Annotated in this window: 38 protein-coding genes and 4 pseudogenes (2 of these 42 only partly in view); 38 read left to right on the plus strand and 4 right to left on the minus strand. The window is 56.3% G+C overall.

Features of this window, described 5'->3' with window-relative positions; genetic code table 11:
- From PCPL58_RS13610 to PCPL58_RS13730, 28 genes and pseudogenes are all read left to right on the plus strand, one after another.
- Window positions 1-511 (plus strand): annotated as a pseudogene (locus tag PCPL58_RS13610) (ShlB/FhaC/HecB family hemolysin secretion/activation protein) (it extends 1,201 nt beyond the left edge of the window).
- A 39-nt stretch (window positions 512-550) separates the two neighbouring features.
- Window positions 551-17,863: a two-partner secretion domain-containing protein gene (locus PCPL58_RS13615; protein ID WP_232002926.1), complete on the plus strand. Its 17,313-nt coding sequence runs from the start codon at window positions 551-553 to the stop codon at window positions 17,861-17,863.
- A 10-nt stretch (window positions 17,864-17,873) separates the two neighbouring features.
- Window positions 17,874-18,602 carry a hypothetical protein gene (locus tag PCPL58_RS13620; protein WP_065349626.1) on the plus strand — a complete coding sequence of 243 codons (729 nt, stop codon included), beginning with the start codon at window positions 17,874-17,876 and terminating at the stop codon, window positions 18,600-18,602.
- A 96-nt stretch (window positions 18,603-18,698) separates the two neighbouring features.
- Window positions 18,699-18,968 (plus strand): hypothetical protein, encoded by a 270-nt coding sequence (locus PCPL58_RS29525; RefSeq protein ID WP_232002927.1) that lies wholly within the window; start codon window positions 18,699-18,701, stop codon window positions 18,966-18,968.
- On the plus strand, window positions 18,965-19,243 hold the full coding sequence (locus PCPL58_RS32065; protein WP_232002928.1) for a pentapeptide repeat-containing protein: 279 nt from the start codon (window positions 18,965-18,967) through the stop codon (window positions 19,241-19,243). Before PCPL58_RS29525 ends, PCPL58_RS32065 begins: the two co-directional genes overlap by 4 nt.
- Window positions 19,200-19,385, plus strand: a complete 186-nt coding sequence (locus PCPL58_RS32070) for a pentapeptide repeat-containing protein (RefSeq protein ID WP_232002930.1) — start codon at window positions 19,200-19,202, stop codon at window positions 19,383-19,385. Before PCPL58_RS32065 ends, PCPL58_RS32070 begins: the two co-directional genes overlap by 44 nt.
- Window positions 19,386-19,798: 413 nt before the next feature.
- Entirely contained in the window at window positions 19,799-22,123 is a 2,325-nt protein-coding gene (locus tag PCPL58_RS13625) for a hemagglutinin repeat-containing protein (RefSeq protein WP_232002932.1), read from the plus strand.
- Window positions 22,104-22,373 (plus strand): hypothetical protein, encoded by a 270-nt coding sequence (locus tag PCPL58_RS13630; RefSeq protein WP_065349627.1) that lies wholly within the window; start codon window positions 22,104-22,106, stop codon window positions 22,371-22,373. The genes PCPL58_RS13625 and PCPL58_RS13630 overlap by 20 nt, the downstream gene beginning before the upstream one ends.
- Window positions 22,374-22,502: 129 nt before the next feature.
- The gene (locus tag PCPL58_RS29535; protein WP_197676936.1) at window positions 22,503-22,730 is read left to right on the plus strand and encodes a hypothetical protein; all 228 of its coding nucleotides are present in this window, start codon (window positions 22,503-22,505) and stop codon (window positions 22,728-22,730) included.
- Window positions 22,731-22,772: 42 nt separating this feature from the next.
- Entirely contained in the window at window positions 22,773-23,120 is a 348-nt protein-coding gene (locus PCPL58_RS13635) for a hypothetical protein (protein ID WP_065349628.1), read from the plus strand.
- Between the two features lie 83 nt (window positions 23,121-23,203).
- Entirely contained in the window at window positions 23,204-24,181 is a 978-nt protein-coding gene (locus PCPL58_RS13640) for an IS5 family transposase (protein ID WP_065348561.1), read from the plus strand.
- A gap of 223 nt (window positions 24,182-24,404) precedes the next feature.
- Window positions 24,405-26,543: pseudogene (locus PCPL58_RS32075) on the plus strand (hypothetical protein); the annotation flags it as partial.
- Between the two features lie 387 nt (window positions 26,544-26,930).
- A pseudogene (locus PCPL58_RS32885) lies at window positions 26,931-27,173 on the plus strand (TreTu family toxin).
- Between the two features lie 80 nt (window positions 27,174-27,253).
- Window positions 27,254-27,541, plus strand: coding sequence for a hypothetical protein (locus PCPL58_RS13660; RefSeq protein ID WP_065349632.1), 288 nt, complete (start codon window positions 27,254-27,256; stop codon window positions 27,539-27,541).
- A 54-nt stretch (window positions 27,542-27,595) separates the two neighbouring features.
- Window positions 27,596-30,745, plus strand: a complete 3,150-nt coding sequence (locus tag PCPL58_RS30880; RefSeq protein ID WP_065349633.1) for a DUF637 domain-containing protein — start codon at window positions 27,596-27,598, stop codon at window positions 30,743-30,745.
- Entirely contained in the window at window positions 30,745-31,077 is a 333-nt protein-coding gene (locus tag PCPL58_RS13670) for a hypothetical protein (RefSeq protein WP_065349634.1), read from the plus strand. Before PCPL58_RS30880 ends, PCPL58_RS13670 begins: the two co-directional genes overlap by 1 nt.
- Before the next feature lie 166 nt (window positions 31,078-31,243).
- Window positions 31,244-32,060 (plus strand): annotated as a pseudogene (locus PCPL58_RS13675) (DUF637 domain-containing protein); the annotation flags it as partial.
- A 306-nt stretch (window positions 32,061-32,366) separates the two neighbouring features.
- Entirely contained in the window at window positions 32,367-32,933 is a 567-nt protein-coding gene (locus tag PCPL58_RS32640; protein ID WP_414860613.1) for a DUF4225 domain-containing protein, read from the plus strand.
- A complete protein-coding gene (locus tag PCPL58_RS13685) occupies window positions 32,920-33,150 on the plus strand; it encodes a hypothetical protein (RefSeq protein ID WP_003364653.1) in 231 nt (76 codons plus the stop codon). Before PCPL58_RS32640 ends, PCPL58_RS13685 begins: the two co-directional genes overlap by 14 nt.
- A gap of 167 nt (window positions 33,151-33,317) precedes the next feature.
- On the plus strand, window positions 33,318-33,650 hold the full coding sequence (locus tag PCPL58_RS13690; protein WP_065349637.1) for a hypothetical protein: 333 nt from the start codon (window positions 33,318-33,320) through the stop codon (window positions 33,648-33,650).
- A 448-nt stretch (window positions 33,651-34,098) separates the two neighbouring features.
- A complete protein-coding gene (locus PCPL58_RS13695; RefSeq protein WP_083188388.1) occupies window positions 34,099-35,010 on the plus strand; it encodes a LysR family transcriptional regulator in 912 nt (303 codons plus the stop codon).
- A 277-nt stretch (window positions 35,011-35,287) separates the two neighbouring features.
- A complete protein-coding gene (locus PCPL58_RS13700) occupies window positions 35,288-36,316 on the plus strand; it encodes an aldolase catalytic domain-containing protein (protein ID WP_065349638.1) in 1,029 nt (342 codons plus the stop codon).
- Window positions 36,313-37,503: an isocitrate/isopropylmalate dehydrogenase family protein gene (locus PCPL58_RS13705; RefSeq protein WP_065349639.1), complete on the plus strand. Its 1,191-nt coding sequence runs from the start codon at window positions 36,313-36,315 to the stop codon at window positions 37,501-37,503. Before PCPL58_RS13700 ends, PCPL58_RS13705 begins: the two co-directional genes overlap by 4 nt.
- Entirely contained in the window at window positions 37,487-38,206 is a 720-nt protein-coding gene (locus PCPL58_RS13710) for an RraA family protein (RefSeq protein WP_065349640.1), read from the plus strand. The genes PCPL58_RS13705 and PCPL58_RS13710 overlap by 17 nt, the downstream gene beginning before the upstream one ends.
- Before the next feature lie 34 nt (window positions 38,207-38,240).
- Window positions 38,241-38,603, plus strand: a complete 363-nt coding sequence (locus PCPL58_RS13715) for an antibiotic biosynthesis monooxygenase (protein ID WP_003315407.1) — start codon at window positions 38,241-38,243, stop codon at window positions 38,601-38,603.
- A 77-nt stretch (window positions 38,604-38,680) separates the two neighbouring features.
- Window positions 38,681-39,652, plus strand: a complete 972-nt coding sequence (locus tag PCPL58_RS13720; RefSeq protein ID WP_065349641.1) for an NAD(P)H-dependent flavin oxidoreductase — start codon at window positions 38,681-38,683, stop codon at window positions 39,650-39,652.
- Between the two features lie 72 nt (window positions 39,653-39,724).
- Window positions 39,725-40,498, plus strand: a complete 774-nt coding sequence (locus tag PCPL58_RS13725; RefSeq protein ID WP_065349642.1) for an alpha/beta fold hydrolase — start codon at window positions 39,725-39,727, stop codon at window positions 40,496-40,498.
- The gene (locus PCPL58_RS13730) at window positions 40,495-41,352 is read left to right on the plus strand and encodes a DUF6282 family protein (RefSeq protein ID WP_065349643.1); all 858 of its coding nucleotides are present in this window, start codon (window positions 40,495-40,497) and stop codon (window positions 41,350-41,352) included. The genes PCPL58_RS13725 and PCPL58_RS13730 overlap by 4 nt, the downstream gene beginning before the upstream one ends.
- A 50-nt stretch (window positions 41,353-41,402) precedes the next feature.
- Here PCPL58_RS13730 and PCPL58_RS13735 read toward each other — a convergent pair whose 3' ends face one another.
- The 3 genes from PCPL58_RS13735 to PCPL58_RS13745 form a co-directional block, all read right to left on the minus strand.
- Window positions 41,403-42,581, minus strand: coding sequence for an LLM class flavin-dependent oxidoreductase (locus PCPL58_RS13735; RefSeq protein ID WP_065349644.1), 1,179 nt, complete (start codon window positions 42,579-42,581; stop codon window positions 41,403-41,405).
- 82 nt (window positions 42,582-42,663) lie between these two features.
- Window positions 42,664-43,641, minus strand: a complete 978-nt coding sequence (locus PCPL58_RS13740) for an LLM class oxidoreductase (RefSeq protein WP_058396285.1) — start codon at window positions 43,639-43,641, stop codon at window positions 42,664-42,666.
- Window positions 43,638-45,203: an MFS transporter gene (locus tag PCPL58_RS13745; RefSeq protein WP_065349645.1), complete on the minus strand. Its 1,566-nt coding sequence runs from the start codon at window positions 45,201-45,203 to the stop codon at window positions 43,638-43,640. The genes PCPL58_RS13740 and PCPL58_RS13745 overlap by 4 nt, the downstream gene beginning before the upstream one ends.
- Before the next feature lie 158 nt (window positions 45,204-45,361).
- On the opposite strand from PCPL58_RS13745, the gene PCPL58_RS13750 reads away from it, so the two are divergent.
- Both PCPL58_RS13750 and PCPL58_RS13755 read left to right on the plus strand, forming a co-directional pair.
- A complete protein-coding gene (locus PCPL58_RS13750; protein WP_003364628.1) occupies window positions 45,362-46,258 on the plus strand; it encodes a LysR family transcriptional regulator in 897 nt (298 codons plus the stop codon).
- Between the two features lie 42 nt (window positions 46,259-46,300).
- The gene (locus PCPL58_RS13755; protein WP_065349646.1) at window positions 46,301-46,927 is read left to right on the plus strand and encodes a glutathione S-transferase N-terminal domain-containing protein; all 627 of its coding nucleotides are present in this window, start codon (window positions 46,301-46,303) and stop codon (window positions 46,925-46,927) included.
- Window positions 46,928-47,048: 121 nt separating this feature from the next.
- Here the strand turns inward: PCPL58_RS13755 and PCPL58_RS13760 are convergent, their stop codons facing one another.
- Window positions 47,049-48,377, minus strand: coding sequence for a sensor histidine kinase (locus PCPL58_RS13760; RefSeq protein WP_024662335.1), 1,329 nt, complete (start codon window positions 48,375-48,377; stop codon window positions 47,049-47,051).
- 464 nt (window positions 48,378-48,841) lie between these two features.
- On the opposite strand from PCPL58_RS13760, the gene PCPL58_RS13765 reads away from it, so the two are divergent.
- The 8 genes from PCPL58_RS13765 to PCPL58_RS13800 all read left to right on the plus strand — a co-directional run.
- Window positions 48,842-50,449, plus strand: coding sequence for a M10 family metallopeptidase (locus tag PCPL58_RS13765; protein WP_058396282.1), 1,608 nt, complete (start codon window positions 48,842-48,844; stop codon window positions 50,447-50,449).
- A gap of 311 nt (window positions 50,450-50,760) precedes the next feature.
- Window positions 50,761-52,164: an amidase gene (locus PCPL58_RS13770; RefSeq protein WP_065349647.1), complete on the plus strand. Its 1,404-nt coding sequence runs from the start codon at window positions 50,761-50,763 to the stop codon at window positions 52,162-52,164.
- Between the two features lie 80 nt (window positions 52,165-52,244).
- Complete coding sequence (locus tag PCPL58_RS13775) at window positions 52,245-53,003, plus strand: DeoR/GlpR family DNA-binding transcription regulator (RefSeq protein WP_065349648.1); 759 nt, start codon at window positions 52,245-52,247, stop codon at window positions 53,001-53,003.
- Window positions 52,981-54,261: a M20 family metallo-hydrolase gene (locus PCPL58_RS13780; protein WP_065349649.1), complete on the plus strand. Its 1,281-nt coding sequence runs from the start codon at window positions 52,981-52,983 to the stop codon at window positions 54,259-54,261. The genes PCPL58_RS13775 and PCPL58_RS13780 overlap by 23 nt, the downstream gene beginning before the upstream one ends.
- Before the next feature lie 10 nt (window positions 54,262-54,271).
- Window positions 54,272-55,225, plus strand: coding sequence for a phosphotransferase family protein (locus PCPL58_RS13785; RefSeq protein ID WP_065349650.1), 954 nt, complete (start codon window positions 54,272-54,274; stop codon window positions 55,223-55,225).
- On the plus strand, window positions 55,222-56,157 hold the full coding sequence (locus tag PCPL58_RS13790) for a choline kinase family protein (RefSeq protein WP_065349651.1): 936 nt from the start codon (window positions 55,222-55,224) through the stop codon (window positions 56,155-56,157). Before PCPL58_RS13785 ends, PCPL58_RS13790 begins: the two co-directional genes overlap by 4 nt.
- Window positions 56,158-56,303: 146 nt before the next feature.
- On the plus strand, window positions 56,304-56,564 hold the full coding sequence (locus PCPL58_RS13795) for a hypothetical protein (protein ID WP_065349652.1): 261 nt from the start codon (window positions 56,304-56,306) through the stop codon (window positions 56,562-56,564).
- Window positions 56,561-57,671 carry the 5' portion of a sodium:solute symporter family protein gene (locus tag PCPL58_RS13800; RefSeq protein ID WP_065349653.1) on the plus strand. 419 nt of this gene lie beyond the right edge of the window, so the window shows 1,111 of its 1,530 coding nt (coding positions 1-1,111); it begins with the start codon at window positions 56,561-56,563; its stop codon lies beyond the right edge, outside the window. The genes PCPL58_RS13795 and PCPL58_RS13800 overlap by 4 nt, the downstream gene beginning before the upstream one ends.

Below are 57,671 nucleotides of genomic sequence, written 5' to 3' on the forward strand. Positions count from 1 at the left end.
GCAACCACGATCCTCGCCCGGGTGAGGCTGATGCACGTTATCGCAAATACACCGGCACCCTCAGCTACCTGCACCCCTTTCAACTGTGGGGCGAAAACCTGAGCTTCACCAGCCTGGCCACCGGGCAGCGCAGTGAGGATGTGCTGTTCAGCTCGCAACGCACCAGCCTGGGCGGATCAGCATCGGTGCGCGGTTACAAGGATGAGTTTCTGTCTGGCGACAGCGGTGGTTACTGGCGTAACGAGTTGCGCCTGACTCGCCCGGTCACCCTGGACTGGCTGCGCCCGGTGTTCGCCGAGTATGGCGCGGGGCTGCCGGTTACGACCAGGGTGTTATCCGCAACGATCGTTACAACGGCAGTCAGCATGGTCGCTTGTCCAGTAACTCGTTCGAGCTGTTTACGCGTGGCCAGCACGTTGCTGCCTCAGTGACGTTCGCTCATTCCCTGGAACGTCCCGATGTGATCGAGCGCGAAGCGCCGATCTATTTCCGTATGGACTTTTTCCTCTAATCACACCGTATTCAACCTACCTGTTCCGAGGTCATTTACATGGACGTTCACCAACTGGCTCTGCTTGCTCGTCAGCCTTCTGCTGTGCTGGTCGAGCGCCGGTCTTTCTGGGGAATGCCCAAGCGCGGCCTCGCGCTGATTCTCGCCAATGCGATGTTCTGGCAGCCGATGCTGGTTCAAGCCGAAGGCATCGTGGTCAGCGGCACGAATACCAGCCTGAATCAGGCCGGCAATGGCGTGCCTATCGTCAATATTGCCACGCCTAATGCCAACGGCCTGTCACACAACCAGTATCAGCAGTTCAACGTCGACAGCCAGGGCGTCATCCTCAACAACTCCACCAACCAGACCCAGAGCACTCAACTGGGCGGCATCATCGTCGGCAACTCCAACCTGCGCGGCACGGCGGCCACCACCATTCTCAACGAAGTGGTGGGGGCCAACGCCAGTCAGCTTAGAGGCTATACGGAAGTGGCCGGGCAGGCGGCACGTGTCATCGTCGCCAACCCCTACGGCATCAGTTGCAACGGCTGCGGTTTCATCAATACCCCGCAGGTCACGCTGACCACCGGCAAACCGGTGCTGGATGCCAACGGGCAGTTGCAGCGTTTCAATGTGCAGGGCGGCAGCATATCCATCGACGGTGTGGGGCTGAACGCAGACAACGTCGACCAGTTCGACATCATCACCCGTAGCGCGAAGATCAATGCCGAGATACACGCCAAGCGCCTCAACATCATTGCCGGTCGCAACGATGTCGACGCACAGACGCTGAACCCCACCGCCTTGCCTGACGACGGCAGCGCCAAACCGGAACTGGCCGTCGACAGCTCGGCGCTGGGCGGCATGTATGCCGGTGCTATCCGTCTGGTGGGCACCGAGGCGGGTGTCGGCGTCAGGCTGGCTGGCGATCTGGCGGCCAGTGGCGGAGATATCCAGCTTGATGCCAACGGCCACTTGAGCATGATGCAGACCGCTGCCAGCGGTGCTGTGGCGGTCAAGGCCAACAGTGCCGAGGTCAACGGGCCGGTTTATGCTGGGTCGTCACTGGGCATGACCACGGCAGGTGATCTCATCACCCGGCAGAACGTCGCCGCACGCGATGCACTGACACTTTCCGCAGGCGGTCAGATCAATAACACCGCGGTGATCGAGGCGGGAGTCAATGCAGACAACAGCCGCAACACATCGGGCGATGTGACGCTGTCTGCCAACGGGCTGAACAACAGCGGCAGCATCACCGCCAGCCGCGCCCTGCAAGCCAGCATCAGCCAGACCCTGAACAATCAGGGGGCCACACTGAACGGTCAGTCGAGCACACGCATCGTAGCTACTGCCATCGACAATCGTCAGTCAGGCCGAATTTTGAGCCAGGGCGGCACTGTCGACATCAACGCGTCTCAGGTACTCAACAGCCAGAGCGGGCTGATCAGCAGCAATGGCACTATGACGATCACTGCGAGTTCGCTGGACAACAGCCAGCAAGGCAAGCTGTTCAGCAGCAGCGCTTTGTCCGCCCGTATTTCCGGGCCGTTGCTCAACCAGTTGGGGCTTATCAGCGCCAATGGCGATCTGCTGCTCAACGCGGCAAGCTTAGACAACCGCAGCGCGGAAATCTCCAGTCTCGGCAGTCTGACCTCGACCGTCAGCCAGTTCGACAACCGCGAAAAAGGCCGTCTGCTGGCCAACGGCGCGCTGCAACTGACCTCTGACCACCTGAACAACCAGAATGGCTCGGTCGCCGGACAGCAAGGCGTACAGCTGAATCTGGGGCAACTGACCAACACCGGCAACGGCAGTGTCTACGGCAAAAGCAACCTGAATGTGGCCGTCAACGGCGCTTTGGGCAACGATCAGGGCGTGCTGCGCAGCGACGGCACACTGGCCGTGCGCGCGGCCTCTCTGAGTAACAATAGCGGCAGCTTGACCAGTGCCGGCACGGCAACCGTCAGCACAACGGGCGCAGTCGCCAACCGTGGCGGACAGATTCTGAGCGATGCGGGCCTGACGCTTTCCAGCGGCAGTTTGGATAACAGTCAGAGTGGTCGCATTGCCGGCAATGGCGTGGTGCTCACCACTGGCGCTTTTGACAACCATCAGGACGGCCGCCTGACCAGTACCGGCGCGCTTCAACTGAACGCCGGGCTGGTCAACAACAGCGACGCCGGTCGCATCGCCAGCGCCATGGCGCTGACTGCCGTGGTTACCGGCCTTGATCAGACCAACGATGGCCGACTGTACAGCAACAGCGATGTCAGCCTGGACCTGAGCAATGGCCTGTTGACCAACCAGGGCGGCCAGATCACTGCGCCTGGTCAGTTGCTGCTGAAAAACCTCACGGCGGTCAATAATCAGAGCGGCAAGATTTCCAGCGCCAACAGCTTCACGCTGGCAGCCACTTCGCTGGACAACACCGACGGTTCGATACTCAGCGATAAAGCGCTCGTTGTGCGCATCAATCAGTTGCTGACCAACCTTCGCGGTCTGGTTTCTGCGACCGGTCTTGATCTGACAGCGGGCTCACTGAACAACCGCAATGGCGAAATATCCAGCCTTGGCAGTCTGACGGCCAACGTTGGCCAGTTCGATAACCGTGAAAAAGGCCGCCTGCTGGCCAGTGGCGCGCTGCTGTTGACTGCGGACGGCTTGAACAACCTGAACGGGATCGTTTCCGGTCAGCAGGGCGTGCAACTGAACCTGGGGCAATTGAACAATACCGGTGGGGGCAGCGTTTACGCTAAGGATGCGCTGAACCTGACGCTGGGCGGTGTGTTGCAAAACGATCAGGGCGTATTGCGCAGTGATGGCGCAATGGACCTCAAGGCAGCCGGTCTGGCCAACACCAACGGCAGTGTGACCAGTGCCGGCACAGGTGTGCTCAATTTCAATGGCACGATGGTCAATCAGGGTGGGCAGATAGTCAGCGATGCACAACTGACACTCACCAGTGGCAGCCTTGATAACAGCCGGAGCGGTCGTATTTCCGGTAAAGGTCTGGTGCTCGGTACTGGAGTCTTCGACAACCATCAGGACGGCCGCCTGACCAGTACCGGCGCACTCCAGCTCAATGCCGGGCTGGTCGACAACAGTGACGCCGGTCGTATTGCCAGCGCCATGGCTCTGACTGCCGTGGTTACGGGCCTCAATCAGACCAATGACGGGCGCTTGTACAGCAACAGCGATGTCAGCCTGGACATGAGCAATGGCCTGCTGAACAACCAGAGCGGGCAAATAACCGCTCCTGGTCAGCTGCTGCTGAGAAATCTGAACGTCGTCAATAACCAGAGCGGCAAGATCTCCAGCGCCAACGATTTCACGCTGGCAGCGACTTCGTTGGACAACACTGACGGCTCGCTGGTCAGCGACAAAGCGTTGATCGTGCGTATCGCTCAGCTGCTGACCAACCTGCGCGGGCAGATCTCCGCCAACGGCGTTACCCTGAGCGCCGCAGCGTTGGATAACCGCAACGCCGAACTGTCCAGCCTGGGCAGCCTGACGGCCACCATAGGCCAGTTCGATAATCGCGAAAAAGGTCGCCTGCTGGCCAATGGCGCGCTGCTATTGACCGCGGGCGGCTTGAATAACCTGAACGGGATCGTTTCCGGGCAGCAGGGCGTGCAACTGAACCTGGGCCAACTGAACAATACCGGTGGGGGCAGCGTTTTTGCCAAAAACAGTCTTGGCCTGACCGTCAGCGGGGCACTGAAGAATGATCAGGGTGTGCTGCGCAGCGATGGTTCACTGACCGGGAGTGCAGCCTCGCTGGCCAACAGCGCGGGCAGCATCAGCAGCGCCGGTGTTGCGTCTATCATTGTCAATGACGGCGTCGTCAACCGGGGCGGGCAGATACTCAGCGACGCGCAACTGACACTCACCAGCGCCAGCCTCGATAACAGCCAGAGCGGGCGCATTGCCGGTAAAGGTCTGGTTCTCAGTACCGGAACCTTCGACAACCATCAGGACGGCCGCCTGACCAGTACCGGTGCACTTCAGTTGAATGCCGGGCTGGTCAACAACAGCGACGCCGGGCGCATCGCCAGCGCCATGGCCCTGACTGCCGTGGTCACCGGCCTTGATCAGACCAACGACGGCCGGCTGTACAGCAACAGCGATGTCAGCCTAGACCTGAGCAATGGCCTGTTGACCAACCAGGGTGGCCTGATCAATGCGCCTGGCCAGTTGCTGATGAAAAACCTGAACGTGGTCAACAACCAAAGCGGTGAAATCTCCAGTGCCAACGGTTTTACACTGGCTGCCAACTCGCTGAATAACACGAACGGCTCGCTGCTCAGCGATAAAGCGCTCGTTGTGCGTATCAATCAGTTGCTGACCAACCTGCGCGGCAAGATTTCCGCCAATGGCGTCAATCTGAGTGCTGCAACGCTGGACAACCGCAGCGCGGAAATTTCTAGCCTGAACACCCTGACCGCCGACATCGGCCAGTTCGATAACAGCGCGAAAGGGCGTCTGCTGGCCAACGGCACAATGCTGCTGACAGCCGATAACCTTAATAACCAGAACGGCGTGGTTTCCGGACAGCAGGGCGTCCAGTTGAATCTGGGGCAACTGACCAACTCCGGCGGCAGCGTTTATGCAAAAAACACACTGGGTCTGACGCTCACCGGTGCATTGAATAACGATCAGGGCGTACTGCGCAGTGACGGCACGCTGGACCTGAAAGCAGCTTCTCTGGCCAACACCGGCGGTCGGGTCACCAGCGCCGGTGCTGCCACGTTGAAAGTCGATGCTGCCGTCGTCAACCAGGGCGGGCAGATCATCAGCGATGCAGGCCTGACGTTTTCCAGTGGCAGCCTGGATAACAGCCAGAGTGGTCGCATTGCGGGCAATGGCGTGGTGCTTACCACTGGCGCTTTCGACAACCATCAGGACGGCCGCCTGACCAGTACCGGCGCACTCCAGCTGAATGCCGGGCTGGTCAACAACAGTGACGCCGGTCGTATTGCCAGCGCCATGGCCCTGACCGCAGTGGTCACCGGCCTGAACCAGACCAACGATGGCCGGTTGTACGGCAACGGTGATGTCAGCCTGGACCTGAGCAACGGCCTGCTGACTAACCAAGGCGGCCTGATCAACGCGCCGGGCCAGTTACTGCTGAAAAACCTGAGCGTGGTCAACAACCAGAGCGGTGAAATCTCCAGTGCCAATGGCTTCACGCTGGCCGCGACCACGCTGGATAACACCGAAGGTTCGGTGATCAGCGACAAAGCCTTGATCGTGCGTGTCGCCCAGTTGCTGACCAACCTGCGTGGCCTGATTTCCGCCACCGGTGTCGAGCTGAGTGCCGCGACGCTGGACAACCGCAACGCGGAGCTCTCCAGCCTTGGAGAGCTGACCGCAACCGTTGGCCAGTTCGATAACAGTGGCAAGGGCCGTTTACTGGCCAATGGTACGTTGCTGCTCAACGCCGACAGCCTGAACAACCAGAGCGCAGGTGCCGTTTCCGGCCAGCAGAGCGTGCAGTTGAACGTCGGGCAACTGATCAACACGGGCGGTGGCAGCGTCTACGCCAAAAACAGTCTGGGTCTGAAAGACACGGGCGTCCTCAGCAACGATCAAGGGACATTGCGCAGCGATGGCACGCTGGTGTTGAGCGCCGCTTCTCTGGGCAATACTGCCGGTAGTATCACCAGCTCCGGCAACTCGTCCCTGACGGTCGATGGTGCCGTGGTGAACCGTGGCGGGCAGATTCTAAGTGATGCAACCCTGACGCTGACCAGCGCCAGCCTGGACAACAGCCAGAACGGTCGTATCGCCGGCAAGGGCGTGAAGCTCGTCACCGGTGCTTTTGACAACCAGCAAGGCGGCCGCCTGACCAGTACCGGAACCCTTCAGCTCGATGCCGGGTTGGTCAATAACAGTGACGCCGGTCGTATCGCCAGCGCCATGGCCCTGACTGCCGTGATCACCGGCCTGAACCAGACCAACGATGGCCGTCTGTACAGCAACAGCGATGTCAGCCTCGATTTAAGCAAAGGCATGCTGAACAACGACGGCGGTCTGATTACCGCACCGGGCCAGTTGCTGCTGAAAAATCTCAATGCAGTCAGCAACCGCAGCGGTGAAATTTCCAGCGCCAACGGCTTCACCCTGGCCGCTACGTCGCTGGACAATACCGCTGGCTCGGTGCTCAGCGACAAAGCGCTGATCGTGCGTGTTGACCAACTGCTGACCAACCTGCGCGGTCTGGTATCTGGCAACGGCATCGATCTGACGGCCAATGAGCTGAATAACAACAGTGGCAGCCTGAGCAGCGATGCCGACCTGCTGGTAAACGTCACTGGCCAGCTGTCGAGCCGCAGCGGCGAGCTGACCAGCGCCGGTAACACGACCCTGAATGCGCTGAGCCTCGATAACGCCGCTGGCCAGGTCATGGCTGACCGGTTCCTGAAACTGGTGATCACTGAAACCATCGATAATCAGGCCGGAACGCTGGGCGCAGGGCAGGGTATCGACATCGGTGCTGCGAGTCTGGACAACCGCCAGTCCGGTGCACTGGTCACAGATGGCCAACTGACTCTGAAACTGAGCGGAGCGCTGGACAATCGCGCGGGTGGCAGCCTGCAAGCCAAAGGCTTGATGGACCTGTCGAGCAAGACGCTGGACAACCGCGGCGGCCGTATTGCCGCGCAGAACCTGTTGATCGTGCATAGCGACAGCGTCGACAACCGTGGCGGTTCGATTCGTGCCGAGAAAGGCCTGCAGCTGTTCGTCGATGCCCTCGACAATAGCCAGACCGGCCTGAGCACCACGCAAAAAGGCATGATCAACAGCAATGCCGGTCTTGAACTGGTCGGCACGCGTCTGGACAACCAGAACGGTCTGCTCAACGCCGCTGGCCTGATGCAGTTGCAGGTCGACAGCGTTGTCAACGGCAACGGTCGTATCGCCAGTCAGGCAGATATGGTCGCCAATATCGGCAGTCTGACCCAGCAGGGTGGCGAGCTGGTTGCGCAGGGCAATCTGACCCTGACCGGCAAAACCCTCGACAACCAGGCAGGCGGCCTGGTGGGCTCCACAAAAGCGCTGAAAATCGATGTTACCGACATCGACAACAAGGCCGGTGAACTGTCCAGCCAGATCGGTGTGGACATCATTGGTCAGACGCTCGACAACAGCAACGGCGGCAAGGTCCTCGCCGGTACGGCGCTGGGGCTGAAAGTGGCGCGTGTGATCAACCTCAACAAAGGCCTATTGTTCGGTAACACCCTGCGTCTCGACGGTGCGCGGCTGGATAACGCAGGCGGTACGCTGGCCAGCCAGAAGGACATGAACATTGATGTGTCCGGTGCGCTGGACAACAGCGCTGGTCTGCTCAGCAGTGAAGCGGCGTTGACGATCAATGCCGCCTCGCTGCAAAACGCAACAGGCAGCCTGTCCAGTGCCGACGCCTTGAGCGTCACCACCACCGGCGCTCTGGAGAACCAGGCGGGCTCCGTTACTACCGACGCCACGCTGACACTGACCAGCGCCAGCCTGAACAACAGTCAGGCGGGCAAACTGGCTGGCAAGGGCGCCACGCAGGTCACCACCGGCACGTTCGACAACAGCCAGGGCGGTCGCCTGACCAGCAGCGATACCCTGCAGTTGACGGCAGGCAAGGTCATCAACCAGAGCGCCGGACGTATTGCCAGTGCGCTGGCGTTGACGGCCAGCGTGACCAGCCTCGACCAGCAGGGTGGTGAGCTGTTCAGCAACACCTCGCTGAGCCTCGATCTGAACAACGGCCAGTTGAACAATCAGGGCGGTCTGATCAACGCCCCGGGCATGTTGCTGCTGAAGAATCTCAACGGCGTGGCCAACCAGAACGGCGAAATTTCCAGTACACAGGCCTTCACCCTGAACGTCGACAGCCTCGATAACAGTGGCGGCAAACTGCTCAGCAGTCAGGCCCTGACGCTGATCGTCAACAAGGCGCTGAGCAACGTCAAAGGTACGATTTCCGCTGCCGCGCTGAACACTCGCAGCGACAGCCTGGACAACACCGAAGGCTTGATCAGCAGCCGCGCAGCTCTGGACTTGATGGTCAATACCGCCCTGACCAACGTCAAGGGCACGCTCATTGGTGACGGCGATGTGAATTTGACCGCCGCAACAGCCGATAACCGGTTCGGGCAACTGGCGAGCAAGCAAAACCTCGACGCGCGGATTGCCAATCTTCAACAACAGAACGGCCAGATGCTTGCCCAAGGCACACTGACCTTGCGCGGCGACGCGCTGGACAACCGTCAGAACGGTTTCATCGGCGCAACCCAAGCCCTCGATATCAATGTCACCGACATCGATAACCGCGGCGGTGAACTGTCCAGTCAGGACGTGATTACCCTGACCGGCCAGCAACTGAACAACAGCGACAGCGGTCAGGTGCTGGCACAGAAAGCCCTAACGCTGAACGTTGCGCAGATCACCAACCGAACGAATGGTCTGCTCTCCAGCCAAGGAGGCTTGACGCTGGTGGGCAGCACGCTTGACAACACCGGTGGTGCGCTCAGCGCCCTCAAAGCTCTGGGTATCGACCTGTCAGCGACGCTCGACAACACTCAAGGCCTGATCAGCAACGAAGATGTCCTGACGGTTAAGACCAGCAGTCTGACCAATACCGCAGGCAGCATTTCCAGCGCCGGAACCCTGACCCTCGACAGCACTGGGGCGATCAACAACCAGGGCGGTAAGCTGTTGACCGATGGTGCGCTGGACCTGAAAAGTGCCAGTCTTGATAACAGCCAGAAAGGCAACATCAGCGGCAAAGGCCTGCTGACCCTGAAGACCGGGGATTTCGACAACAGCCATAACGGTCGCGTCAGCAGTAGCAATCGCCTGGACTTGACGACCGCACGACTGACCAACAGCGATGGCGGCAGCATCGGCAGCAGCCAGGCACTGACCGCGAGTGTCAGCCGCCTGAGTCAGCAGGGCGGCAAGCTGTTCAGCAATACGTCCCTGAGCCTGGACCTGAACAACGGCCAGCTGGACAACCAGGGCGGTTTGATCAACGCACCGGACGCACTGCTGCTGAAAAACGTCAACGAGGTTCTAAACCAGAACGGCGAAATATCCAGCGCTCAGGCGTTCACCGTCAACGCGCAACAACTGGATAACAGCGGCGGCAAACTGCTCAGCAACCAATTGCTGACCCTGCGCATCGCCCGTGCGCTGACCAACGTCAAAGGCATGATCGCCGCAGCCGGTGTCGATGCCACCGCCAATACCCTCGATAACACAGGCGGTACACTGACCAGCCGCAACAACTTGGACCTGACGGTTACCGGCCTGCTCACCAACCGTGACAAAGGCCTGATCAACGCTGCTCAGGCGCTCAAGGTGGGCGCGGCCAGCCTCGATAACCAGAATGGCCAGGTGCTGGGCGGCACCAGCCTGATCCTCAACGCCACATCGATCAACAACACCGCCAAAGGTCTGATCAACAGTACCGGCACCCTGAACCTGACGGCGGGCAGCCTGGATGCCGGCAACAGCGGCGAAGTGTCGGCCACGCGTGACATGACTCTGGTCCTCAATGCACTGTCGCTCAATGGCGGACGCGTGATGGGAGACGCCGGGTTGTCCATCGACATGCAAGGCAACGACCTCAACAACCTCGGCGGCCTGATTACCGCTGATGGGACTTTGACCCTTAACCGCATTCGCGACCTGAATAACCAGTCTGGCGAGGTCTCCAGCGCACAGAGTTTCAGGTTCGATGGCCGCACCCTCAATAACAGTAGCGGCAAGCTGATCAGCAGCAACGTGCTGACAGTCAACGCGACCAACCTGCTCAACCAGAACGGTCTGATTTCCGGCTGGCAGGGCCTGAACGTTTCCGGCAACCGCCTCGATAACCGTACCAACGGCACTTTGTCCAGCCGCAACGGCAACCTCGTTACAACCCTTACCGGTGAATTGCTCAACGGCGGCAACGGTGCGTTGGTCAGCCAGAACACACTGAGCGTAACCGCTGACAGCCTCGACAACAGCGGCGGCATCCTCTCCAGCGGAACCGGCCAGACCCTGACCGTCGCGGGCCTGCTGAACAACAGCCAGAACGGCCTGATCGACAGTGGTGCAGGGCTGACCATCAACGCCGATGCCCTGAACAACGCGGCCGGTAACCTGACGGCGCAGCAGGGTTTCAGCTTCGAAGGCAGCAGCCTCGACAACAGCGTCGGTAACCTGAGCAGCAAGGCCGATATGACACTCGACCTGCTGGGCAGCCTGACCAACACCAGCGGCAAACTGGCCAGCGGCGGTAACTTGCTGTTGCGGCGCAGCGCGGCGATCAACAACCAGGCCGGGCAACTGATCAGCCAAAGCCTGATGACCCTCAATACGTCCGGGCAACTGGACAACCGTAACCGCGGCACTGTTGCTGCCAACAACACACTAAAAGTCGTCGCGGGTGGCAGTGTCCTCAACGATGCTGATGGCTTGATCTATAGCCAGAACGCCGATGCGCATTTGAATGCAGCGAGCCTCTCCAACGTTCGTGGCGCGGTCCAGAGCGTCGGCGCATTGGTTGTCGATGTCGCTGATACCGTCGACAACCAGAGCGGCCGGATCATCGCCCAGGGCGGCGACCTGAACCTGACCGGCGCCAACCTCTACAGTCAGGGCGGAGTGCTGTCCAGCCTGCAAGGTCTGTTCACCGCGAAACTGGCCGGCGTGCTGAAAAATGGCTATGACGCCAACCGCCAGGGCGGTGTCATTCAGGCGCAACGCCTCAACCTGACCGCGCTGGGCGGCTTCGACAACTACGGCGGGCGAGTCTCCGCACGCACCGGCGAAGCGCTGATCACCACCCCGGGTTTCGACAACCGCAACGGCGGCCTGTACGCCAAAGGCCTGGTGCAGGTCAACGGTGGCAACTTCGACAACAGTGGCGACAACGACGGCCAGATCGCCGGTGGCCAGGTTGAGCTGAACCTGAGCGGCGCACTGAACAACCGCTTCGGCATCATCGAAAGTGACAGCACCCTGGCCGTGACCGCTGCCAGTTTGGACAACCAGACCGGACAACTGCGTGCGCTGGGCGGTGGCGGTGCCACAAACTTCCAGATCGGCAACCTGTTCGACAACCGCAACGGCACCCTGGAAAGCGCCAACAGCGATCTGACTCTCAACGCTGGCAACTTCCTCAATGGTGGCGGTTCGCTGCTGCATACGGGTAATGGCACGTTTAATATTTCTACGGTTAACGTCACCAATGCTGGCGGCAGCATTGTTACTCGCGGTGGTTTGACGCTTAGTGCCGATAGCTGGACCAACAGCAGCGTTATTCAGGCCGGGCGTCTGACGGTGAATGTCGGCACCTTGAATCAGACTGCGGGCGGGCAATTGCTGGCGTCGAATTCGTTTAGTGGGAGTGGCGGTAACTGGACGAATGATGGGTTGATTGCGAGTGATGGCGGGGTAGACATACGTATTGGCGGGACGTTTACCGGTAGTGGCAGGACTTCTAGTGTCGGTGGTATGTATCTGTCTGCTGGGCAACTGAATCTGAACGGCGCCTTGAGCATCACGAGTGGTGGTAACAGCGAAATCAATATTGGTGGCCAACTTACAAATAGCGGACGCCTGACCTCAGCAGGCGATTTAGTCGTGAATGCTGGCGGCATTGCCAACTACGGAACCCTAGGCGCCGCGCAAAACCTGACGCTTGCAGCGCCGTCCCTCACTAATGATCGAGGTTTGATTTTTAGCGGCGGCGATACAACGCTGAGTGTTAATAGCTTCACCAACCAGAACGGTGACCTTTACAGTCAGCGAGCGCTATTTATCAAAGGCTATGGTGGCGGAACTCAGGCTAATGATGTTTCGAATATATCCGGGTCAATAGAAAGTGGCGGGACCCTCACCATCAATTCAGGAAGCTTTACTAACCGTACCTCTGACGCAGGTGGCGCTCAAGGGTTTGCTGTAGGTCGTACGCTGGTTTCCGGATTTATCGCCGTACTTTGTAATGATTGCAGTGGCGATCATTACAATGTTGATTACATCGCTAGAGAGTTTTACGAGGGGGGGCAGGATAACGACACCTCTGCCTCCTCTCTGCTGACCGCTGGAGGCGATTTCGTTTTCAGAGGCGGTGATTTCCTCAACAGCAAAAGCACCATCAGCGCGACGGGAAACATCGACATTCAGGCCAATAGTGTCAAAAACCTGGGTGCTGTCAGTGGCAGTATCGAGCGCACACGTACCTATAATTCCGGCAGGGTAACGGACGGTACGGTCAACCGATTCATGCCTCAGGTCGTTGCCTATAACCAGCGCAATAACCCTGATTTTCCCTATGTTTATTATGTTGATGCGGCAGGTGGTTTGAGCTTGGGCATTGCCTCATCCGTGATGAAGCGTGAGCCAGGGCGCGATGGTGGCACGATTAAAACGGTTGTGGTCAATGATAAGGAAACCAAAGCAGCCGTTACCAACACCTTGACAGGTTATGGCTACGGCGGGACCAGCCCGCAGTCTCAATATGACCGTAACAATTTAGTTCAACTGCCTGCAGGTTTGGAAAGCTACGCACTTATCAGCGACGTTGAAGTCGCCAAAGACGGCAGTGGTAACGGCGGACGCAGTGCAGTCATTCAAGCGGGCGGAAATGTATCCATTAATGCCAAACAGGATCTGCAAAACAGTGTCATTCACCAAGACTATGCAGGCAGCGCAGGCACCAGCAAGGTTCAGGACACGCGTACCTCCGGCACTGGCGCCACAGTTATCAGGATCAATGCCCAGCTCCCCCCAGACCTGGCCCAGCAACAGGTCAACCCGTTAAGCCTGCCAGGCTTCAGCCTGCCCACCGGCCAGAACGGACTGTTCCGTCTGAGCGGCCAGACCGGCACCGCAGCCGCTGTCGCCCAACCCGTCGGCCTGCCACAAAGCTGGACCATGGGCGGCGCGGCCGTATCCGTCGCGCAACGCGAGCATACCGTTTCCGATGCGCAGGCAAGCACCATCCAGATCGGCTCGGTAGGCCAGATATCCAACGCCACCCGCCAGCTTGCTTCGGTGATACGACAAGGTGCTGGTGTGAGCGCCAACGCATCCTCCTTCGACGCCAGCGCACCAGGTGCCGCGCCCATAGGCGGATTTGTACTACCCGGTCATACCTCTGATTCCGTAGGTGTCACCAGTGTCGACAGCGTTACAGGCATTGCAACTGGCAATCAGGGTAACGGCGCTTTGCTGCCTGTTCAGAACGCTGGCTCTACATCTGGCATTCCGCTCATCACTGCCGTTTCTTCCGGCAGCTCGGCTGCTCAGAATGCCGGAATGGTGCAAGGCGCTCAGGTCAACAAGGCCGGTCAGGTTGTAAATGGGACTCAGGGTAACCCGCTCAGTGCGGTCAATCAGGCTCCAACAGGTGCCCAGTCAGGCGCGACTGCCGCCGTTACCCAGGTTGTCGTAAATACTCAAGGTGGTCCGGTTATGGCCGCTGTTCGCGACCCTGTTGCTGCTCAGGGCAGCCCTGTCACTGCCGCTGTTCCGAGCACGGTGGTTACGCAGAATAGCCCCGTGAGCGTTTCCAGTACTCAGCCCGCCATAGTGGCGCAAGCCAGTGCAATCACGCCGCTCGTGTCTGCCGCAGCACAAACCGTTACCCGAGTGCAGGGCCTGCCCAGCAGTTCGTTTGTTTCCAAACCGCAAAAATACCTGATCGAAACCAACCCGGTCCTCACCGAACTCAAGCAATTCATGAGCTCGGATTACCTGCTCGCAGGTCTGGGCTACGATCCGGAAGTCAGCGCCAAGCGTCTGGGTGACGGGTTGTATGAACAACGCCTCGTTCAGCAAGCAGTCGTGGCTCGCACCGGTCAGGCGTTCATCGACGGGCAAACCTCCAACGAGGCCCAGTTCAAGTACCTGATGAACAATGCTATTGCCAGCAAGCAGCAGCTGAACCTGGCTGTCGGCGTATCGCTGAGTTCACAACAGGTCGCAGCGCTGACCCACGACATCGTCTGGCTCGAAGAGCATGAAGTGAATGGCGAGAAAGTGCTGGTGCCGGTGTTGTATCTGGCTCAGGCCGACAATCGCCTTGGTCCGACCGGGGCATTGATTGCGGGTAACGACGTCTCACTGATCGCAGGCCAGAACCTCGACAACGTCGGTACCTTGCACGCCGCCAACAACCTCTCGGCAGTCGCAGGCAACAACCTGATCAACACCGGCCTGATAGAAGCCGGCAACCGGCTCGATCTGCTCGCGGGCAATGATCTGATCAACACCGCTGGCGGCATCATCAAAGGCCGCGATGTTTCACTGACCGCGATCAACGGCGACGTGATCAACGAACGCAGCGTCACCTCGATGGACAACAGTGCACGCGGTCAGCGCAATAACGAATTCGCCGACAGTGCCGCGCGCATCGAAGCCGCCAACGACATGAGCATTTCGGCAGGTCGCGACTTCATCAACAAAGGCAGCGTGCTGGAAAGCGGTCGTGACATGAGCATCCAGGCCGGACGCGACGTCACCATCGCCCCGACCGAAGTCACCAACAGCCTGTTCTCGGATAGCAAACACAACAGCAGCGACATCACCCAACTGGGGTCAACCGCCAGTGCCGGACGCGACCTGACCGTTCAGGCCGGACGCGACATCTCCGTCATCGCCAGCCAGATCGACGCCAAACGCGACATCGCCATGGCCGCGACCGAAAACCTCACCATCAGCTCTGCGGCAGACGAAGAACACTCCCTGTCCAAAAGCAAAAAACTGACCCGTCAGGAAGACCACGTCAGCCAGGTTGCCGCCGATCTTGAAGCGGGAGGCAGCGTTGCCTTGCAGGCTGGCCAGAACCTCGCCGTGATTTCTAGCCGTATTACGGCCGGTAAAGAGGCGTATCTGGTAGCCGGTGAGAATCTGGATATTTTGGCTGCGCAGGACAGTGATTATTCGCTGTATGACAAAAAGAAGAAGGGGAGTTTTGGGGCGAAGAAAACCAAGCGTGACGAAATCACTGATGTGAAAAACATAGGCAGTGAAATTACCACGGGTGGTGATTTGCTGCTGTCGAGTGGGGGAGATCAGAAGTACCAAGCTGCGAAGCTGGAGAGTGGCAAGGACCTGACGATTGAAAGTGGTGGTGCGATTACGTTTGAGGGCGTTAAGGACCTGCATCAGGAGAGTCACGAGAAGAGTGACAACAACGCCTTTTGGGTTTCCTCCAAAGGTAAAGGTAATACCGACGAGACCTTACGCCAGAGCGAACTGGTTGCCGCCGGTGAAGTAACCATTAAAGCCGTCAACGGATTGCAGATCGATATCAGGCAGGTTGATCAGCAAACGGTCACCCAGAGCATCGATGCAATGGTCAAAGCCGATCCACAACTGGCCTGGCTCAAGGATGCTGAAAAACGCGGTGACGTGGACTGGCGGCAAGTGAAGGAGATTCATGACTCCTTCAAGTACAGCAACTCGGGCCTTGGTCCAGCCTCGCAAATTATCATCGCGATTATCATGGCTGCTGTTGTGGGGCCTATGGCAATGGGCGCGGTAGGTACATCGACAGGGGCAGCGGTCACGGCAGGTACGATGAGTGCCAACACTGCAGCGTTCCTCTCGGCGGGCGCAGGTGCTGTTGCAGCGGGTGCCGCTACCAACGCAACGGTCAGCGTTATTAATAACCGTGGAAACCTTGGGGCGGTATTTAAAGATGTAACTTCTTCCGATGCCATAAAAGGGTATGTCATCTCGGGAGTGACGGCGGGTCTGACGGCTGCGTACTTTGATGGTTTGACGGGTACGCATAGTGATATCGCTTCCGGGAAAATCATTGGCCCAGAGCTCTCTACCTTGACTGGCGTTGGACAATTCGCCGCGAATCAGATTCTCCAAAATGGAACCTCAGCCATTTTGGGTAAGGCGCTGGGTACGGGTGGAAGCGGCAGTGATGCACTCAAAACCGCGCTATTCAATACCTTGGCGGCGGCGAGTTTCAATGCAGTGGGCGACTATACCCGCGGCACATTCGCGGATGGCACGCCTTCCAAGGTCATTATTCACGCGATGGTAGGCGGTCTGCTTTCAAAGGCCACAGGCGGAGATTTCAGGACGGGTGCCTTGGCCGCAGGTGCCAATGAAGCATTGGTCGTACACCTGAATGGTCTAGTCAATGGTAATGAAACCTTACTGACCATGAGTTCTCAGATAGTAGGCGCTCTGGCTGCTGCGACTCAGAAAGACGCTGACGCCAGCTCGATTGAAAAGGGTAGCTGGATAGCCAAAAACTCTACGCAATACAATTTCTTGAGTGACCATGCCAACACAGAAAGAAACAGCGCACGAGAAGCTTACGAAAAAGATCAGGGGATTGATGCTGCGAGAAAGCTGGTATCACTCGAGAAGTCGGATCAACGCAGCAATAATCTGCTGGACGCTTACAAAACCAACCCCGAGTCTTTGACCAAGGCCGATCTTTCGGAGCTGCAAGCCTACCTTCAAGTATACGCTTACGAGTTGACGAAAAGTGTCGGTCAAGAGCAAGCACAGGCTAGGCTGACCAGTCTTTTGCAAAGCACTACGCCTGCCACGCAGGGCTATTCCTACGCAGGCACGACCGAAGCCAAAAACGCCTACAGCGACGCTGCTCGAGCTGAGCTTGATGGCGTATTCGCCCAGTTGAGCTGGTCCCGGACAAAGACTGCTGAGGAGCAGATCTACGCTAACGCAAAAGGCACTCTGCTGGTCAACAATGAGCAGCAAGGGTTGGCGAATATTGGCGGCCCTGCTATATATGCCTTGTCAGGGCCGTTGGGTATTGGAATCCGGGGCATTGCTGCGATCAATGGCGCTGCGCAATTCAAATATGGCGTAGGGCAGGCGGTCGATGGCGATACGTGGAATGCGGTAGGCAACATGGTGGTCGGTTCCCTCGAAATGATGGGGGGCCTGAGTGCAAAAGCAGCGGTAGGTGGGCAAAGGAGCGAGCCATTAGGACAAAGTGCAAAAAATCTTTCAGAGGTTTGGACTCTTAAACCGACTCAAAGAGGAGTAGACATTGAGTCATACCTTGCTAAAACTGAGTATTCACCGCAGAGCGGTTGGTATAACGTAGGGGCCGAAAGAAATGGATATTTCCCGCTTGTTGATTTTCAGAATGGTAATACGCTAGTTAGTCTGAAGTCTGTAGATACGGCAGGAAGTACGTGGTTAGGGCGGATGCAAGATCATATTATTGACTTAGGGACAAACGGTGCGAAAGTCGATGGTGTACCAGCAAATATGGTACTTGACCTGCGAGTTCAGCCCGGTGGCTCGGCTGCTGCTAAGTCGCTTATCGAATTCGGTCGTGAATATAATGTCAAAGTGGTTGTTAAGGAATTCAAGTGAGATCTGAAAAATGAAACGATTCAAGTTTGTTTTTGATGCCGAATCGATCAGTGGTTTGCAGATGCTGGCTATGGTTGAAAAGGTTTTAAATAGGTTTTCCTTCCCCTTGGGGTTTTTTCTGCATGGGGTCAAGATTGATATCAAAACGCTTGAAAAGAAAATATTGAAAAAAAAATCATGGCCTAGTGGTTTGGTGTCTGGCGGGTTTGAGCTCCGATTCGGATTGCTTCCAGCATTGGATTATTGCTTTTTGGTACTAGAAGAATTAGAGAGTCATAATAATACTGTGTTGGAAGACGAAATAGGGCCTATTCTCGGTGTGGCAGGTTTTATTCAGGGATGGGTTTCTGATGTTGAATATGATTTTTGGCAAAACGCCACAGACCCTCTAGAATATGAATGCATGGGTCGCTCTCTTTCAAATCTTCAAATGAAGTCTAATGGCTTGCCTCCTCCCTTGGGTCAAATGGAAGTTGATATATCAGGAAATCCTGGCCGTAACGTGCTAAGGCAAGGATATATTGAAGCTATTGGAAGCACTATGTGGCTGGGCGATCTCTTCTGGGAGAGAGTTGGTATAGATAAATTTTCCAGTATTTCTTTGTTGGAAAGCCAGGAATTTAAAGTTTATGAGTGTGGTGGTGTTTTTAAAGTTGTAACATCTGACAAGGTTTTTTCTGATGATTCAAACTTAGAAAAACAACGCGCTCTCAGGAAGATCTTGTTTGGATTGAGTTGACGGTTTAGTTTAGATGGTGCAAAAGCTACTGGGACAGCAGGAACGCCTCTGGTTTCAAAGGGGGCAGAGGTAACCCCTCAGGTTATTCAAAAAGCATTGCAAGGTGATGCTGCTATTAGTGCGCAAGGTGCCGTGTCATTACCTGCGGTGCAAAGATATGTTGATCGGCTTCTTAATGGTGATGTTGCTCCGGCAATTAAAATGGATGGCAATGTAATTGCTGATGGGAATCATCGCTATATAGCGGTAAAAATATTGGGTCGAAATCCAGACGTGACACCTTGGGCCTTGTCTCCTAACAAGGTCGGCCAAACCAAACCTGTGTCTGAACTGAAGGTGGGTAAAGTGGGTTGGGGTAACAGATGATAACTATTATTTTCGAAACTGGCGAAAAGTTAGATTTGCCCTTGGCTAGTTTTGCTAAATCAAATTTGAGAGGGCTAGAGCTGCATCGTGCAGTTTTTGACGGTTTAGATCTAACAGAGGCCGATTTCACGGGTTCGAACTTGAGGAATACCTCTTTCAATTATTCTCTATTGAATAGTGCTGTGCTGAATGGTGCAGCGCTTATGAATGCAAGTTTTTATTGGTGCGAAGATGAGGTGTGTACATCTTCTGGATACTACTGCGGCTTATGCTGATTTTTCAGGAGCAGATCTTTCAATGGCTAATCTAGAAAATGCGTATGTTGATGGTTCTAGTTTTGTAAGTTCCAATTTGCGAAATGTTAATCTTGATGTGAGAAGAATAGATGACGTTGTTTTTTTTAGGTGCAATATATAATGATGGAACAATTTGGCCTAAAGGATTTATCCCGAAAAACGCTGTTGTGATTAGAGTTTCAGATTAATAGTTCCGTCGCGTGAGAGGTTTTGATTAGTCGGTGCAAAAGGTGCATCAGGTTCAAACGAGGTTTTGGTTGGGACGCATCGCGATACATCAAAGCCTGTAAGCGACAATTTTGACTTTCATCATTGTCCTGCAAGATCCTATTCTACGTGTTCTACGTGTTCTACGTGTTCTACGTGTTCTACGTGTTCTACGTGTTCTACGTGTTCTACGTGTTCTACGGATGATCCATCAAAGGCCGGGATGTCACGCTTGATGCCGCCAAAGGCAGCTACAGCCAGGAAACCAGCGAGCAAAAAAGCTGGAGTGGTATCCACGGCAGCAGCAGTGGCGGGCTCAAAATCGGCGTGGGCGGCAGCAGCGGCATCGCTAAAGGTGATCAGAGTCAGGAGGCCTCGACCGTTACTACGTTGCAAGCAGGTCGTGACGTCAACCTCAAGGCCAGCAATGACCTAAACCTGATCGGCACGCAGGCTCAGGCAGAGCGAAACATCAGTCTGAATGCCGGCAACACCCTTAATATCAAGGCAGCACAGAACGACAGCTCCACTGAAAACACCCGTAAAAATGCCGGCGGTGAAGCCGGTATCGCCATTGGTCCGGGAGGTATCGGTGTTTACGCCAGCGTCAACATCGGCAAAGGCGACCTGGAGCGCGAGGGCAAACAGCAGCAGGAAGCGTACCTGTACGCCGGTAATCAGCTCGGTTTCACCAGCGGTCAGGACACCAACATTGCCGGTGCCACGTTGCGTGGCAACGATGTCGTCGGACGTGTAGGTCGCGACCTGAACGTCACATCCCTGCCGGACACCGGGAAAGTCGAAGGCAAGGAATTCGACCTCAGCGCAACTGTCGTGGTCGGCTTTGGCGGCAGCGTCAGCGGCTCGGTCGGGTACGGCCAGACCAACGGCTCCAAAAACTGGATCGAGGAACAGACCCGCATCACGGCCAAAGACAAGGTCGACATCCGCACCGAGAACCACACCCAACTCGACGGCGCGTTGATCGCTTCCGACAGCGGCAACCTCAAGCTGGATACCAACACGCTGGGCTACAGCGACATCGCGGGCAAGGACAAGGAACACGGTTATTACCTGAACGTTGGTGGCTCGTACGGTAACAGCGGCAGTACCACGCAGGACTCGACTCAGGTAGGCAAAGGCGATGACCAGAAAAACGGTTGGAGCGTCGAGGGCTGGAACTACAACAAGGATCGTGAACAGATCGTCCGGGGCACCGTGGGTGCAGGCGATGTGGTGGTGCGCAGTGATACGGCGGGTAAGGACTCAACAGCGGGCTTGAATCGTGATGTCGACAAGGCATACGAGATCACGCGTGATGACGAGCACCGGACTGATTTGTATGTGACGAAGAGTTCGTTGGATGCGGTTGCCAGCCCGAAAGAGACACTTGGTCAATGGCAAAAAAACGCCGCGCTTTATGGTGAAAACAGTCGCAACACAATAGACAAACTGGCCGACATGCTTGTGGTCGCCGGGTTACTGCCGTTAGGGGCTGTTACAGGTAATGGAACAGATCTAGCACAAAGCCGTGTCGGTTTTAGCGAAATGATGCGACAACTCAACAGCCTGGATGAGGGTAAAAGGTCTGCGGGCGTAAAAAAGTTTCTAAATGCCGTTGCCGGTAAAGATCTAGGCTCTGATGCGGAATCGCTCGTCGCACGTATTGCCGAGCTGGGTGAGGAGCACCCGGATCAAGCGATGCAGGCGATGGTTTTGTTGGCCAAGCTGAATAAACCAAATGGTGGTGCATCGAGTTTTGTTCCAGCAGTGGCGCTGGGTGCTGGCGCAATTGTGGCCCTGAGTGCTGCGTTGTCTACCACAGCAGCGACGCCGGAAGGTCAGGATAGACTGAGAGCGGCAGCCAATGCCGTCGCACTCTCTGTTGCCGAATCAGGTCAATCAGCGGAACAACAGGTCAGTGCATCCATAGAAATATGGAAATTCCTGTTCAGTACGACGTTCCCGGTGCATCTGCTGGACGGCGAAAACTCCAGGCTTGTGAACCCTATCGTTCAGGCCCAAGGTGCGAATCCGTCCAGCGGCGGGTATGCTGCTGGAGCGACGCCTGCTGGTGTGGGTTCGACGGGTGGTAGTCAGATTGCTGATCAGACGCCTGTTGATTATTCCAGGCCTGTTACAGAGCTTCCGGCACCGGGGGTGATGAATCAGGGTATAGAGGATGGTGCAAAAGAACTTGGAAGAGTTGATCCACCCATCCCAAAAGTTGATGTCACAAATGACTTTATGATGAACGTGTTCAAAGATGGAGGAGTCCAGCTCAAGTATGGCGATCCTGATGGCGTAGCAGGATTGGTCGTGAATGTGGATAAAGCGGGAGTGCTGGGATTTGAAATTCGAGCAGCACAAAATCATCCCTACTACGATGCATCAGGCACTGATATGTTCGCCAGCGCAATGCAACGCCTCGGCAACGAAGGCATCAAAGTCAATCAAATCCGTGGGGCTTGGGAGGCGGGTACTGACAGCGTTAACACTGCTCGATATCTCGAGAATATTGCCAATGGAATGTCAAAAGAAAATGCTGCTTTGAATACATGGACAGGCCAAATAGCCCAAAAGTACGGATACGGAAAGGTTGAGAAAATTGAAACCATTGGAGACATCAATTATGTCACCTTTAAAAAATAGGTATTTGTTAGCCCAGTTGCTGGAAGGGAAATTGCCGAGCAATGTACTGAACTTGATGTTAGAGGCTGATCCTGAGTTGGATAAGTATGTTTTAGCAAATGTTTTTTTGGAAGAGTTTGATCGTTTGGATAGCAAAATCCTTCCTGTAATATGGAAATGGAAGAGTGTCAGGTCAATTAGAGGTATTTCTGATCAGCAATTTGATGAGGCAATACTTGCGCAAATGAGGATGGCGGGTTATATAGTGTAGTTAGTAGTCGGGAGAGTCTTAGTTTCCTACCTTGAGGGTGTTGGTGCAAAAGGACCTTTGAATACCTTGGAAGGTGTTCTTGGTCGAGTCTAGTCCCGAGTCAACTTAGCTAATGATGGTATGGAGCGCTTGGCTTCACGTCACTTGTCGGGCAAAGTAAATGCAAGCCAGTTTTCTATCGGGGAGCCTGAGTTGCGCGGTCTTCTGCAAAGCAAAGCGGTTGTGAGTACACCTGTCACACAAATGGTAGACAGTGCTGATGGTGTGCGCTATGTGCGCGAAGTTGATGTTGGGCGTTCTATTGGTACGGATAAACTCAGTGATGGAGTCAGCCTCAATAATGACAGTTATGACTGATAAATTTGGGAATCTAGTACCAGCATTCCCAGGGGTGCTCAAATGAGCTCTCGTGACCATGTGCGAGCGGATTTGCTGAGCTCTATGGTGTCGATGTTTTCAGGGAGCACTAATCCTTTGCTGTTGGCTGCTCTTAAAGCAGCGTTTCCTTGGTTGTCTTTTGCTCTAATCGTGAATTGGATTCCTGAACAGGCCGAGGATATATACTGGGTGCTGATCGACTTAGATCGTATTGCAATTGTAGAAATTTCGCGATTAAGTAGTGATTTGGAAGAAGTATCAATCGAAGTGTTAGATTTAAATAAATATAAGGAGCGTCGTCTTTCCATTGATAGCCGCCGAAAGCTCGAGGTTGCGATTGATCTGATGAAGGAAAATTACCCTAGCTAGAGGTTTTCTCTAGGGAAACTCTGAAAAAGACTTCCAAATCTGGTGAAATACGCCAGTCCCAAGCACTGAACGGTTGAGTCCCGATGAAGCAGATGTCCTTCGCTGACGCCGAATACGCTGGCAAACGCAAACAAACCCGCCGTGAACGCTTCCTGATCGAGATGGATCAGGTCGTGCCCTGGAATGGCTTGGTCAAACTGATCGAGCCACACTATCCAAAGGGCGAAGGTGGTCGCCCTGCCTATCCGTTGATGGCGATGTTGCGGGTTCATCTGATGCAAAACTGGTTCGGCTACAGCGATCCGGCCATGGAAGAATCGCTCTACGAAACCACAATTCTGCGACAGTTTGCAGGACTGCACCTGGATCGGATTCCGGACGAAACCACGATCCTCAATTTCCGCCGACTGCTGGAGAAACATGAGCTGGCCGGTGGGATTTTGCAGGTCATCAATGGCTATTTGGGCGACCGTGGTTTGTTGCTGCGCCAGGGCACCGTGGTCGATGCAACGATCATCCATGCGGCGAGTTCGACCAAGAACGAGGACGGAAAACGTGACCCTGAAATGCACCAGACGAAGAAAGGAAATCAATATTTCTTCGGGATGAAAGCGCACATCGGTGTCGATGCCGAATCCGGTTTGGTGCATAGCGTGGTGGGCACGGCGGCGAATGTAGCTGACGTAACTCAGGTCGACCAGTTACTGCACGGAGAAGAAACTTACGTCTCTGGCGACGCGGGCTACACCGGTGTCGAAAAGCGTCCCGAGCATCAAAATCGCCAAATGATATGGTCGATTGCAGCGCGGCCCAGCAGTTATAAAAAGCATGCAAAGGAAAGTCTGATCGGGCGCATGCGTCGCAAAATCGAATACGCGAAAGCTCAACTGCGCGCCAAGGTTGAGCATCCGTTTCGAGTGATCAAACGCCAGTTTGGTTATACGAAAGTACGCTTCCGAGGCCTGCTGAAAAACACTGCGCAGCAGACCACGCTATTTGCTCTGTCCAATCTGTGGATGATGCGAAAACGACTGCTGAATACAGGAGAGGTGCGCCTGTAATGTGGACAATTGACGCTAAAAAGCGCTTGTCCGAAGAAAAAAGAGGAGTTGGGCGAGGCAAAGGTCTGATTTTCGATTGAAACGACGTTTTTTGAAACTTTGAAGCAACGGGAGGGTTAAAAAGTCTGCCTACTTCAGACCTTCCCTAGTGGTGCAAAAGGAATAGGCGAGGTTTCAGGATCCGCAAAAGACTTCTCAATTGCCGACCGCGTATTTGGTCAGCTCAATCCTGCCGGACACCGGGAAAGTCGAAGGCAAGGAATTCGACCTCAGCGCAACTGTCGTGGCTGGCTTTGGCGGCAGCGTCAGTGGCTCGGTCGGGTACGGCCAGACCAACGGCTCCAAGAACTGGATCGAGGAACAGACCCGCATCACGGCCAAAGACAAGGTCGACATCCGCACCGAGAACCACACCCAACTCGACGGCGCACTGATCGCCTCCGACAGCGGCAATCTCAAGCTGGATACCAACACGCTGGGTTACAGCGACATCGCGGGCAAGGACAAGGAACACGGTTACTACCTGAACGTTGGTGGCTCGTACGGTACCAGCGGCAGTACCACGCAGGACTCGACTCAGGTAGGCAAAGGCGATGACCAGAAAAACGGTTGGAGCGTCGAGGGCTGGAACTACAACAAGGATCGTGAACAGATCGTCCGGGGCACCGTGGGTGCAGGCGATGTGGTGGTGCGCAGTGATACGGCGGGTAAGGACTCAACAGCGGGCTTGAATCGTGATGTCGACAAGGCATACGAGATCACGCGTGATGATGAACATCGGACTGATTTGTATGTGACGAAGAGTTCGTTGGAGGCGGTCGCGGATCCTTCTGGGACTGTAAATGCCTGGAAAACTGCTATACAGAGTTATCCCGGCAAAACTGTGGACTTGTTAAATGCTGCGAGCACTCTCCTGGCTGGGACAGTGTCTTCCGCTGAGCAGGTTTGGAAAAATATCCAGGCGCAGAGTGTTTCTATAAACGACGTACCAGACTCCGTAAGGGAGCAGTTCGGAGACGAGTTGGCGCTTAACCTGACCAAAGCTTTTGTGCAAAACGGCAGGAACGTTGAGGATATTAACAAGCTGTCACAGGACGATATTGCAGTCATACAAAGTTTTAGCAGCCGTTTTTCTGAATTTAATGTTCAGCAGGCCGCTTGCAACGCTGCCGGCGGGTGCAGTGATGGCTTTAACGCTGATGCAGATCCTATTCATTACAAAGATAAGGATGGCGTTAATAAGATGGTATGGCTGCAAGATGCAAATTCTGATACTCCAGGAGGGAAATTGCTGGAGCAGGCCGAGCGTCTTCAGCGTTATCTAGATAAATTGCCTGTCGAGCAAGCCGAACTTCTTGGGTTGGGCGTTCAAACGGTAATGGGTCCTGCAAAAATGGCACTGGTAATGGCCGGCAGTATCGTTCTGAATAAACTGTTTGGTGACAAGATTGCTGCTGCCAAAGACGCGATGGCTAAAACAGTGGCAAGCGATTTGAGTGGGAAGGATCGAGACGATCTAGTAAGCAGTGATAATAAGCTCAAGGAACTTTATGACGTTGATGCGAATGCTCAGAAAGGAGATGTTTACGTACGCGGTGCGACCACGCTGATTAATATTGCATTGGGCACTGCTGTTGCGTCTACGGGTGTCGCAGGCGCCGCAATAATCAAAGGCGTGGGAACGGGATCAAGCGTTGCTGCAAGCAGGCCAATTGATCCTGTGAAAGTGACCATTGATGCAAACTGGAACAAGGCATCCAGGCCAATCAAAACTCCCGACGCAGCACCGCAGGCAGTGGCAGGGGCAACGAAGGCCTCAGATCAGACAGCACTTCCTTCGTACTACCGCGAGGACAGCTCGGCCGGTGCCTCTTTCAATAAAACGGGTGGATTACCAGAAGGCTACCGTCGCATGGTTAACACCCGCACCGGGAACGTCGAGGTTGTTGGTCCTGATGGCTCGCTCTATTTTGAGGTGGCGGGGGGTGGACTCAAGCCCAAGGCAGGGGGTAATCTTGCTGCTTTGGTGAAGGCTGAGCGGGACATTGATGGTGCAAAAGGCGTTCCCTCTATTGCTGATTCCGGCGCAAGCAGCGCGGCTAATGCTGCTAGACTCAAAATGCAAATGGTTGCTGAGCAGGCCGCCGGAGCAAGGGCTCCTACACAGATCACTAGCTATTCAAATCATGCATTAGAACAATTTGCAGGAAGGGATGGTGGTATTGGTGTAAGCGAGTCTGCACTCAGTGGCGCTTGGTCTAGCCCTCTAAAAATTGAATATGTCCCTTCAAAGTACGGTCCAACTTTTAGGTATACGGAACGGATGCAGTCATCGTGGTCAATACTGAAGGTAAAATCGTGACAGGTTGGGGGAAATCGGCTTCGGGGACCGGGAAATGAGCTGCCTCCTAACAAGCGCCCAATTGCAGCTCTTATTTTCCTTATGCTTTATGGCGGGCCAGTACCAACTCGCACTGGCTGAGAAATTACCTAATGGTTCATTATCATTAAGTGAGGTAGACGATCTTTGCGAGTTGATTTCTAATGAGTTTTTGCTGAACGGTATAGAGGGGAGCTTCGAGCCGAATAGTTATGGCCTTGAGCTAGAACTGCTTCTAGATGCGGTCAATAGAGGTCGTGGTCAAGGCCGTTAGAGTTCTGTGATTTTTTTGGCTCCTCTGTTTGTACAAAAGAAACTGCTAATACCGCATTGAAGCTTGGCGAAACCCAAACTATTAATGATGTAAGCATGACTAGTGTCGGGAGATGGATGTCTCCTGATGAACTGGCACAGATGCAAAGTAGTAACAAAATTGTTCAGGGAGGCGGCGGGCAAACCTTTATCTGAACTAACGGTGCCGCTGATTTTAAGGGGGGTGCGTCTAAAGGTTTCGTCTATGTCGAGTTTGATATTCCAAGTAGTGGATTGTTGCAGGGTGGTAAGGAAGGTTGGTATAAAATGATTGGTCTGGACGCAAGTAAACCCCAGTAGTATTTTCTTAATAAACAGGGTGGGGAACATCTCCCTGAGGTAAAAAATATTACTGTGCTAGATAGTAAGTGAGAGGGGTTATGGATGCTTTTCAGTTTAATAAAGAAGTTAAGTCTCTATTGAAAGGCTACGCCGTAGAGTATTCAACATTCGCCAGTGGGGATTTTGGTAACCTTGAGCGGATAGGGCTGGAAGGCTTTAACAAGCTGGCGACCGTAGAGTTTTGGTCTGAAGGCTGGATAGGTATTGATATATATGACCGTGCTTGTGATGAGCAGGTCATGAATATTTTGCTTTCTCCAGAGGAAAAAGATCTTGTCCCTAAAGGATTTGAAAAGCTTCTGGATATATTAAATCGAAATAGTTAATAAGTATCTTCGGAAACTCAGGGTGCTTATTTATCTGTAGATCCCAGCCTCGATTTGACACCGGCCCTGCGCCGGTGTTGTTTTATCTGCTTACTGCAAAACCTCCCTTCCTTTGCTGCGCGCTTTAGTCGTGGCCTGAGCGATCAGGGCATCAAGCATCTGCGCAACGAATTTCTGTATCTGGCACAGGCCGACAATCGCCTTGGCCCGACCGGGGCATTGATTGCGGGTAACGACGTCTCACTGATCGCAGGCCAGAACCTCGACAACGTCGGTACCTTGCACGCCGCCAACAACCTCTCGGCAGTCGCAGGCAACAACCTGATCATCACCGGCCTGATAGAAGCCGGCAACCGGCTCGATCTGCTCGCGGGTAATGATCTGATCAACACCGCTGGCGGCATCATCAAAGGTCGCGATGTTTCACTGACCGCGATCAACGGCGACGTGATCAACGAACGCAGCATCACCTCGATGGACAACAGTGTGCTCGGTCAGCGCCACAACGAGTTCGCCGACAGTGCCGCGCGCATCGAAGCCGCCAACGACATGAGCATTTCGGCAGGCCGCGACGTCATCAACAAAGGCAGCGTGCTGCAAAGCGGTCGTGACATGAGCATCCAGGCCGGACGCGACGTCACCATCGCCCCGACCGAAGTCACCAACAGCCTGTTCTCGGACAGCAAACACAACAGCAGCGACATCACCCAACTGGGCTCCACCGCCAGTTCAGGGCGCGACCTGACCGTTCAGGCCGGACGCGACATCTCCGTCATCGCCAGCCAGATCGACGCCAAACGCGACATCGCCATGGCCGCGACCGAAAACCTCACCATCAGCTCTGCGGCGGACGAAGAACACTCCCTGTCGAAAAGCAAAAAACTGACCCGCCAGGAAGACCACGTCAGCCAGGTTGCCGCCGATCTTGACGCGGGAGGCAGCGTTGCCTTGCAGGCTGGCCAGAACCTCGCCGTGATCTCCAGCCGTATTACAGCGGGTAAAGAGGCGTACCTGGTTGCCGGTGAAAACCTCGACATCTTGGCTGCGCAGGACAGTGATTATTCGCTGTATGACAAAAAGAAGAAGGGGAGTTTTGGGGCGAAAAACTTCAAGCGCGATGAAGTGACCGACACGCGCAATATCAGCAGTGAAATCACTACAGGCGGTAACCTGACGTTGGCAAGTGGCGGCGACCAGCGTTATCAGGTTGCCAAACTGAACAGTGGCAACGACCTGTTGATCAACAGTGGCGGCGCAATCGATTTCGAGGGCGTGAAAGACCTCCACGACGAAAGCCACACCAAGAACAAAAGCAGTGCAGCGTGGTTCTCGACAAAAGGCAAAGGGGCAACCGACGAGACCTTTCGCCAGAGCGAACTGGTGGCCAAAGGCGAAGTTGCCATTCAGGCCGTTAACGGTCTGCGCATTGATGTGAAACAGGTCAATCAGCAAAGCGTAAGCCAGAGCATCGACGCAATGGTCAAGGCTGATCCGCAACTGGCCTGGATCAAGGATGCCGAGAAACGAGGTGACATCGACTGGCGTCAGGTCAAGGAAATCCACGAAAGCTTCAAGTACGACAACTCGGGCCTTGGGCCTGCTGCGCAGATTGTTGTCGCCATCCTGATGGCGGCGGTGATGGGCCCAGCAGGCTTTGGTTTAAGCGCTGGTATTGGCGGCGCTGTAGCAACCAGCGTTGCGACGACGGCGGTGACGAGCACGATCAACAACAAGGGTGATCTTGGCGCCGTGTTCAAAGACGTGACGTCTTCCAACGCCATCAAGGGATACGCCATGGCGGGCGTCATGGCAGGTTTCGTACCGACCATCAATCCGAAAAATCTGGGCTTGGACCTTGCGAGTGTTCAGACCGTTGCGACTAAGGTGATCACCGAATCTGTGATCAAGACCGCGATCATGGGCGGGAGTTTCAAGGATAACCTTGGCTCTTCCATCGTCAGTACGGGAATCGCTACGGGTGGCGCCATTGCCGCAGGCAAGATCGGTGATTTCACTCTGTTCGATGAGGGCAAACTCACCAAAGTCGGCATGCATGCCGTGCTTGGCGGGTTGATGTCCGAGACCATGGGCGGCGATTTCCGAACGGGTGCCTTGGCCGCTGGCGCGAATGAAATGGTTGTCGATTATCTGGCGGAGAGGATGCTGCCAAGTGATTTAGACAAAAACTCCCAAGCGTATCAAGCAGGTGTCAGCAAGCTGATGACTGCCTCGCAGTTGATCGGTGCTCTCACTGCTGCCGCAACGGGCGGGGACGCATCGGTAGCAGCGGCGGTGACGGCTAACAGTACGCAGTACAACTACCTTGCCCATAACCAGTTGAAAGAGGCAGCCGAAAAGTTAAGGAAATGTGCCCCTGCCGAGTGCGATTCGATTGTGGCCGCTTACAAAAAAGTGAGCGAGGATCAAACGATTGAAGCGATCATCAATTGCAGGTTCGACGTTTCCCTGTGTAAACCGTCCTCAAGGGATGTTGCTAACACGGTAGCCGATCTTTCGAGTGTCTACGATGCTTTGGGTGATGGTTCTAAGTACGCCAAGGACTCGCTGCAGATCCTGATCAATGAGAACCTGGAATTTCAGGAGACCTTGGCAGTTGCGACGACCGGTGCTAGCGCGCAGGCCGTGGCAGAAACACTCCAGGCCAAGCTCAAGCTCACGCCCGAAGAAACTGTTGAGTTGGCGGAGGCCATTGGGGGAGGATTAGCAGCCGCTGCTGGTGGGGTGGTCGCATTCCGCAGGGTGCTTGCGAAAGCGTCAACCCGGCTTGAAAGAGATGGTGGTTCATCTGTAAATAAACCTGTTGTAGATCGCACCGTTGATACTCTTCAGGATGCTGGCAAGCAGGAGTCATCAACGGCGGGGATGAACGCAGGTGCTGCTAGGCGATTGGATTATGAGGGAGCGCCCTATCACGGTAAAGTTGACAATGCGGTAAAAAGCCGGGCCCCAGTCAATGGTCAAGATGCTTTGGATACTTCAATTCAAGTCAAAATTACTTCTCCTCGTCGGGTTGGGATCGATTATGATTCTGGTGAGTTTGTTGTTTTTGATAAAACATTGGATACGACTTATAACGGACATGTTCGTTCTTGGGGGGACTTGCACGCAGATATGCAACGGGCTTTGCAGCAGGCAGGCATGGTCGATCGGAAAGGTAAGATTTTAATTGGCGGAGATAGGTGATGAATTATAAAAACTCTCCTGTTTATGACAGAAGCACTGTTGAAAAAGCTTTGGATTCAAAGGAAATAAAATCTGTTTGTGAGGCATTGTTGTCAATTGCTTTTTATGATCCAGACTGGGAGTGGGCGCAGAGAAAGTTTTTGGATGGGCTTGAAAGTAGCAATCCTGATATTAGGGGGTTGTCGGCAACTTGCCTAGGGCATGTCGCTAGAATTCATCAGAAACTAGATAAAGTTAGGGTGATTACGGCCTTTCGTGATCATTTAAATGATAGCGCGATTTCAGGGCAGATAGAGGATGCACTGAGTGATATTGATATGTTTGTAAAGTAATTTTTTGACTCTTGATTGGCTCTGCAGAGTGAATGATATAGTTAGCGCGTCAAGTGAAATGGCGTGTCGTTTAGCCTTTGAGCTTATATAGGACTGCTGGCGTGATATGAAAATATGAGTAAATGGCGGTTGCAGGAACCGAGTACAACATGGTCGTTGAGTTGACCCGACCGGTGCATTGATTGCCGGTAACGATGTCTCGCTGATCGCCGGCCAAAACCTCGACAACGTTGGCACCTTGCGTGCGGCCAATAACCTGTCAGCGGTTGCCGGTAACAATCTGGTCAACGCCGGTCTGATAGAAGCCGGCAACCGGCTCGATCTGCTCGCGGGCAATGAGCCTATGGCAATGGGCGCGGTAGGTGCATCCACAGGGGCAGCAGTCACGGCAGGTACTATGGGTGCCAACACGGCAGCGTTCCTCTCTGCAGGCGCGGGCGCTGTTGCAGCGGGTGCCGCTACCAACGCAACGGTCAGCGTTATTAATAACCGCGGAAACCTCGGGGCGGTAGTCAAGGACGTAACGTCTGCGGATGCTCTTAAAGGGTATGCCATTTCAGGAGTGACGGCGGGTCTGACGGCTGCGTATTTTAATGATTTTACGGGTACTCATAGTGATCCGAACACCGGCAAGATCGTTGGAGCCAAGCTCTCGACTTGGGAAGGCGTGGGTCAGTTTGCTGGTAATCAGGTTCTGCAGAACGGGACGTCTACGTTACTGAGTAATGCTCTTGGCAAGGGCGGCAGCGGCAGTGATGCACTCAAGACTGCGTTGTTCAATACCTTGGCTGCGGCGAGTTTCAATGCAGTGGGTGACTATACCTACGGCAAATTTGCGGAGGGTATGCCTCCCAAGTCACGCAATGGTGGGAGGACTGCTGTCAAAGGCTACAGGCGGAGATTTCAGGACTGGTGCGTTAGCTGCAGGTGCCAATGAAGCCTTGGTTGTGTCTTTGGAGAGTTTGGTCCAGAACGATAAAACTCTGCTTCCTATGGCTTCACAAATTGTTGGCGTTTTGGCAGCAGCTTCATCTGACGATGCCAACGCGGGCTCAATTGAAAAAGCTGCTTGGATTACTAAAAATGCCACGATGTATAATCGGCAGTCCCATGAAGATGAAGAAATGGCTAAGCGTGACGAGGTGAAGAAAGGAGGGTTCACTAAGGAGAATTTGGACAAAGCATCGTGTTATGTAATTAAGTGCTGGGCACAGTATGATCGGGCTAGTCCGGAATATCGAGATAGTATGATAAAAGAGTCTGACGTTGCAGGGCTTGGTAATGAGCTTATGTGGGTTGATGCCCAGCAGGAGAAGGGACTGTTCAACTATAGCTATATCGATGCCGCTAAAGATCTAGCGACTCGCGATGTTATTCCTTTGGGTACTGAAACGGGGTCTATTGTAACTGGTGGGATTAGTGTGGCCTCAGGGTATACTTTATGTGGAAGCGGAGTAGGTTGCGTCTTCGGTGCTCCGATGGTTGCATTTGGCGCTGGTAATGTCGTAGAAGGCGGTACGGGTATTTACAACCACTTTTATGGTGGAGGTGAAGGGTATAATCCTGTAAAAGAGGCATTCTCCCTTCTTCCTGGTAATCTGGGGGGCGTTGTCTACAGTAGCGCCGATTTTGCTCTTTCGCTGGGTGCTGGGCTAGTGAAGGTTCCTTTAAAAATGGGCTTGGCTGATGGTCTGAATAGGCCTAAGTCGAGAGTTATGGTGAGTGGCGTGGATAATAACTTCTTTTTACCAGCTATAGGGGCTACTCCTTATGGCACTGCGATGGGTATGTATTTCTATAGTCTCGCAGGAAAAGGAAATAGCATCTATAAAGAGGTTTCTGATGAAAAGAAATAAGTATTTCTATTTTTTGTTTATGTCTTTTGCCTTGCTAAGCATGGTTTTAGGTGTGAGTATATTTTTTGCAATTATAATATCCGCTCTTTTCTCGGTTTTATTTAAGACCGACTCGGCTTGGGTGTATTATGTGGTTGGTGGGCCTCTGGCTATTCTGTTCGCGACTTTTTGGACTATTAAGCGCTGGGCTTTTGTGAAGGCTTTTGTGACGGAATGAATTATCTCCGAAAGGAATATTTGCCGTTCCTCGTCACAAGGGTAGGACATAGCTCGGTGACGGAAAACCGCAGACAGTTGAACAATTTTGATCGTCTTTTAGCGGAGAGGTTGCAAGGAAAGCTGCTGCTAGCGTTGACTAAGTCCAGCCAAGTGTGAGCATTGCCAATGGCTGTATTGAAATGCCCACGCGAAGAAGTGGATGCTCTTGCTAAAGAGTCGGTTGAGTGCATCACAAGTTCTGACCCACTGGCATGCCGTAGAAGGGTGCAAGATGAATATAAGGCCTTGAACGATGGCAAAACCGGTGCGGGGCTGCAAGGTTGCAACGCGCCTAGGGAGGGCGCGTGTAATAATCAATACACGCCTGTCAAAAGTGGCTTTGCTCAGCTCGATTCGGTTGCGTTAAACGCCGAAGAGAAAGATGTTCTAGCTCATTTTCAGGACTTTAATCATGACGATGAGCGAGTGGCTGACCATGCGTGGTTGCAGTCATTTTGAAATGGGAGGTGGCTGTTTTTCTTGTTAACCGTATTAGTTTGTCCGTATTTCAAGAATTTTCATGATTTTTATAGGGTGTTTCGTCAGGCGCAAGCAGACTTGGAAATAACTCTTCTTGACCAAAATGTATTAGATCGCCCTCCGTAAGGCTTTGATCAATAGTTTTGGTTGGCGTTCTTATCCATTCTGAAATGATTCTGCCTTACCTCTGTTTAAGAGATGTCACCCTAGCAAACCCCCACTCCGGACACCCCCGTCCCAAATCATCCGAACCCCACTCCGCAATACCCACCCGCCAATAAACTAAACTACCCAGCGGCACCCGCTCGCTGTCCGGGCCTGAGGAAGTCTTCAGCCTTATCCTTATCGTTCTAAGCACCTGCCAATACTCGGTTTAAAACATAACAAAACTACCTATTCGCACGAACCGCATAAGGATAAGGCTTGGATGACAATGACTCCAGTGGATGGATCGGCTTCCTTTGATGTTAACAACCTGTTCAGAAAACCCAGGATCTGTTTTGACTGGGAGGACCTGCGTTACTTCGTGATGTTTTCCACGGTCAGTTCCCTGAGTGGCGCTGCAAGGATGCTGGGTGTGGAGCACGCCACTGTGTCGCGTCGTATCGCTTCGCTGGAAAGGTCTCTGAATGTAAAGCTTGTCGACCGTCGCAAGCGTTTGTATGAACTGACTGATGAGGGACGGCGTGTGGCGGCGATCGGGCGACAGATCGAGGCGCAGACTCAGGCTGTTGGCCGTCTCGCGGTTGCGGCTCAGGTGGTGCAGGGTGTGGAGGTGACCATCAGTGCGCCGCCGTCGGTGGCGGTCGAGAAGCTGGTACCGCAGTTGGGGGCGTTTCGGGCGATGCATCCCGGAATTGTGTTGCGCTTGTTGGGCGATCACCAGTATTCATCGTTATCCAGTTGCCAGTCTGACCTGTGTATACGGTTTTCCAAACCTGTTGAAAGCGGCATTGTCGCGCGGCGGATTGGCACAGCTTCCTTTTCATTTTATTGCGCACGTTTTTATCTGGAGCAACGCCCTCCGGAGCATTATGAGTTTATTGCTTATGACAATGAACTGATGAGTGACAATCAGAATGGTTGGCTGAGGGATATCGTCGGTGATCGACCCTTTGTGCTGGAGGCCAAAACGGTGGAGTTGCAAATTCGTGCTGCGGAAACCGGTGTGGGTATCGCGTTACTGCCCAGTTTTGCCGTAGAGGGTAATGATCGTCTGTGCCGGGTGGAATTGTCGGCTCCGCTGGAAGTCGATGTCTGGCTCGGTGTGCATGAAGACTTGCGCGCGGTGGCTTCCATCCAGGCTGCCATGAATTATGTGGAAAGCTGTTATCGCTAGCCAGGCCTGAGTTCGCGCTGGTCATGTTGACGGTAAACAGTCTTGCGGTGAAAAAATTCCCATCCCCTCATCAAATATCGACAGTTTACAAGTTCGGCTGTTTTGACGAGGATCAATACCGAGTGGAGCAGTTCATGACTCGAAACTCCGAGACGTTAAGGTGTCGGCTCGGCAAGGTTTGTTAGATGGCGCGCTGTTGGATAATTATAAAAACTCAAGCAGTGTCAAGATCATCTCAAGCACCCTGATGACACCCTAAGGACAGCCGGAGATTCTCATGGCCGACGTAAAAATTCTCGACGTTACCTTGCGTGACGGTGGTTATCGGAACAACTTCAACTTCACAGAAGATCAGGCGCAGATAGTGGTCGCTGGCTTGGCCAGTGCGGGTGTCGACCTCTGCGAAATTGGTTATTGCAAAGGATCCTTCGCCCCGAAAGGCGAGCACGGTCTGACCAGTGATGTAGGCGCAGGCTTCATTGAAAAGATTGCGCAGGCGGCCAACGGCCGTATCGAACTGGCCGTCATGGTTCACCCCAGAAACATCACCACGGATGACTTCGCCATGCTCAGGGAGCAGGGCGTTTCGATGATCCGCGTCTGTTTGAGGCGCGATCAATTGGATGAGGGGCTTGTGACCTTGTCGCTGGCTCGCGATCACGGCTTCAGTGTCAGCGCCAATGTGACGCATGTGACTTCGCAGACGCCAGGCAGTGTGCTTGATACGGCGGTACGCGCGGAGGGGGCTGGCGCGGATATCGTTTGCTGTGCGGATTCCAATGGCCATATGTTGCCAGCTGATGTAGATCGACTGTTCAGTCGTCTCTCAAGCCGACTATTGGTGCCGCTGGGCTTTCACGCCCATAACAATATGTCGTTGGCGCTGGCGAATGCAGTGGCGGCTATAGAAGCCGGCGCTGAATACATCGACACGTCCATATGTGGCATGGGCAAGGGAGCCGGCAATCTTCACCTGAGTATGCTGGTTGCCTACCTGGAGCGTACCGGCGTGAGTCATGGCTATGACCTGGTGAAGGTGATGGAACTGTCGGAAGCCACGGCCCGTGCGGTACCGCACAACAATATGCCCAGCCCGCTGATGGATATCATTCTGGGCACTTACAACTTCCCCTATGACAGCAGTCAACGCGTACGGGACACCCTCGAGCGCTTTCAGCTGACTTCCGAGTATCGAGCGATCGAGGTCATGCATCAGCAGGACAAGGTGGCGCGTCTTGCGCCCCGAGCGGTGTTACCGACTATTGCCACCGGCTTGCCGAACAGCGTAAAGGGAGTCGCACTATGACCACTCAACCGCTCCGAAAGCGCATCTGTGTATTGCCCGGTGACGGGATCGGCATTGAAGTCATGGCGGCGGCACTGCCGGTGATTGCGGCGTTGAACCTGCCATTCGATCTGATTGCGGCGGACATCGGTTGGGAATGCTGGAGGGCCGAGGGGGAAACCGTTCCGGCCCGTACCTGGGAGATCATGGCCAGTTGCGACGCGACATTGCTTGGCGCAATCACCAGCAAGCCTCTGGCAGAGGCCGAAGCAGAGTTGCCACTGGCGCTTCAGGGCCAGAACCGCCGCTATGTCAGTCCGGTCATTCAGCTCAGGCAGAACCTGGACCTTTACGCCAATGTACGCCCGGTCAATGACATGACTGGCGAAAACAGATTTCGCTTTGTCGTGATCCGGGAAAACACCGAAGGGCTTTATGCGGGGCTGGACTTCGGTTGTATCCCGGATGCACTGGTGCCGCTGCTCGAAGAGCGAGAAGCCCTCGGCGCGGCGTGGCAGCGAGAAGGGCAGGATGATGCGACGGTGACGTTGCGCCTGCAGACGCGAAGTGGCCTGACGCGTATTTTCGAATACGCCTTCGAGTACGCCCGCAAGAATCATTTCACGCGGGTTACGTTTGTCGACAAACCCATGGTCCTGCGGCACAGCAGCGCCTTTGCACGGGGCATCTTCGAAGCAACAGCTCTGCGTTATCCGGACGTGACCGGGGTCATCGAAAACGTCGATGCGGTTGCCCTGTGGATGGTGCAACGTCCCGAGCGCTTCGGGGTGATCGTTGCCGAGAACATGTTCGGCGATATTCTTTCCGATCTCGGCGCCGGAGTCATGGGCGGCCTGGGGTTTGCGCCCAGTGGCAACTTCGGCAATTCAGGTGCTTATTTCGAACCGGTACACGGCAGCGCACCTGCTCACGCGGGTTTGAACAAGGCCAACCCCGGCGCGATGTTCATGGCCATCGCGCTGATGCTGGAGCATTTGGGGTTTCCGGCCGAGTCGGCGTGTATCAGCCAGGCCGTCAGCCTGGTTTCTCGCACATCCACACGCACGTATGACCTTGGCGGTTCCCTTACCACGGCTCAGGTGGGCGAAGCGATCGTTCAGCAGTGCATCGAGTTGCAGTCCCGCACGTTCGGGTATGGCAACGAACAGGTTGCAGCACAGGGAGAACGTCATGTCAGCGCACTTTGAAGCTGTACCCATTGCGCAAGCCGTGCTGGAGGCATGTGAACATCTCGATACTGCGTCCTTGTCTGACGCGCTGGACAGCCTGGGGATCGACGGCGGGCTTTCGGGGATTGCCTCGCAAGTACCTGGCACTCGTTGCGTGGGCATCGCGTTTACCGTGCAGTACGAGCCGGTCGATGCATCTGCGGTCTTCAAGGGTGCTGCCAACTATATCGATCATGTACCGGCCGGTGCGGTGATTGTTTCCTCAAACAACGGACGCCAGGACTGCACGGTATGGGGCGACATCATGACCCACTTCGCGCTGGCAAACGGTATCAAGGGCACTGTGATCGATGGCGTGGCACGCGATATCGATACGGTCATCGAGTGCAGTTACCCATTGTTCAGTCGCGGGCGTTTCATGCAGTCGGCAAAGAACCGCGCTCAACTCCAGGCTGTACAAGTGCCTCTGCTCATCAATGGCGTGACGGTCCGGCCCGGCGACCTTCTGGTGTGTGATGGAAGCGGCTGTGTTGTGATTCCCCAGCAACTGGCTGTCGAGGTCGTACGCCGTGCCCAGGCGGTCGAGCAGACAGAGCGCCGTATCATCGAAGCCATATCAGCCGGCTGGACGCTGGAAAAAGCCCGTAGCACTTATCGCTACGACCAGCCCTGGCTGACTGACGCTGAAAAAATCAGCGTCGCGATGCCTTCGCAGGCGTGAACCGAGCTGCCTTCCCACTTGAATGGAAATGATGATGAAAATGGAATTGTTCGACGCTCAATCCGTCACCGATGACAACGCGGTTTATCTGATCAATGTCGTACAGGTAAACGAGGGGGCTCAGGATCTGGCCATTCAGATTCTTGAAGAGACGGTCAGTTACGTGGCGCGCACTTACAGTGCCTTCAAATGGAGCCGGCTGATGAAAAGCATCGACGGCAAGACCGTCATCAATCAGGCGCAATGGAGCGATCGCAGCCAGTTCGAGTCGCTGTTTACCGACGCAGAGTTTCTGTCGCGCTACTCCCGGTTGAAAGAAACCGGCACCTGGGAATATCACCTGTACAACGTGGCCGAGTACATCACCCCTGAAATTGCCTTACAGAAGGCCGGCTAAGCCACGACCGGCAGAAGAGGGCGGCGCACAGGCCGCCTTCGTCTGATATTCACTCGGATTTGCACAGGGATTATGCGATGACCACGATCAATACAGCACTGACCTCACTTCTGGGCATTGACCACCCGCTGATTCTGGCGCCCATGGGCGGCGCGTCCGGTGGGCTTCTGGCGGCTGCGGTTTCCCGTGCCGGTGGCCTCGGCCTGGTGGGTGCCAGTTACGGCGACCCGCAATGGATGGCACGTGAACTGGAGATGATGCGAGAGGTGCAGCAGCCTTGGGGCGTCGGGCTGGTCATGTTTACCGTGGCCAAACAGTTCGAATTGCTTCATCTGGCGCTGGAGTATCGTCCGGCGGTGGTTGCCCTGTCGTTTGGTGATGTACGTCCTTTCGTCAGGCCCATCCATCAGGCCAATGCCAAAGTCATCGTTCAGGTGCATGACGTCGACCAGGCGCTTGACGCGCTGGACGCCGGTGCCGATGCATTGATCGTGCAGGGCGCCGAGGCGGGTGGTCACAGTTTGCGTCGCGCTTCACTGCCGCTGTTCCCGGCGGTCCGCGACGCGGTGGGTGAGCATGTCGTGCTGATCGGTGCCGGTGGGATCGCCGATGGGCGTGGCATGGCTGCTGCGCTGGCGTTGGGCATGGATGGCGTGATGATGGGCACGCGTTTTCTGGCTTCGCAGGAGGCACTGCCTTCCGAACGGGTAAAACAGCGACTGCTGCAGGCAGTCGCGAGCGATACGGTGCGAACCCGGATCTTTGATCAGGTACGCGGCATCGACTGGCCCGAGGGCTACAGCGGACGTGTGATCGGCAATGACTTTTCCGCTAGCTGGGTGGGTGAGGAGCAGGCTTTCGCTGCCTCAGCCGGTCAACTGCGCCTGGACTATGAAGCCGCGCTGGCGGCCGACGATGTCAGTATCCGGGCCATCTGGGCGGGCGAAGTCGCGGACCTGATCAAGGAAGTGCTGCCCGCGCAACTGATCATCGAGTCGACTTTGCGCGGGTATGCCGCCAGTGTCGAACGCCTTCGTACGACCCGCTGAGCCTTCACGATGGAGCAACGACCGGACCCGCTCGACAAGGCGGATCTTGTTCTTTTTGCAGGAGCAAAAGCCATGAGTCATTGCATCACCTGCCAGACCTTCGGTGTCGGGCAATCAAGCGTATTCATTCTTTCACCGGTGATGCCGGTCTGGGACGCGGGTGGCTTCGCCCAACCGCTGATCGAGCATTTCACTGCGGCGGGTTATCAGGTCAGGGTTTTTGATTCCCTGTCCCTGCCGCTCAAGCCCGGCGAAGACTTTGGCGGGTTTGCCGAGCGCTGGGTCAGCGCACTCGAGCCTTGGGGGATACCAGATGTACTCGTCGGCGTGGCCTTGGGTGGTGCGTTGGTACAGGCGTTGGCAGGCACTTCATCAATGCGGTCGACGCCTGCATTGTTGCTGCTTTCTTCTCCGGCCAAAGCCGATGCGTTGCTGGATTCCAGGCTGGGACGTATGGCGGATCTGGCAGAACAAGGGCATGTCGAGCAAGCCAAACGCCTGCTGGACGATCTGGTGTTGCCTGAAGGCCAGAAACACGAGCACCCGTCCGTCGGCGAGAATGACGCAACGCTACCAACCCAGGGACAGCGTCTGACCCTGGGATTCCGGCTACTGAGCGGTCTGGATATCAGTGAGTGCCTGCTCGATTTCAAAGGGCGTGTGCTGAGCGTGTTTGGCGGGAAGTCGCAACTGGTTGGGGCGCGTCATGTGCTGCATACCAAAGGCCACAGACAACGCTCACTGTGTGTGCCTGATGGCGGGATGCGCCCGCTGGCAGATGATCTGGACCGGGTGCTGGAGAGCATCGATACATTTCTGATCGCCAGAGCGGAGTGTGTGCAATGAGTCAGATCGAGGAGCCAGGCTTCATTGATGTGCATTACCACGCCAATCCTGACGCGTTCATTCGCCGTCATGGAGCGATAGAGGCGGGCAGACGCTACGCTGCGGTGCAGGGCCGGGTAGTGCTGAAGAATCATCTGGGGTGTACGGCAGCCCAGGCGTGGGAAGCGCGCGATCAGGGTTTTCCAGTCAGCGGCTCGGTGGTGCTGAACGAGATTGCCGGCGGCATCGACTACCGTGTGGTCGAGCGCAGCCTCTGTTTGCGCGGCGATGAACCTGGACGTTTCATTGTTCACTTGCCAACCGTCACAGGCAGAACGCATACCAGCACGCTGGCCCGCAACCTGAGCCATCCGCTGTTGCGGGACAAGCCCATCAAGCCTGCCAGAGTGACATCGGAGAACGGCCGCCTGACGCCACAGGCGCTGGATATTCTGAGAATGGCGCGTGACTATCCGCTGGTGATCTCGACCGGGCATGCTGATGCCAATGAAGTCAGGACGTTGATCGACGAAGCGCTGCGGATCGGTGTGCCGAGGTTGATGCTCAACCAGCCTGCCAATCCGTTGACCGGTCTAGACGCGGCCGAGCTTGCGCTGATCGGCACAGAGCCATCGGTCTACATCGAGCAGACCGCACTGACGTACCTGCTGGGCTATCAGGACCGGCAGGATTTCAGAGATGTGTTGAGTCATGTCGGCAATGTGGTCTACAGCTCGGACCTGGGGCAGACCAGTCAGATCGATGTGCACGAGTGGCTGTCGCTGAGCGGGCAGTGGTTCGATGCGTTCGACTTGAGCGGCGAGCGCCGCACCGAGGTGACGCTGTTGAATCCGCAACGCATGTTGGCCCTTTAAACTGTCCGGATAAGGCCGCCCTGGCCAGCACTGCCAGGGCGGCCTGGCCATCAGGCTACTGCTGCGGACACCTTCGAAGTAATAGCCTCCACAACTCTGGATTCACGCAGGCCCGCGTCTTCCATCAGCGGCAGTGTTTCTCTCACGAAGTCCTTTATACCCTCGTGGTAATCGAGCCACGTCAGGGCAATGCCGTCGATCCCCCAGTCAGAATACTTCCTGAACAGCTCCACGATCTTCTCGGGTGTGCCCACCAGTGGCACCCCGGCGAATCCGGCCTTGAAGTGGAAACGGAAACGCACGGCGTCTTCGGGGGTGAAAATGCCGGTCTGGATACCCAGCTCGCCGGTGATGATGTCGCAGCCCTCATCGTCACCGACCTGGTTGGCGTAATAGTCCAGGTAAGCGTCTGCTTGCTCTTGCGTGTCCTTCTGCACCACGTAGCCATAACACCATATCTTTATGTCACGGCCGAACTTCTGTTTCGCCAGGTCCTTGTAGGATGCAATCTGCTCTCGCACCGCTTGTTCACCGTCCAGATGTTTGACGATCAGGAATGCGGCATCGCAATGTTCTGCGCAGAACAGTTTGCCGCGCGGCGAGCCTCCTGCGTTGATCAGGTAGGGTTTATTCAGGGGTTGTGGCTGCGAGATTGCGCCGCAGATGTTGAAATACTCGCCTTTGAAGTCGAACGGGGTCTGCTGTTCCCAGGCATTTTTTGCAATGTGCAGCCACTCTTCTGCGTAGTCGTAGCGTTTGTCGTGCTCCATCATGTGACCGCTGAACATGCGCATTTCCGCGCCATACCAGCCGCAAAGGATATTCAGCCCGAAGCGCCCGCCGCTGATGTGGTCGATGGTCACCGCCTGTTTGGCCGCGAACAGCGGGTGTACGGCGGGCAGGTGCGAGGTGGTGAAGACCGCGATCTGACTGGTCAGGGCTGCAATCCCGGCAGCCCAGGTATAGGTCTCGAAACAGACACCGCCCGTATTGTTGGTACCGCCGAAACCTTTCCAGCGGCCTACCGGTATGAAGGCTTCAAACCCCGCATCGTCGGCAATCCGTGCGATTTCCAGGTTGCCAGCCCAATCGTCTCCGCGCAGGCGTTCAGGCGCATTGGTGACGGTGCAGCCACCCTCGGTATTGGTGGAGAAAACACCCAGCTGTATCTTGTTTGGGCTGCTGCGCATCGGGTTGGTTTTTATCGAATAGGATTTTTCAGCGCGCATCGTGACCTCCCAGGTCGGTAGTTGAATCGTTCGTCCTTGCTACATCCTGAACCTGCGGTGGCCGTGCCGATGAAGTATTCGGTCAGGCATGATCACCCCGGCGGGTCGGGAAGTACGGCAGCACATACTCTTCCAGCTCTTGCAACACTTCTGTGGCCGGACGCCTCAGGGGCTTGAGGTTCAGCGCCACATGCGAAACCCCCTGTTCCCGCTGACGCTGCCACAGGGCGATGAGGGCGTTGCGCCCGGTACTGATTCCGCGTCCGACTTTCATCGGGGCGTCCTTGTTCTCGTCGAGGTCGAAGAACGTCGCATAGCCGTAGGGCTTGAAGTGCCTTTGCTCATTGGCACTGCGCCAATGATTGATCACTTCAGGCAAGGTGTCGAAGCCGCTCTGATGCCATATCCAGCCATCCATGTGATTGGCCAGCCATTTGATGTCCTGCTGACAGCGGCCGATGGCAAGCATAGGCAGCCGCCCGAAAACCGGTTTCGGCAGTAGATCCAGCGTGCCATTGAGTTGCCCGTAATGGCGCGATCTGAACACTGGAAAAGACTGCTCGGTCACCGCGTGCAGCAGTTCGACGCCGTCTCTGAAGCGTTCCGCGCGGGTGTCGAAATGCTCGCCGAACGCAGGATATTCGCCGGGCCTGTCCCCCGTCGACACACCCAGCAGGAAGCGTCCCTCAAGCAACACGTCCACGCTGCACGCCTGTTTGGCGACCATCAGCGGATTACGCAGCGTCAATATGATGCCTGCCGTGCCGATGCAGATTTGCCGGGTGACGGCAGACAGGAGCGCGGCGTAGACAAAAGGATCGAACACCTGACCGGCGTCGCCGAACCCCGGGTCGAGAAGCGGTACGTCGCGCAGCCACAGCGCGGCGAAACCGGCCTTGTCGGCCTGAATGGCCAAGGCCAGATGGTCTTTCATGGTCGGTGCTGCGGAGTCGGGGTAGCCCTCCAGAGGCGCGATCAGCCCGAACGTGAGATGACCTGGCGCGAACACCTTTGCAAAGGCTGGATGCCGCTTTGCGCCTGATATTTCATAGGGACTCACTTGATTTCGCCCGCCAGTTCAAGCGTGTCGGAGGCCTCTATGGGCGGTTCTTCATGAGCGCGGACGCGACCAAGCAGCGCAAAGACCGCCACGGCCGTCAGCACGGTGGCGGCGCTGAGAATGAACAGCAGATTGCGGAACGCGATGGCGTACTGTTGGTGCAGCAGTTCTGCCTGGCCGGGCAGAAGACCGATCGCATTCTGCAGGTCGCCCAATGCGGCGCGGTTGGCAGCGTTTGTCACCACATCAGGCGCGACACCCGTCAGGGCATCGAACAGGCCCCACTGAATGAACGTGGCGAGCAGTGCGCCTGCGATCGCAATGGCTATGCCGTCGGCAGAAACGCGTACGGCATTGAAGATGCCGGTAGCCATGCCGGCGCGTTCCTTTTCAACCACACTGATCGCCATGCCGTCCATCAATCCCCAGGGCAGACCGATGCCGATACCGATCAAGGCCATCGGCAGCAACGCTGTCCTGATCGCGCCACTGTCCAGTGCCAGCGCCAGCCACAGCAGGCCGACAGCCACCAGCAGCAAACCGATACCGGACAGTAGCCCGGAGGTGAAACGACGTGCCAGTTGTGCGGCAAGCATCGGTACGATCAGCAGGGGCGCGGCCAGTGCGGTCATCATTTGCCCGGTTTCCAGCGCGCTGAGACCGTCGATACCAATGAAGCGCGCTGGCAACATGATGATCAGCACGACAAAGAAAAATGCCGGACTGGCTGCAAGAATCTGCACGCCGACAAAGCGCGCGCTATTGAACAGTGACAGGTCCAGCATGGGACGGGCAACGCTCCGCTCCACGGCGATGAATATCCAGAACAGCAGCAGTGAGCCAATGATGCCACCCATCACCAGTGGGTCGCTCCAGCCCTCTTCAGGGGCGAGCAGGATTGCGTAAGTGAACAGGGCCAATGCTGCGGTAAAACTGATTGCGCCCGGCCAGTCCATACCCGTGGCGTCGGGATCCTTTGATTCGGTGGCGCTGAACAGCACCAGCAGGAACCCCGCGACGCCGATGAGTGCAGTCGCATGAAATGACCATTTCCAGCCTGCCGAACCCACCAGCGAACCGGCTGCGAGTGGGCCGAAGGCCAGACCTATGCCGAAGGTGGTGCCCAGCAGGCTGAAGACTCGGGTGCGCTCGGCGCCATGAAAGGTCTGGGCAAGCGACGACATCGCCCCGGCGAACGCTGCCGCGCCACCCAGGCCTTGAACCAGTCTGAGCAGGTCGATCTGGACCACGGAGGAAGCTGCCGGAATGGCGAAGGTGGAGAGCACGAATATCGCCAGCCCGATCAGCCAGACGCGTTTTCTGCCGTAGATATCCGTCAGGCTCCCGGCGGCCATCATGGCGCTGCCGTAGGTCAGGATGTAGGCGTTGATGACCCAGGTCAGCTCGACCGCTGATCCGCCCAGCGCCTGGTTTATCGAAGGCAGAACCACGGCAGGGCCGGTGAAGCATAACGGGATCAGAATGCCGGTCAGACAAGCCGCGAGCAGTTGCCCCCATCGTCCCGCAGTGGGTTGTGTTTGGACCCGATGTGCTGTGGTCATGTGCAATGTCCCTGTGAAGCGTGCCCGGGTTTTGCTGTGATGCACGCGTTTATCCAAGAGCGATTGCCCTGCCGGGAGATTAGGGGTTGCGCCCGCAAACAAAAACAGGCTTATGTTCCGAACGTATAGGACAGGGTTGTCCTGAATAGGAGTGGGTATTGGAATCGCTCGGAAGCATTGCCGTGTTCGTTCTGGTTGCCGAAACACGGAGTTTTACCCAGGCCGGAAAACGCCTGGGCATCTCTTCGTCGGGTATCGGCAAGAGCATTGGCCGTATGGAGGAGAGCCTCGGCGTTCGGCTTTTTCATCGCAGTACGCGCAGTATCGCCCTGACGCTGGAAGGCTCGATATTCCTGGAGCGTTGCCGACGCATTCTGTCGGAGCTGGAAGCGGCGGAAATGGAGTTGATCAATGCCAGGGATCTGCCCAGGGGCAGGTTGCGGATCAGTCTGCCGTTGGTCAGCGGACTGGTCATGCCGGTGATCATCGACTTCATGCGCACCTACCCCGATATCGAACTGGATATCGATTTCTCGGACCGGATGGTCGATATCATCGAGGAGGGCTTCGATGTCGTGTTACGCACCGGAGATCCCGCCGACTCGGGCCTGATGTCGAAGCGGATGGGCAGCTTCCAATTGCGCATTGTCGGCGCTCCGGACTATTTTGCCCGGCATGGTATACCCCGGCATCCTGGCGACCTGAGTCAGCACGCCTGCCTGTTGCACAAGTTTCCCTCCTCGGGAAAGTTCGAACACTGGCCGCTGCGTCGTGAGCCAGGCGTCGATGATCTCGAGTTACCTCAGGCCATGGTGTGTAACACCACCGAGATTCTGGTGGACGTTGCGCGGGCCGGGTTGGGCATTGCCTGTCTGCCGGACTTCATGATTTCATCGGCCGTCCGCGACGGCGAGCTAATACCTGTCCTGGCTGATTACACGGTGCACACCGGAACGTTCAGATTGCTCTGGCCGTCCAGCAAGCATCTTTCGCTGCGCCTGCGAGTCTTCATTGATTTCATGCACGCCCATTTGTTTGCTCCTCCATCAGTATGACTGTACGGAGCGAGCCTGCAGCACTTGGCAAGGAGCACTGGCATGTACACGCTTTTCGGCACGGAACGTTCGGGTTCAGCGGCTATAGAGATAGCGCTTCAGCGCTGCTCGGTACCTTTTACAGTGTGCAACGCCTGTGGATGGGAGGAGGGGCCAGACAAGGAGGCGTTGAGGCGGGTCAACCCGTTGATGCAAGTTCCCACGTTGGTGCTCGCCGATGATTCGGTACTCACTGAAAGTGCTGCGATCCTGATCCATCTGGGCCTGGAGTACCCAGGTTCCGGGCTTCTGCCTGATGATTCCGCGCAGCGTGCTCAAACGCTTCGCGCGCTGGTTTACATGGCAGCCAACTGCTATGCCGCCATCGGGATCATTGATTACCCGCAGCGCTGGCTGACGAGTGCCGACGATGGGCTGGAGAGGCTGCTCGAAGCGGGCGCCCGGAGGCGGTTGCATCAAAACTGGGAGACGTTTGCCGACCTGTTTGCTGATGCCGGGGTTTGGCGTTGCGATTCACCCGGCGCAGTGGAGATTCTGGCCTCTGTCGTGACGCGATGGAGTGGCGCGCGGGAGCACCTGCATAACGCCCGACCGGATTTTCATGCGTTGTTGTTACGGGTTGAGGCTGAGCCGTTGGTCAACGCGGTCATAAGACGCCATTGGCCATGAAACACCCGACGTTAATGATGAAGCAGGTTATAAAATTAAAAGGGCCGAACATTGAATGTTTGGCCCTTTTTAATTCAAGGCGTGCCTGAAGTAACCACGCCTCGCTGGCGATGAGCCGTTGTTAATGTTCGGTTATATGGGCTGGCGCGTTGGTTGCACTGATCGGCCCCAGTATTCTCAAATAGAGATGCACCGTAGTACCGCTTCCCGGTGCTGTTTCGACGCGTGCGCCTCCGCCGGCATTTACCGCGAACTCCTGCACCTGAACAAGGCCGAGCCCGGCACCCGGGTCGGCACTTCTGGTCGTGAAGAAAGGTTCGAAGATCTGCTCCTTGAGCTCGGCTGTCATGCCAGGCCCGTTATCGTTCACGCTGAGTACCAGATAATCGCCTTCCGGGAATTGCGGGTCTTCCTTGATGGACTCCAGCCGGGTCGAGATATGCACCTTGCCGGGGCCTGAAATTGCGTCACGCGCGTTGCTCAGCAGATTCAATAAGGTGGTATGCAATTGCGCTTCTGCGCACAACACGCCCCAGCCTCGGGCGGACAGGTCGAATGAAAGGTCCAGCGTGTCGCCTGCCGAACGCAACAGAAGATCACGCGCGGCATCGATACGTTCGCTGACATCGATGCAGATCAGTTCGGGACCGTCATGGCGAACGCTGTTGAGCAGGCGAGTCACCAGTTGGCGACCGTGATCCACTGCTCGCAGTCCGGTATCGCTGAGCGTCTCGACGTCGGTAGGGCGGCGTGAGCGCATGCGGATCAGTTGCAGGCTGGCACTCAGTGCCTGGAGCAGGTTGTTGAAGTCATGAGCGATGCTTGCCGTGAGCATGCCCAGCGAAGACACCCGTTGCGACTGGCGCAAATTGCGCTCCAGAGCCAGGCTTTGGCTCTGTGCGCTTTCGAGCCCCAGCGCCAGTTCGGCGGCGTGCTGGTCACGTTGCTCCGAGACCAGGCGGTATTGCATCAGGGCTGCGGTTTGCCGTGCCAGTGCCAGCAGGGCACGACGTTGCTGTTCGCTCAGTACGCGCGGCCAGATGTCGATCACGCAGACGGTGCCCAGCGCATGACCGGCCTCGGTACGAATCGGCGCACCTGCATAAAAACGGATGTAGGGAGGCCCGAGCACCAGCGGACTCTCTCTGAAGCGAGGGTCAGTGGTTGCGTCTTCCACCACCAGCACATCGGAAGGCTGCAGGATGGCGTGGGCGCAGAATGCCAGGTCGCGATGCGTCTCCTGCACGTCCAGGCCGATGCAGGCCTTGAACCACTGGCGTTCTCGGTCAACCAGCGAAACCAGCGCGATGGGCGCGTCGCACAATGTGGTGGCGAGCAGCACAATGTCGTCGAAGTCTTGCTCGGGAGCGCTGTCCAGTATCTTGAGATGCTCAAGAGACAGGACTCGTTCTTCCTCGCTGGCGGGGAGTGGCGCAGGGTGGTGGGTCATGGGGCGCACCGCGATCGGATGAAATTGGGTCTTATGATGCCTATGATCCATAGAGTGCAGCAAGGTATACGCCGCATAAATCAGCTCGGCGTGCGCAGGTTTGAACGATGTCCCCTTTATTCAGCCTCCCCCCTCGACACGCAGTGAAGCAATCCTGCGCAATCGAAGGGCGTTCCGATCGTGTTCGAATACCCTCGAAACAGTCACTTCTTACTGTCTTGGCTGGTGCTCCGAACCCTATATGGCGACGCGCCATTAAATGGCACTTGTAATAGAAGTTAAAGTTCACTCGTCATAAGAAGTTGGCAGGTGTTGAGAGTAATGAACCGGCCGTTCTGAACGCTATTTTTGTAACTTATTATGTCCATATTATGTGTGCTGTGTAATAAACTGCTGTTCGGTTTTTGCGCTGGCAAAGATCGTTGGCCTATCAATAACGTCTGTATTCTTCAGGAGCAACGCCGATGCCCGGCCCAAATGAATCAAGTCCTGCCGAACTCTTGCCCGAGGGGGCTGCCGACGACCGAGTTACCAGTCTGCTATGGGGGCCATTCTGGCTCGGAGATTCTTCCGGTACCCATCTGACTTACAGTTTTCATCGGGCCGACTCTGTCTATGCCACTGACTACAGTCGCTCTCAGGAACCCGGCGATGCCTATTCGCTGACCGACGCCCAGGCGGCAGCCGCAAAAAGCGCACTGGATGCCTGGAGCGCTGTGGCTGATATCAAGTTCACCGAGGTTCAGGACACCCCCGATAATGTCGGAGACATTCGCTTCGGCGGCTTCAAGGGCCTGCAAGGCACCGAGTTTGGCCAGGCTTACGCGCCGGGCACGCTGGGCCGCTCCGGCGATGTCTGGATCGGACCGAACGTCAACGCGGCCGATCCAGCCAAGGGCACGGACGATTACCTCACGTTCATGCATGAAACCGGTCATGCACTGGGCTTGAAGCATTCGTTCGAAGGCTCGCAGTACAACGATGTCCTGCTCGATGCCAAATTCGAAGATGCGCGTTACACCATCATGAGCTACACCAACAATTACAGCTTCAAGCCCACCACGCCAATGCTGCTCGATGTCGCGGCCATGCAGTTTATATACGGTGCCAACACCCACTATCACACTGGCGACGACGTCTATAAGTGGGCGCCCGGGCAATCGGTGTTCGAGACCATCTGGGACGCTGGCGGCAAAGACACCATCGATGCCAGCAATCAGGAAGCCTCGGTGAAAATCAACCTCAACGAGGGTGAGTTCAGCACTATCGGCAAGGCGTTTCTCGATTACAACGCGAACCCTGACGCACCCACGCTGATGAATTCCGGATTGGCGATTGCCTACGGTGCGCACATCGAAAACGCCATAGGTTCTGCCTTCAATGACACGTTGATCGGCAACGATCTGGATAACGTGCTCAATGGCCGCGGTGGTCTGGATACCATGATCGGCGGACTGGGCAACGATACCTACGTCATCGATCAGGTCGGCGAACTGGACCTTGTTCAGGAAAAGGCCGATCAAGGCGTCGATACGCTGAAGATCACTTACGACAATACCTCGCCCATTGCACAGGTGATCAACCTCAATGCCGGGACGCTGGCGAACTTCGAGAATGTGCATCTCAAAGGCGAGGGTGCATTCACCGTGCTGGGCAATGACCGCAACAACACCCTGACCGGTAATGATGCGGACAACGTTCTGTTCGGCGGTGCCGGCAATGACAAACTGGTGGGCGGTCAGGGCGCCGATATCATGACTGGTGGTAGCGGTGCTGACCGTTTCGTGTTCAACGATCTGTCGGAAATGGGCAAAGGCCACAACAGCGACGTGATCACCGACTTCAATAGCCAGCAAGGCGACAAACTGAGCTTCCTGAAAATGGATGCCAACGTGGACACCAAGGCCCTCGATGCTTTCAGCTTCATCGGCAGTGGCGAGTTCACTGGCGCTGGCCAGCTGCGTTTCGCTGATCATGTGCTGTCCGGCAACGTCAACGCTGACCTGCATGCGGACTTTGAAATCCAGCTGGTTGGCGTCACCGAGTTCCATGCTCACGATCTGGCGGTCTGATCGCTGACCTGAAAGACAGATCATAATGACAGGACTGCGCCGCTGACAGGCGCAGTCTTTTCTGGCCGACTTCCCCCTTTCTTTTCTGGTTTTAATCGCGCACCGCAATTGTGCGATGCGGCGTTTTGCGCGTTTTTTGGCACCGCGACGGTGCTGTTACAAAATTTAAAACCACAAATTCAATATATCCAACAAAACCCACTTGACTCATCAGAGCCTGCTGAATGTAATGCGCCGACAGTCGTTGGTGCCGTGCGTTGCGCATAAGTGTCTGAGAGGTATCTGCTTTGATTGAGTCCAAGCCATCTTCCATGCCTACCGTGATCGAGGCTGCCACGCGTGTCCGCGAAGGGGGCCTGACGCCGATACGCTTGACCGAGTTGTGCCTTTCAGCGATTGAAACCCACAATTCCACACTGAATGCATTTGGTGATGTGTATGCCGAGGCCGCGCTTGAACAGGCCGCAAGCATGACCGCCGAACTGCAGCGCGGTGAGGTGCGCGGGCCGCTGCACGGCGTACCCTTTGGCATCAAGGATCTCTTTTCCACCGCAGGGCTGCGCACCACCCGGGGGTCGTTGACCGCTCTGGACTCGGTGCCGGTTCAGGATGCACCCATCATCCGTCGCCTGAAGAACGCTGGCGCGATCATTCTCGGCAAGACAGCGACCACCGAGTTCGGCTGGACGGGCGCCAGTACGTCGCGGGTGTTCGGCAACGGGCGCAACCCGTGGGACCCGAACCTCACCAGCGGCGGCTCCAGCTCCGGTTCGGCAATTGCCGTGGCGGCGCGAATGGTGCCAGCCGCACTGGGCTCCGACGGCGGCGGCTCGGTACGTATTCCGGGCTCGTTCTGTGGCGCATTTGCCCTCAAGGGTACGCTGGGCCGTATTCCCACCTGGCCCTGGTCGGCCACCGAGATGCTCAGTCATGCCGGACCGATCACCCGCACCGTGCGCGACAGCGCATTGCTGTTCGACATTCTGTCGGGCCCCGATCCACTGGATCATCAGGCGCTGCCAGCCCCCGACGAGTCCTTTCTGGCCCGTTGCGACCAGCCGCTGAAACCCTTGCGCATCGGTTTCTGCCCGACGCTGTTCGACACGCCGGTCGATGCGCAAGTCGCTGCAGCGGTTGATGTCTCCGTGGGCAATATCGCCAGGTCGCTGCCCGTCACAGTCAGCATACTCAAACCGGATTGGCATGACCCGCTGGCGACCTTCGAAACCCTGTGGGTCGCCGGGCGCGGTATTGCCTATGGCAAGGCGCTTGCGCAGAAACTGGACCAGCTCGATCCCGGCTTTGCCGATCTGATCAAGCGGTCTGCTCAGTACAGCCTGAGTGATTATCTGCAGGCTCTTCAACAGCGTGCGGCGTTCGCCAATCAGGTGCACGCGCTGTTTGAAGATTACGATCTGCTGCTCATGCCCACGCTGCCGATCCTGCCGTTTGCCGCAGACGATGTCGCCCCCGTGGGCTATGCCGGGCAGGACGGCGCTGTGCCGTGGGCGCGCTGGACGCCGTTCACTTACCCTTTCAACATCACCGGCAACCCGGCCGCCAACCTGCCTTGTGGCTGGAGTTCCGAGGGGTTGCCGATCGGCCTGCAAGTCGTAGGTCCACGCTTTGCCGATGCCCAGGTGCTGCAGTTCTGTGCCGCTGTAGAAGCCATTGCGCCCTGGGATCAGCACCTGCCACCGGTTTCGGGGCAATAGACATGTCGCTCTCGCACACGGATCAGGGGGCCAACGGCCCTGACACTGGAGTCATCACTTTGCAACGGAATGTCACCCCCATGCTCAATCAGCCGCGTCTGGACGAAATCATGCGCCTGCTCGCTCAACAGCAGCGGGTCAAGGCGTCGGACCTTGCACAATTGCTGTTTGTCTCCGAAGAGACCATCCGCCGCGACTTCAAGCATCTGGAGGAAGAGGGCAGGTTAAGGCGCATTCACGGTGGCGCGATTCTGCCCAGGTCCAGCGAAGAATTGCCGTTGCAGGAGCGCAGCAGGCTCAAGCCTCGCGCCAAGGCGGGCATCGCCGTGCGTGCTGCGCAGCTGGTCAGCGAAGGCATGGCCATCTTCCTCGACACCGGCACCTCGACGCTGGCGCTGGCCCAGCAACTGACCCGGTTCAGTCAGTTGAAGATCATCACCAATTCGCTGGACATCGCCCAGTTGATATCGCACCAGAGCGACAATCAGGTTCTGGTTGCGCCCGGTGATGTGCGGCGCACCGACAACGCCTTGATCGGTCCCCATACGCTGGAATTCGCCCGGCAGTTTCACTACGACATTGCCTTCATGGGCATCGGCGGCATTGACCTGGACTTCGGCCTGATGGATTACCAGGAGCCAGAAGCCATGTTGCGCAGAACGCTGGTCAGGCATTGCACGCGCAGCGTTGTGCTGGCTGACGATGGCAAGTTCTGTCATCGCACCTTTATCAACACCCTGCCATTTGCCGCGATCACGACCCTGGTCACCAATTGCGCGCTATCCGACGAGTTTGCGACACGCCTGGAGAAAGATCATGTCGACACCCTCTATTCCTGAACTGATCGAGCCGGGCGCAACTGATCTGGCAGCGTTCGAAGCATTGTTTCGGCAAAGCTCGGCGATCGGTGCCACACCCGCCGGTGGTTTGCATCGTCTGGCGGCTTCGGTCGAAGACGGTCAGGTACGCGACCTGTTTCGGAACTGGCTCGACGCGCACGGCTTCGAAGTCCGTATCGATGCGGTGGGCAACTTGTTTGGCCTCATGACCTTTGATCCCGACGCGCCTTATCTGCTCTGCGGTTCGCACCTGGACAGCCAGCCGAGTGCCGGGCGTTTCGATGGCGTATACGGCGTGCTTGCCGGCGCCGTGGCGGTGTCCAGTCTGACGCGGCAATTGCTTGAGCGTGGCGAAGTCCCACGCTGTAATCTGGCGGTCGTCAACTGGACCAACGAGGAGGGCGCGCGCTTTCAGCCGAGCCTGATCGGCAGTGGCGTGTTCACCGGTGCCTTGAAGCTGAACGACGCCTGGGAAAGCCGCGATGGTGACGGCATCCGTCTCAAGGACGCCCTGCAGGCCATCGGGTATCTGGGCAACGATCAGGTTGATGTGAACATTGCCGGGTATGTCGAGATTCATGTCGAGCAGGGTGCTGGCCTGGAAAGCAGCCAGACGGCTATCGGCGTAGTGCGCGAGACCTGGGCCGCGCTGAAACGGCGAGTGCGTTTCGATGGCGAGCAGAATCACACCGGCCCCACGCCCATGGCCGCGCGCCGGGATGCGTTGCTGGCTGCTGCACACACCATCACTGCGGTGCATGACGAAGCCTTGCAGCACGGCGTGCAGATGCACAGTTCGGTAGGACGTATCGAGGTCTACCCCAATTCGCCCAACGTCGTGCCTTCGCGGGTGTCGCTGCTCATCGAGTACCGCTCCCGCGACGTCGATCTGCTGAGTGCTGCCTCGGAACGCCTGGATGCAACGCTGCACGCGATCGCCGACAAGACCATGACCGCGTTTGAAGTGGAAAGCAGCGTCTTGCGCTCGCCTGCCAGGCTGCATGACGGGTTCGCTGCACTGGCGCATGGCGTAGGCGCTGAGCTGGGTTTGTCGACCACCGACAGCATGACCGTCGCCGGTCACGATGCGATCAGTCTGAACCGGCGCTATCCCGTGTGCCTGCTGTTCATCCCCAGCAGCAATGGCGTTTCTCATAATGAGGCCGAGTACACCAGCGATCAGGACATGCACAACGGTTTGCGCATGCTGACCGGTCTGTTGCATCGGGCTTGCACCTCATCCGCGTCATTTAATTGAGGGGCTGAGCATGTCATATGCCGACGACCTGACCACACGCCTGCGCAGCGCACTGGCACCTTGCGGGTTCGCTGAGGACGCCGAGATCGAGAACGTGACGCAGGGCGTGGCCTCGCCTTCGAGATTGTCGACCGAGTGGGCAGGCTTTCGGGTCAGTAGCGCGCAGGGCGGTTGCTACGCCAAGGTTCTGCATGCCGACATGGCGCAACTGATCGATTTCGACACGGTAGCCCAGGCCAGCGAATGTGCCGGCCGCAGCACGGCGGCACCGCGTCTGCTTGGCGCAGACCAGGCCAATGGCGTGCTGATCTTCGAGGACCTGGGTTCGAACTGGCGAGCTGCGCGGCTCGACGATCTGCTCGCACCCGGTCGGCTTGCAGCGCTATGGGCACTCAAGCGGCAGGTGCATACCGGACCTGTGCCTGATGCTGTGCGCTCGCCGATGGCGGATATCGAGCGTCTTCGCACCTTGTGCGAGCGCGATAACGTTGCGCTGCCTGCCGAGCATCAATGGATCGACCGTTGCGTCGACATGGCCTGGCAGGCGCTGCAGAGCCACGCCGTGCAAGCAGTTCCACTGCACGGTGACGGAGTGTCCAGCAACGTCATGGTGTCCAGCGAAGGCCAGTTGCGTCTGGTGGATTTTGACTACGGTGGCTGCATGGACCCGTGGTACGACGTGGCGATTACCCTCAATGAGCTTTATTCGTTCGAGCGTCAGTGGCGCGAGGGGATCAGCGCGTGGGCCGGACAATGCCTGGAAATCGACTACGCCGTGTGCCGTCTGTATGCGCTGATCAACGACTGGTACTGGACATTGTGGGGGCTTTGGGCCGGTACCACGTCCTCGCGGCCACTGGAGTTTTCCAAGGTCGGGCAATGGACGCTGTTGCGCTGCCGACAGTGCGTTCAGGACCCGCGGCTGGAAGGCTGGATGCGTCAGGTTCAGGAGGGTAGAGCATGAAAACGTTAGGGCAGTCGGTCAGTACCCAGGAACGACAACTGGAAGCCGCCGTGCGCAGCATCGACAGCTGGCAAGGCCGCCGCGTTGACTACGAGCCTGTCAGTGGCGGCATTTCCAATACCAACTGGCGGGTCGAGGTCGAGGGCGCGGACACGGCTTATTTCTTCAAGGTGCCAGGCGTCGGTACAGAGATGTTCATCGACCGTCACACCGCCCACGAGGCCAGTGTGAAGGCTGCGCAAACCGGGTATGGCGCGCCGGTTTTCGCTTTCCTCGAAGCCTTCGGTGTCGAGGTGTTCGAGTTCATGGAGGGCTGGCGGGCGTCGTCCAACCATGACTTCCTGCAAAGCGACATACGCCACAGTGCCTTGCGCGGGCTCAAGGCGTTCAACGATCAGCCGCTGCTGCAACAGACCAAGACCGTGTTCGACATGATCACCGAGCACCAGAGCCAGGTGGCCGAGCTCAAGGGTATCAAGCCTCAGGATGACGACTGGCTGTGTCTGCAATATCAGCGCGCAAAGGCTGCGCTGCAGGCTTCCGGGATCGACTTGGCGCCGTGCATGAACGACACGCTGGCAGGCAACTTCATGCTTAATGCGGATCGCCAGATTCGCTTGGTGGATTTCGAGTACGCCTCCAACAACGACCGCCATTACGAATTGGCGCTGTGGTTCGGCGAGATGTTTTTCAGCGACGACATGGAGCTGGCGCTGATTGAGGACTACTTCGGCCAGGTCAGCGCGCAAACCGTCGCGCGGATCAAGCTCAACAAGGCCTTGGCCGACATCAAATGGTCGACCTGGGCGATGGTGCAGCACGCGGTGTCGCAACTGGACTTCGACTTTTACAAGTACGGCACCTGGAAGCACATGCGGGCGCGCAGCATCATCAATGATTCGCAATGGGAAACCTGGCTGCGGCAGGTCTGAGTCGATCTCGTCCTGTGAGCCTTCGAACACGTAAAACAAGTACTTCAATAATAAAAAAGTAGCGGGTAACCGCGTGTTTCTTTCACTGCTTGAGTTTTATCCGATCACTTATCCATAGCCAGATCCTGAAATTCAAGGAGCACTCCATGAGTAACGTTCCGTCCCTTTTTACCCCCGGCCGCCTGAAGAATCTGGTGTTTGGCCTGTACTTCTTCGCGCTGTTGATGATGGCGCTGTTTCCGCCGTTTTACCTCAAAGTCAGCGGCAGCAGCGTGCTGGTGCTCGGCATTCCGCTGCCGATCTTCTACTGGATTCTGATCGCGGTGCTCATGGGGCTGGGCCTGTGGATGCTCTACGTGGTCGAGTCGCTGCTGGGTGAAATTCCACAAGAGGGGGACGGGCAATGATCAGTACGATTACGGTTTCGGATCTTTACATCACCTTCGGCCTCATCGGTGTATTTCTGGCGGGCATGATTGCGGTGCTGTACGCGACGAACCGCAAGAGCGAGAGCTTTTCCGATTACGCCGTGGGTGGCCGCTCTTACGGGCCGTGGTTCATCGCCATGTGCTACACCAACTCCTGGTGGCCGGGCGCAACGTTCACAGCGTTTTTCGCCTTGTCGGTCGGTGGCGCGCTGGGCTTTTACGGCATGGTCTACGCCACGCTGGGCGTGACTGCGATGTACCTGATGGCCAACCGTGCCTGGACCTGGGGCAAGCGCTTCAACCTGACCACCCAACCGGATTTGCTGGGGATGCGCTTCAACAGTCCCGTGGTCAAACGCATTGCGTCGATCATCGGCATCATCTCGGTATTCCCCTGGGTGGTGATGGGGATTCAGGCCCTGGCGACGCTTTTTCAGTTCGCCAGCTTCGGCCGCTGGGGCGTGACCACCTGCCTGTTGGTCGGGGTGGTGGTGATCCTGATTCGTCAGTACTGGACGGTGAGCATGGGCATGCGCGGCCTGATCATGACCGACATGTATCAAGGTTTGATCGCCTACGTACTGTGCGCTGCGCTGTGCATCTTCCTGCTGTTCGGTGCGCAGGCGTCGTTCAGCAACCTGTCGCAGTTGCCCGCCAGCATGCTGGTGATTCCTGGCGGAGCAGGCAGTACCTATGGGCCGATGTACATGTTCAGCCTGATCTTTACCGGCGTGATCGGCTCGATGTGCTGGCCGATGAGTTTTCAGCGTATCTACACCGCCAGCGGCGTGCGCTCGGTGAAGAAGGGCACGCTGCTGACCATCCTGCTGGTAGGCGGCTTCTACGGGATTCTGATGCTCTTCGCCGCGGCGATCAGCCAGGACCCGAGCGTTGCCGCTCATCCGCAACATGGCTGGTTCCTGTCCCTGTTCGACATCGGCGGGCCATGGCTGCTCGGCGTGGCAATCATGATCGTACTGGCAGCCAGTATCGGTCATGTCGACGGCTGCGTGCAGGTGTGTGGTACGCAGTTTGCCAATGACCTGGCGACCTGGAGCAAGCCGCGCAGTGATCGCGAGAAGACCA

The organism is Pseudomonas cerasi (genome assembly GCF_900074915.1).
In the GTDB taxonomy this organism is placed as follows: domain Bacteria; phylum Pseudomonadota; class Gammaproteobacteria; order Pseudomonadales; family Pseudomonadaceae; genus Aquipseudomonas; species Aquipseudomonas cerasi.

Excerpts from the sequence above, each read along its gene's own strand:
- PCPL58_RS13615 (WP_232002926.1), top strand. The coding sequence starts at position 551 with ATGGACGTTCACCAACTGGCTCTGCTTGCTCGTCAGCCTTCTGCTGTG.
- PCPL58_RS13620 (WP_065349626.1), top strand. The coding sequence starts at position 17,874 with ATGAAACGATTCAAGTTTGTTTTTGATGCCGAATCGATCAGTGGTTTG.
- PCPL58_RS32065 (WP_232002928.1), top strand. The coding sequence starts at position 18,965 with ATGATAACTATTATTTTCGAAACTGGCGAAAAGTTAGATTTGCCCTTG.
- PCPL58_RS32070 (WP_232002930.1), top strand. The coding sequence starts at position 19,200 with ATGAGGTGTGTACATCTTCTGGATACTACTGCGGCTTATGCTGATTTT.
- PCPL58_RS13630 (WP_065349627.1), top strand. The coding sequence starts at position 22,104 with ATGTCACCTTTAAAAAATAGGTATTTGTTAGCCCAGTTGCTGGAAGGG.
- PCPL58_RS13635 (WP_065349628.1), top strand. The coding sequence starts at position 22,773 with ATGAGCTCTCGTGACCATGTGCGAGCGGATTTGCTGAGCTCTATGGTG.
- PCPL58_RS13640 (WP_065348561.1), top strand. The coding sequence starts at position 23,204 with ATGAAGCAGATGTCCTTCGCTGACGCCGAATACGCTGGCAAACGCAAA.
- PCPL58_RS13660 (WP_065349632.1), top strand. The coding sequence starts at position 27,254 with ATGGATGCTTTTCAGTTTAATAAAGAAGTTAAGTCTCTATTGAAAGGC.
- PCPL58_RS13670 (WP_065349634.1), top strand. The coding sequence starts at position 30,745 with ATGAATTATAAAAACTCTCCTGTTTATGACAGAAGCACTGTTGAAAAA.
- PCPL58_RS32640 (WP_414860613.1), top strand. The coding sequence starts at position 32,367 with ATGTGGGTTGATGCCCAGCAGGAGAAGGGACTGTTCAACTATAGCTAT.
- PCPL58_RS13685 (WP_003364653.1), top strand. The coding sequence starts at position 32,920 with ATGAAAAGAAATAAGTATTTCTATTTTTTGTTTATGTCTTTTGCCTTG.
- PCPL58_RS13690 (WP_065349637.1), top strand. The coding sequence starts at position 33,318 with ATGGCTGTATTGAAATGCCCACGCGAAGAAGTGGATGCTCTTGCTAAA.
- PCPL58_RS13695 (WP_083188388.1), top strand. The coding sequence starts at position 34,099 with ATGACAATGACTCCAGTGGATGGATCGGCTTCCTTTGATGTTAACAAC.
- PCPL58_RS13700 (WP_065349638.1), top strand. The coding sequence starts at position 35,288 with ATGGCCGACGTAAAAATTCTCGACGTTACCTTGCGTGACGGTGGTTAT.
- PCPL58_RS13705 (WP_065349639.1), top strand. The coding sequence starts at position 36,313 with ATGACCACTCAACCGCTCCGAAAGCGCATCTGTGTATTGCCCGGTGAC.
- PCPL58_RS13710 (WP_065349640.1), top strand. The coding sequence starts at position 37,487 with ATGTCAGCGCACTTTGAAGCTGTACCCATTGCGCAAGCCGTGCTGGAG.
- PCPL58_RS13715 (WP_003315407.1), top strand. The coding sequence starts at position 38,241 with ATGAAAATGGAATTGTTCGACGCTCAATCCGTCACCGATGACAACGCG.
- PCPL58_RS13720 (WP_065349641.1), top strand. The coding sequence starts at position 38,681 with ATGACCACGATCAATACAGCACTGACCTCACTTCTGGGCATTGACCAC.
- PCPL58_RS13725 (WP_065349642.1), top strand. The coding sequence starts at position 39,725 with ATGAGTCATTGCATCACCTGCCAGACCTTCGGTGTCGGGCAATCAAGC.
- PCPL58_RS13730 (WP_065349643.1), top strand. The coding sequence starts at position 40,495 with ATGAGTCAGATCGAGGAGCCAGGCTTCATTGATGTGCATTACCACGCC.
- PCPL58_RS13735 (WP_065349644.1), bottom strand. The coding sequence starts at position 42,581 with ATGCGCGCTGAAAAATCCTATTCGATAAAAACCAACCCGATGCGCAGC.
- PCPL58_RS13745 (WP_065349645.1), bottom strand. The coding sequence starts at position 45,203 with ATGACCACAGCACATCGGGTCCAAACACAACCCACTGCGGGACGATGG.
- PCPL58_RS13755 (WP_065349646.1), top strand. The coding sequence starts at position 46,301 with ATGTACACGCTTTTCGGCACGGAACGTTCGGGTTCAGCGGCTATAGAG.
- PCPL58_RS13760 (WP_024662335.1), bottom strand. The coding sequence starts at position 48,377 with ATGACCCACCACCCTGCGCCACTCCCCGCCAGCGAGGAAGAACGAGTC.
- PCPL58_RS13765 (WP_058396282.1), top strand. The coding sequence starts at position 48,842 with ATGCCCGGCCCAAATGAATCAAGTCCTGCCGAACTCTTGCCCGAGGGG.
- PCPL58_RS13770 (WP_065349647.1), top strand. The coding sequence starts at position 50,761 with ATGCCTACCGTGATCGAGGCTGCCACGCGTGTCCGCGAAGGGGGCCTG.
- PCPL58_RS13775 (WP_065349648.1), top strand. The coding sequence starts at position 52,245 with ATGCTCAATCAGCCGCGTCTGGACGAAATCATGCGCCTGCTCGCTCAA.
- PCPL58_RS13780 (WP_065349649.1), top strand. The coding sequence starts at position 52,981 with ATGTCGACACCCTCTATTCCTGAACTGATCGAGCCGGGCGCAACTGAT.
- PCPL58_RS13785 (WP_065349650.1), top strand. The coding sequence starts at position 54,272 with ATGTCATATGCCGACGACCTGACCACACGCCTGCGCAGCGCACTGGCA.
- PCPL58_RS13790 (WP_065349651.1), top strand. The coding sequence starts at position 55,222 with ATGAAAACGTTAGGGCAGTCGGTCAGTACCCAGGAACGACAACTGGAA.
- PCPL58_RS13795 (WP_065349652.1), top strand. The coding sequence starts at position 56,304 with ATGAGTAACGTTCCGTCCCTTTTTACCCCCGGCCGCCTGAAGAATCTG.